General features: G+C 36.4%; 54 protein-coding genes (1 of these 54 running past the window's edge). 25 read left to right on the top strand and 29 right to left on the bottom strand.

What is annotated here, in order from left to right; all coding sequences use genetic code 11:
• Window positions 1–724 carry the start of a prolyl oligopeptidase family serine peptidase gene (locus EGI24_RS11385; protein WP_255048529.1) on the bottom strand. The gene continues 1379 nt to the left of window position 1, outside the view, so the window shows 724 of its 2103 coding nt (coding positions 1–724); the start codon lies at window positions 722–724; the stop codon falls past the left edge of the window.
• A 137-nt stretch (window positions 725–861) separates the two neighbouring features.
• Between EGI24_RS11385 and EGI24_RS11380 the strand changes: the two genes are divergently transcribed.
• Window positions 862–2913, top strand: coding sequence for an acylase (locus EGI24_RS11380; protein WP_255048528.1), 2052 nt, complete (start codon window positions 862–864; stop codon window positions 2911–2913).
• A gap of 95 nt (window positions 2914–3008) precedes the next feature.
• Here EGI24_RS11380 and EGI24_RS11375 read toward each other — a convergent pair whose 3' ends face one another.
• From EGI24_RS11375 to EGI24_RS11340, 8 genes are all read right to left on the bottom strand, one after another.
• Window positions 3009–4028, bottom strand: coding sequence for a retroviral-like aspartic protease family protein (locus tag EGI24_RS11375; RefSeq protein WP_255048527.1), 1020 nt, complete (start codon window positions 4026–4028; stop codon window positions 3009–3011).
• A gap of 114 nt (window positions 4029–4142) precedes the next feature.
• Window positions 4143–4562 (bottom strand): DsrE family protein, encoded by a 420-nt coding sequence (locus tag EGI24_RS11370; RefSeq protein WP_255048526.1) that lies wholly within the window; start codon window positions 4560–4562, stop codon window positions 4143–4145.
• Between the two features lie 28 nt (window positions 4563–4590).
• Window positions 4591–5619: a c-type cytochrome gene (locus EGI24_RS11365; RefSeq protein WP_409035476.1), complete on the bottom strand. Its 1029-nt coding sequence runs from the start codon at window positions 5617–5619 to the stop codon at window positions 4591–4593.
• Between the two features lies 1 nt (window position 5620).
• On the bottom strand, window positions 5621–6094 hold the full coding sequence (locus EGI24_RS11360) for a DUF6691 family protein (RefSeq protein ID WP_255048524.1): 474 nt from the start codon (window positions 6092–6094) through the stop codon (window positions 5621–5623).
• A gap of 3 nt (window positions 6095–6097) precedes the next feature.
• Window positions 6098–6670, bottom strand: coding sequence for a YeeE/YedE family protein (locus tag EGI24_RS11355; RefSeq protein WP_255048523.1), 573 nt, complete (start codon window positions 6668–6670; stop codon window positions 6098–6100).
• Window positions 6671–6847: 177 nt separating this feature from the next.
• The gene (locus EGI24_RS11350; protein WP_255048522.1) at window positions 6848–8266 is read right to left on the bottom strand and encodes a rhodanese-like domain-containing protein; all 1419 of its coding nucleotides are present in this window, start codon (window positions 8264–8266) and stop codon (window positions 6848–6850) included.
• A gap of 39 nt (window positions 8267–8305) precedes the next feature.
• Entirely contained in the window at window positions 8306–9106 is an 801-nt protein-coding gene (locus EGI24_RS11345) for a sulfite exporter TauE/SafE family protein (RefSeq protein ID WP_255048521.1), read from the bottom strand.
• Window positions 9107–9195: 89 nt separating this feature from the next.
• Entirely contained in the window at window positions 9196–9495 is a 300-nt protein-coding gene (locus tag EGI24_RS11340) for a helix-turn-helix transcriptional regulator (RefSeq protein WP_255048520.1), read from the bottom strand.
• A 180-nt stretch (window positions 9496–9675) separates the two neighbouring features.
• Between EGI24_RS11340 and EGI24_RS11335 the strand changes: the two genes are divergently transcribed.
• Together EGI24_RS11335 and EGI24_RS11330 are read left to right on the top strand one after the other, a co-directional pair.
• Entirely contained in the window at window positions 9676–10065 is a 390-nt protein-coding gene (locus tag EGI24_RS11335) for a VOC family protein (protein ID WP_255048519.1), read from the top strand.
• Window positions 10066–10134: 69 nt separating this feature from the next.
• Complete coding sequence (locus tag EGI24_RS11330) at window positions 10135–11109, top strand: NAD(P)-dependent alcohol dehydrogenase (RefSeq protein ID WP_255048518.1); 975 nt, start codon at window positions 10135–10137, stop codon at window positions 11107–11109.
• On the opposite strand, the gene EGI24_RS11325 is transcribed toward EGI24_RS11330, so the two are convergent.
• On the bottom strand, window positions 11106–11558 hold the full coding sequence (locus EGI24_RS11325) for an isoprenylcysteine carboxylmethyltransferase family protein (RefSeq protein WP_255048516.1): 453 nt from the start codon (window positions 11556–11558) through the stop codon (window positions 11106–11108). The genes EGI24_RS11330 and EGI24_RS11325 overlap by 4 nt on opposite strands.
• A 148-nt stretch (window positions 11559–11706) precedes the next feature.
• Between EGI24_RS11325 and EGI24_RS11320 the strand changes: the two genes are divergently transcribed.
• Window positions 11707–13923: an FUSC family membrane protein gene (locus EGI24_RS11320; RefSeq protein WP_255048514.1), complete on the top strand. Its 2217-nt coding sequence runs from the start codon at window positions 11707–11709 to the stop codon at window positions 13921–13923.
• A gap of 151 nt (window positions 13924–14074) precedes the next feature.
• Here EGI24_RS11320 and EGI24_RS11315 read toward each other — a convergent pair whose 3' ends face one another.
• The 5 genes from EGI24_RS11315 to EGI24_RS11295 form a co-directional block, all read right to left on the bottom strand.
• Window positions 14075–14821: a LytTR family DNA-binding domain-containing protein gene (locus tag EGI24_RS11315; protein WP_255048513.1), complete on the bottom strand. Its 747-nt coding sequence runs from the start codon at window positions 14819–14821 to the stop codon at window positions 14075–14077.
• Window positions 14818–15867 carry a sensor histidine kinase gene (locus EGI24_RS11310; RefSeq protein ID WP_255048512.1) on the bottom strand — a complete coding sequence of 350 codons (1050 nt, stop codon included), beginning with the start codon at window positions 15865–15867 and terminating at the stop codon, window positions 14818–14820. Before EGI24_RS11310 ends, EGI24_RS11315 begins: the two co-directional genes overlap by 4 nt.
• 12 nt (window positions 15868–15879) lie before the next feature.
• Window positions 15880–16350: a LiaF domain-containing protein gene (locus EGI24_RS11305; RefSeq protein ID WP_255048511.1), complete on the bottom strand. Its 471-nt coding sequence runs from the start codon at window positions 16348–16350 to the stop codon at window positions 15880–15882.
• Window positions 16351–16408: 58 nt separating this feature from the next.
• Window positions 16409–17119 (bottom strand): cell wall-active antibiotics response protein, encoded by a 711-nt coding sequence (locus EGI24_RS11300; RefSeq protein ID WP_255048510.1) that lies wholly within the window; start codon window positions 17117–17119, stop codon window positions 16409–16411.
• A gap of 164 nt (window positions 17120–17283) precedes the next feature.
• Window positions 17284–18420 (bottom strand): acyltransferase, encoded by a 1137-nt coding sequence (locus tag EGI24_RS11295; RefSeq protein WP_255048509.1) that lies wholly within the window; start codon window positions 18418–18420, stop codon window positions 17284–17286.
• Between the two features lie 256 nt (window positions 18421–18676).
• Between EGI24_RS11295 and EGI24_RS11290 the strand changes: the two genes are divergently transcribed.
• Entirely contained in the window at window positions 18677–21256 is a 2580-nt protein-coding gene (locus EGI24_RS11290; protein ID WP_255048508.1) for a zinc-dependent metalloprotease, read from the top strand.
• Window positions 21257–21320: 64 nt separating this feature from the next.
• On the opposite strand, the gene EGI24_RS11285 is transcribed toward EGI24_RS11290, so the two are convergent.
• Window positions 21321–22001, bottom strand: a complete 681-nt coding sequence (locus EGI24_RS11285) for a metal-dependent hydrolase (protein WP_255048507.1) — start codon at window positions 21999–22001, stop codon at window positions 21321–21323.
• A gap of 31 nt (window positions 22002–22032) precedes the next feature.
• A complete protein-coding gene (locus tag EGI24_RS11280; RefSeq protein WP_255048506.1) occupies window positions 22033–24528 on the bottom strand; it encodes a phosphocholine-specific phospholipase C in 2496 nt (831 codons plus the stop codon).
• A 170-nt stretch (window positions 24529–24698) separates the two neighbouring features.
• Here EGI24_RS11280 and EGI24_RS11275 point away from each other — a divergent pair, with 170 nt between their 5' ends.
• Window positions 24699–26150 (top strand): sulfatase, encoded by a 1452-nt coding sequence (locus EGI24_RS11275; RefSeq protein ID WP_255048505.1) that lies wholly within the window; start codon window positions 24699–24701, stop codon window positions 26148–26150.
• Here the strand turns inward: EGI24_RS11275 and EGI24_RS21885 are convergent, their stop codons facing one another.
• Complete coding sequence (locus EGI24_RS21885) at window positions 26151–26987, bottom strand: AraC family transcriptional regulator (RefSeq protein WP_255048504.1); 837 nt, start codon at window positions 26985–26987, stop codon at window positions 26151–26153.
• A 130-nt stretch (window positions 26988–27117) separates the two neighbouring features.
• On the opposite strand from EGI24_RS21885, the gene EGI24_RS11265 reads away from it, so the two are divergent.
• The 6 genes from EGI24_RS11265 to EGI24_RS11240 all read left to right on the top strand — a co-directional run bounded on the left by EGI24_RS11265 (window position 27118) and on the right by EGI24_RS11240 (window position 33333).
• Window positions 27118–27912 (top strand): phytanoyl-CoA dioxygenase family protein, encoded by a 795-nt coding sequence (locus tag EGI24_RS11265; RefSeq protein WP_255048503.1) that lies wholly within the window; start codon window positions 27118–27120, stop codon window positions 27910–27912.
• Window positions 27913–27925: 13 nt separating this feature from the next.
• Window positions 27926–29038 carry an alcohol dehydrogenase catalytic domain-containing protein gene (locus EGI24_RS11260; RefSeq protein ID WP_255048502.1) on the top strand — a complete coding sequence of 371 codons (1113 nt, stop codon included), beginning with the start codon at window positions 27926–27928 and terminating at the stop codon, window positions 29036–29038.
• A gap of 150 nt (window positions 29039–29188) precedes the next feature.
• Window positions 29189–29977, top strand: a complete 789-nt coding sequence (locus EGI24_RS11255; RefSeq protein WP_255048501.1) for an alpha/beta hydrolase family protein — start codon at window positions 29189–29191, stop codon at window positions 29975–29977.
• 65 nt (window positions 29978–30042) lie between these two features.
• Window positions 30043–31644: a GMC family oxidoreductase gene (locus EGI24_RS11250; RefSeq protein WP_255048500.1), complete on the top strand. Its 1602-nt coding sequence runs from the start codon at window positions 30043–30045 to the stop codon at window positions 31642–31644.
• Between the two features lie 42 nt (window positions 31645–31686).
• A complete protein-coding gene (locus tag EGI24_RS11245; protein ID WP_255048499.1) occupies window positions 31687–32673 on the top strand; it encodes a bestrophin family protein in 987 nt (328 codons plus the stop codon).
• Window positions 32674–32703: 30 nt separating this feature from the next.
• A complete protein-coding gene (locus EGI24_RS11240) occupies window positions 32704–33333 on the top strand; it encodes a carbonic anhydrase (RefSeq protein ID WP_255048498.1) in 630 nt (209 codons plus the stop codon).
• Between the two features lie 90 nt (window positions 33334–33423).
• Here EGI24_RS11240 and EGI24_RS11235 read toward each other — a convergent pair whose 3' ends face one another.
• The 5 genes from EGI24_RS11235 to EGI24_RS11215 form a co-directional block, all read right to left on the bottom strand.
• Complete coding sequence (locus EGI24_RS11235) at window positions 33424–33819, bottom strand: Hsp20/alpha crystallin family protein (RefSeq protein ID WP_255048497.1); 396 nt, start codon at window positions 33817–33819, stop codon at window positions 33424–33426.
• 4 nt (window positions 33820–33823) lie between these two features.
• The gene (locus EGI24_RS11230; protein WP_255048496.1) at window positions 33824–33994 is read right to left on the bottom strand and encodes a hypothetical protein; all 171 of its coding nucleotides are present in this window, start codon (window positions 33992–33994) and stop codon (window positions 33824–33826) included.
• A gap of 19 nt (window positions 33995–34013) precedes the next feature.
• Complete coding sequence (locus EGI24_RS11225) at window positions 34014–34250, bottom strand: hypothetical protein (protein WP_255048495.1); 237 nt, start codon at window positions 34248–34250, stop codon at window positions 34014–34016.
• A gap of 171 nt (window positions 34251–34421) precedes the next feature.
• Window positions 34422–34724, bottom strand: a complete 303-nt coding sequence (locus EGI24_RS11220; RefSeq protein WP_255048494.1) for a hypothetical protein — start codon at window positions 34722–34724, stop codon at window positions 34422–34424.
• 4 nt (window positions 34725–34728) lie between these two features.
• Complete coding sequence (locus EGI24_RS11215; protein ID WP_255048493.1) at window positions 34729–35277, bottom strand: RNA polymerase sigma factor; 549 nt, start codon at window positions 35275–35277, stop codon at window positions 34729–34731.
• Between the two features lie 215 nt (window positions 35278–35492).
• Here EGI24_RS11215 and EGI24_RS11210 point away from each other — a divergent pair, with 215 nt between their 5' ends.
• Together EGI24_RS11210 and EGI24_RS11205 are read left to right on the top strand one after the other, a co-directional pair.
• Complete coding sequence (locus EGI24_RS11210; protein WP_255048492.1) at window positions 35493–36917, top strand: aldehyde dehydrogenase family protein; 1425 nt, start codon at window positions 35493–35495, stop codon at window positions 36915–36917.
• Between the two features lie 100 nt (window positions 36918–37017).
• A complete protein-coding gene (locus EGI24_RS11205) occupies window positions 37018–38358 on the top strand; it encodes an amidohydrolase family protein (protein WP_255048491.1) in 1341 nt (446 codons plus the stop codon).
• Between the two features lie 62 nt (window positions 38359–38420).
• On the opposite strand, the gene EGI24_RS11200 is transcribed toward EGI24_RS11205, so the two are convergent.
• Both EGI24_RS11200 and EGI24_RS11195 read right to left on the bottom strand, forming a co-directional pair.
• Window positions 38421–38951, bottom strand: coding sequence for a hypothetical protein (locus tag EGI24_RS11200; protein WP_255048490.1), 531 nt, complete (start codon window positions 38949–38951; stop codon window positions 38421–38423).
• A 234-nt stretch (window positions 38952–39185) separates the two neighbouring features.
• Window positions 39186–39467, bottom strand: a complete 282-nt coding sequence (locus tag EGI24_RS11195) for a pyrimidine/purine nucleoside phosphorylase (protein ID WP_255048489.1) — start codon at window positions 39465–39467, stop codon at window positions 39186–39188.
• Window positions 39468–39825: 358 nt separating this feature from the next.
• Between EGI24_RS11195 and EGI24_RS11190 the strand changes: the two genes are divergently transcribed.
• Window positions 39826–40911: an LptF/LptG family permease gene (locus EGI24_RS11190; protein ID WP_255048488.1), complete on the top strand. Its 1086-nt coding sequence runs from the start codon at window positions 39826–39828 to the stop codon at window positions 40909–40911.
• Window positions 40912–40946: 35 nt separating this feature from the next.
• On the opposite strand, the gene EGI24_RS11185 is transcribed toward EGI24_RS11190, so the two are convergent.
• Window positions 40947–42143 (bottom strand): glycosyltransferase, encoded by a 1197-nt coding sequence (locus tag EGI24_RS11185; RefSeq protein ID WP_255048487.1) that lies wholly within the window; start codon window positions 42141–42143, stop codon window positions 40947–40949.
• 148 nt (window positions 42144–42291) lie between these two features.
• Here EGI24_RS11185 and tgt point away from each other — a divergent pair, with 148 nt between their 5' ends.
• Complete coding sequence (gene tgt, locus EGI24_RS11180) at window positions 42292–43422, top strand: tRNA guanosine(34) transglycosylase Tgt (RefSeq protein WP_255048486.1); 1131 nt, start codon at window positions 42292–42294, stop codon at window positions 43420–43422.
• 82 nt (window positions 43423–43504) lie between these two features.
• Here the strand turns inward: tgt and EGI24_RS11175 are convergent, their stop codons facing one another.
• A complete protein-coding gene (locus EGI24_RS11175; protein ID WP_255048485.1) occupies window positions 43505–44044 on the bottom strand; it encodes a hypothetical protein in 540 nt (179 codons plus the stop codon).
• 235 nt (window positions 44045–44279) lie between these two features.
• Between EGI24_RS11175 and EGI24_RS11170 the strand changes: the two genes are divergently transcribed.
• Entirely contained in the window at window positions 44280–45002 is a 723-nt protein-coding gene (locus tag EGI24_RS11170; protein WP_255048483.1) for a hypothetical protein, read from the top strand.
• Here the strand turns inward: EGI24_RS11170 and menD are convergent.
• Complete coding sequence (gene menD / locus EGI24_RS11165; RefSeq protein ID WP_255048482.1) at window positions 44992–46686, bottom strand: 2-succinyl-5-enolpyruvyl-6-hydroxy-3-cyclohexene-1-carboxylic-acid synthase; 1695 nt, start codon at window positions 46684–46686, stop codon at window positions 44992–44994. The genes EGI24_RS11170 and menD overlap by 11 nt on opposite strands.
• Window positions 46687–46863: 177 nt before the next feature.
• Here menD and EGI24_RS11160 point away from each other — a divergent pair, with 177 nt between their 5' ends.
• The 7 genes from EGI24_RS11160 (at window position 46864) to EGI24_RS11130 (ending at window position 54408) form a co-directional block, all read left to right on the top strand.
• Window positions 46864–48282 carry a S41 family peptidase gene (locus tag EGI24_RS11160; protein WP_255048481.1) on the top strand — a complete coding sequence of 473 codons (1419 nt, stop codon included), beginning with the start codon at window positions 46864–46866 and terminating at the stop codon, window positions 48280–48282.
• A 135-nt stretch (window positions 48283–48417) separates the two neighbouring features.
• A complete protein-coding gene (locus EGI24_RS11155) occupies window positions 48418–49485 on the top strand; it encodes a branched-chain amino acid aminotransferase (protein WP_255048480.1) in 1068 nt (355 codons plus the stop codon).
• A gap of 202 nt (window positions 49486–49687) precedes the next feature.
• Window positions 49688–50161 (top strand): thioredoxin family protein, encoded by a 474-nt coding sequence (locus tag EGI24_RS11150; protein WP_255048478.1) that lies wholly within the window; start codon window positions 49688–49690, stop codon window positions 50159–50161.
• Window positions 50162–50277: 116 nt separating this feature from the next.
• Window positions 50278–51297 (top strand): uroporphyrinogen decarboxylase, encoded by a 1020-nt coding sequence (gene hemE / locus EGI24_RS11145; RefSeq protein ID WP_255048477.1) that lies wholly within the window; start codon window positions 50278–50280, stop codon window positions 51295–51297.
• Window positions 51298–51396: 99 nt separating this feature from the next.
• Window positions 51397–53010, top strand: a complete 1614-nt coding sequence (locus EGI24_RS11140; RefSeq protein ID WP_255048476.1) for an OmpA family protein — start codon at window positions 51397–51399, stop codon at window positions 53008–53010.
• A gap of 17 nt (window positions 53011–53027) precedes the next feature.
• The gene (locus EGI24_RS11135; protein WP_255048474.1) at window positions 53028–54089 is read left to right on the top strand and encodes an acyltransferase; all 1062 of its coding nucleotides are present in this window, start codon (window positions 53028–53030) and stop codon (window positions 54087–54089) included.
• A gap of 13 nt (window positions 54090–54102) precedes the next feature.
• On the top strand, window positions 54103–54408 hold the full coding sequence (locus tag EGI24_RS11130) for a hypothetical protein (RefSeq protein WP_255048473.1): 306 nt from the start codon (window positions 54103–54105) through the stop codon (window positions 54406–54408).
• Between the two features lie 27 nt (window positions 54409–54435).
• On the opposite strand, the gene EGI24_RS11125 is transcribed toward EGI24_RS11130, so the two are convergent.
• Window positions 54436–54951 (bottom strand): peptidylprolyl isomerase, encoded by a 516-nt coding sequence (locus EGI24_RS11125; protein WP_255048472.1) that lies wholly within the window; start codon window positions 54949–54951, stop codon window positions 54436–54438.
• Window positions 54952–55074: 123 nt separating this feature from the next.
• Here EGI24_RS11125 and EGI24_RS11120 point away from each other — a divergent pair, with 123 nt between their 5' ends.
• Window positions 55075–57273: a DUF5916 domain-containing protein gene (locus EGI24_RS11120; protein WP_255048471.1), complete on the top strand. Its 2199-nt coding sequence runs from the start codon at window positions 55075–55077 to the stop codon at window positions 57271–57273.
• The last annotated feature ends 398 nt before the right edge of the window (window positions 57274–57671 follow it).

Genomic DNA, 57671 nt, shown 5'->3' with positions numbered 1-57671 from the left:
AACCTGGTCTTCGAATAAACACTATTCTGGTTCCGTCCAATGACCACCTTGGTGACGCATCGATTGTAAACGAAGGTGCAATCCATTGAATGCTTGCACTTGAGAAATTATAAACGCCAACTAGGGAGTGATCGCCTCTGTTTGAAACAAAAAGTAGAGATGAACCATCTGGGCTCCATTCCAAGGAACTTACTTTTCCTCTCGTGGTAAAAAGTTTTTTGCTATTATTTGTAGAATCAAGGGCAGCAGTCCAAGCCTGTCCATCCTTTATGAAAGCAATGCTTTTGCTATTTGGTGAAACCACAAATTCATCTCCTTCGGATATTAATTTCAAATCTCCTCCTGAAAATGGAACACTCCATATCTTTACTGTATTTGGGATGGCGTCTGCCAATGGATTTATAGGCAAACTAACGTCCCAATTGCTCCCGTGATCTCCTCCTCTGACGAAAACTACTCGCTGACCATCATCAGTAATTGTTAAACTGGTAATTTCTTGGGCATCATCTTTATCAAAACTCGTTAATTTTATATATTTATAATCTGGACCCTCTGCTACGTAAACATTTCTTTTACCTTGTTCATCCAAAGCCCATGCAATTTTACTGCCTTTATCAGAAGAGCATAATTCGGTAGGAAAAGGATAATTCTTAAAAGCGTTTATTGTGGACTTTTGAGCAAGGAGAATTGAAGGTAACAAAAATAAAAAAAACAAATGTTTCATAAACCTAGCGTTTAAGTTTTAACTAAATTAGCCTTAACAAATATAAACAAATTCTTATCAGTTAGGTTATTTGTGCTACGACTAAAAAAACTATCGCTATTTTGCGAAAGCATTTTCTGTATTCAAACCTTAAATAAATGAAAACTTTTTTATTCTGTTTTTTAATTTCGTTGACTTCTTTTGCACAAATCAACCCGGAAAAAATAAATATTGTAAGAGACCAATGGGGAGTTCCACACATTTTTGCCAAAACCGATGCAGAAGTGGCCTATGGATTAGCATACGCCAATGCAGAAGACGATTTCAAAACCATGCAGCTGACGATGTTAATCGGAAAAGGTATGCTCGGGAAACTAAAAGGAAAAGATGGAGCAGCGGCGGATTATGCTGTCCAATTGCTGAGATGTAGAGAAATTGTGGATGAAAAATATGATTCTGACTTATCTGAAGACTTTAAAAAGTTGATATCAGGCTATGTTCAAGGAATAAATGCCTACGCCAAAAATCACCCAAAGGAAATATTGGTCAAAAAATCATTTCCAATTACCACAAAAGATTATATGACTTCCATAACGTTTTCGCTATGTGTTATATCTGGTGCTGACCGAGAATTGGGTAGTTTATTTAAAGGTAATAACAAAACGCTTGAAAGTTTTAAGGCAGCTGGTTCAAATGCTTTCGCTATTTCTTCATCAAAAACTACAGATGGCAAAACTTATCTGAACATCAACCCTCATCAGCCTTTGGAAGGCCCAGTGGCTTGGTATGAGGCCCATTTGGTTAGTGAGGAGGGACTCAATATTTTGGGTGGAATGTTCCCTGGCTCTCCAGTGATTTCTTTGGGTGTAAACGAAAATTTGGGTTGGGCTCACACAGTCAACTATCCTGACAGAATAGACATTTACCAACTAGAAATGAACCCAGCCAACAAAAACCAATACAAATATGATGGACAATGGCTGGATTTAGAACAAAAAACCATCAAACTAAAAGTAAAAATAAAAGGTATAAAAATTCCCGTAAAAAAGAAGGCCTATTGGAGTAAATATGGTGCAACTGTAACCAACAAAAAAGGCACTTTTTCGATGAGAATGGGTGCGAATCAAGATATTAGAGGCATGGAACAATGGTACAGAATGAACAAAGCCCGAAACTATTCTGAGTTTCGTAAGGCCATGGAAATGGTAGCCATACCGATGTTCAACACCATGTATGCTGACAAAAACGATACGATATTTTATGTGAGCAATGCGAAAATTCCTATGAGAGAAAAAGGTTATGATTGGGAAAACACAGTGCCAGGAAACACATCAAAAACCCTAACTACCAATTTTCATCCACTTAAAGACTTACCACAATATTTGAATCCTACAAGCGGATATTTATTCAACACCAACCACTCACCTTTTAACGCCACAGACAAAAATGAAAATCTAATAAACAAAGATTTTGACCCAACAATGGGCTATGAAACCCTACAAAACAACCGAAGTGAGCGTTTTGAAGAACTTATAAATGAATATGGAAAATTGAGTTATGATGATTTCAAAAGAATAAAATATGACAATCAGCTGCCTAAAAATTTAAAATTCGCTGTTGACTTAGATGAATTATTTAATCTCAATCCAAAGGAATACCCTGATTTAGAAATACTTATCGACAGAATTCAACAATGGGACAGAAAAACGGATGTGAGTAGCAAGGGTGCGGCTGCATTTCTGATTCTTTACTATGAATTAAGAAAAAACATAAAAACCATTGACTACGAAAATAGACCAAAAATTAGCAAGGAGAGCATTTTGGAAGCCTTAAAATCAACGAAAGAATACATGATGACGCACTTTGGAAATAACGAAATCGTATTGGGCGACTACCAAAAATTGGTGAGAGGAAACATAGAAAAACCGATGTGGGGAATGCCTGATGTGTTGACAGCCTCTCACGCAAGACCATACAAAGACGGAAAAGTGAAAGTGGAACAAGGTGAATCTTATATTGCCTTAGCAAGATTTTCAAAAACGGGATTGCCAGAAATAGAAACCATGCTAAATTATGGAAATTCCACTACCGAAAACAGCCCACATTTTGCCGACCAAATGGAATCATATTTGGCCAAACAGCCTAAAAAAATGACTCTTGACAAGGAAGAAATATTAAAAAATGCGGTTAGGAATTATCATCCAAGGTGATGGTAAAGTAACCCAACTAAAGAGAAAGTATAATTGATTTGAGAAAAGTTACATTCCCTTGACTTAATAAAAAGCTGAAATTTTACTCATGAGTTTTATTGCCGACTGTTAAATTTGGAAAGGTAAATTTTGTTTAAATTGTTATCCAATGTTACGGTTCCAAACTTGTTTAATAAACTTCTACCAATCAATATTTTTTTCCCTTTATCTGTAACCGATACACTCACATTTTTTAAATTGTAGTCTCCAATTTTTACATCATCCACCAAATATGTTCTACATCTTTCTATTGAACCATTAGCCAGTTCATAGTCTCTTACACCGCGGAAATTTTGAGTATTTAAAACATTATTTTCCGTCAATGTTTCCTCCATTTCTAGGTTTATTAGTAAATCAGAGGCTCCAGTGTCCAGCATCCAAAATAGGTCATCAAACACCGATAATTTTACATTTAGATAAGACATCCCTCTAATATTATAAAATGATAAGGTATCAAAGGCAGGACCTTCAATTTCATGAAGATTCGGAACATGTTTTGTTTCCTTTTCCAAAAAATCCCCACATTCACTTTCAAAATAATAATAAAGGTGTGAATTAGAATTTGAGAGTTTCTCTAAAGTTTTATCAGAGTAGTTATTATCAGCGATTAAAGAGGCTCTGCATTTACAATAATCCTCCAAGTTCTTTTCTGCTAATCCCACACTATCGGCATAAGACCTTAAATTTGACTTGCATTCATTAATGTAACCACTAATATCATTTTCAACTTTAATTAATGCCGATTTTCCTATTGAAGTTATACATTGACTTAGCTTTAACATGACTGATGGGTCGCTTTGCATCAGTCCATCAAGATCAATCATACGACCTTTTGTATAATTCTTATATTGCTTATTTGTAAACCTTCCATTAATGGTTTCTATTTGACACCTACAAATTGCTGTTGCATCACGTTTTTTTCCATCGATTAGGTATAAATTTATACAATTTTCGAAGTATAGGCTTGAATTCAACATAATTTTCCCTTCGGCCGAGTAAATATGTTCCGATTGTGCTAAAGTTTGGAATGACAAAAAAAGAAAAAGTACAAATAGTAAATTATTGAGGGATTTCATTCAGTAAAATTAAATTTTACATGATTTACATCAAAAATAATACCACTTAAACAGATGATTACCCTTAATAAAGAAACCTACATTTAGGAGAGTACTTTATTTTATATCAAAATCTTACAAACCAGCTTTAATATAGCTCCACCCTTGCTCTTGCTTAATCACTATTTCGCCAATACCCATAGGCACCGTTTTCATAAAGGGTAAAAGCTGTTCTTTCTTGATTTTCTTTTGTTTCATGGTGTTTTCGCAAACTACCATTTTGATACCATCTTTTTCGACAAAATTTTGAAGTTCTTTAGCAAAAGTAGTTTTCTCAGTCATGACCATAAATATGCCATTTCCATGAAAAACAACTTCCGCTTGCGACTTAGGCCAGCCTTCTTTGAAATTTTTCAAGTTATTAATCAAAGACTTTTGCGATAAAGTATCTCCAGAAACGAATTGAAAAACAGTTTTGTGTTTGCTGCCGTCATCAATTTTTTGAGCAAAAACCGAAGACGTTGCAATAAGGAAGAAGAAGAATATTTTTTTCATGATGAATATTTTAAAATGTATTTAGAATCTATTTTTTGTTTTTGGCTTTTTTAAAATCTTCTATGGGTTTGAATGGCCCAAACTTATGTTGCTGCTCAGAAAAACCGTCATCGTATGGTCCAAAGGGATGGTCTGCTGGTTTTGCCGATATTTTTGGCCAATCTTTACTTAAATCTTTATGGGGTCGAGGCCTAGAATTTACATAAGCCGCAATATCCCAACTTTCCTCATCAGTCAACTGAGGCTTGTCGTAGGTGGCACCATAAGGCATGTTGGCTTTGATATAGCCCGCAAATCTTGACAAACGATACAGGCCAGCTCCAACGTTATAAGAATGCACTCCCCAAAGCGGCGGGTAAGTATAAGCAGTACCATCGGCATTCATCACTCCTTCCCCATTTTGTCCGTGACATGTAACGCATTTTTGCTCATAGGCTACCTGTCCATTTATGGGATCTGCGGCTCGTTTGAGATTTTTGAGTTTCCAAATTCCACTACCAACAGGAATGGAATCTTTGGGAACAAACTGACCAACAAACTCAATGTAGCTTTTCATGGCCAACATTTCTCTGCTATTCGAATCTAGACCTTTTCCATTTAAACTTCTCTCAAAACAATCGTTTATACGTTTATGAATATTTTCAATTGTTCCGCTCCTGCCTCTAAACTTTGGGTAAGTCGACAAAACCGCCCCGTAATTATTCCCCCAAGGCCTAGTTCCAGCATCTAAATGGCAATTTTGACAGTTCATCCCATTTGAAATCGACCTAACTTTCCCTTTTGGACCTAGATAAAGAGAAGTATTAGCAATAAGTTCTTTGCCATATTTGATGAGTTCAGGGTCTTTTTCGTGTACCAAAGCGTCCATGCTCATGGCTTGCCACAATGGTTTTTGGTAAACGACCGAATCCCTTTGCATTTCCTCTACTGGATTTTTAGTGTTAAAGAGCCTTGGTAAATCTGTAATTAACAAAAAAACAAGTATAAAAGCCAACATAGCCGAAGCTACTAATATATAGCGGAGTACGTTGAATTTTATCGGTTTAATATTCACAATTTCAATGAGGAAGGTGTTTTTGTATCAAACCGTATGTCCATGTACCAAAAATGGCACTTAGAAAAGTAACAATCACCACCAAATATCCAGAGCCAATTTGAGCAAATAGCGGCCCAGGACAAGCTCCTGTAATGGCCCAACCCAAGCCAAACATAAATCCTCCGTATATTAATCCTTTGGAAAACGGCTTTTTTGCAATCACTATTTCTTCGCCATTCAAGGTTTTAATATTCAGTTTTTTGATAACAAACAAGGATATCATACCCACCACTACGGCGGTTCCAATGACCCCATACATATGAAAACTCTGAATTCTAAACATTTCTTGGATTCTAAACCAAGATATAATTTCGGCTTTTACAAACACAATACCGAAAAGTGTACCCACTATCAGGTATTTGATATTATACAAAAAACTCTCTTTTTGAATGAGTTCGTTGGGTGCATCACACCCTGGGTTTATATCCTCTTTCATCGCTTATTTGTTGATTAAGTTAAAAATAATAGGTAGGCCGAGGTGTGTCATGGCAAATCCTCCCAACATAAAAAATATGGTTGCCACCAAAGAGGGCCATTGCAAACTAGCTAGACCCATTATGGAATGTCCTGAGGTGCAGCCTCCTGCGTAACGCGTTCCAAAACCAACCAAAAAACCACCTATAATAAAGAAAAACAAGCCCTTAAGTGTAAATAAATTGTCAAAATTAAAAATATCCGTAGGCATCAGGTTTTTAAAATCACTTACGCCAAAGACCCTTAAGTCGTCAATTGTACTTTGAGCTACTTGGATATCTGCTTCATTTGCCAATCCAAATGTTCCTAAAAATCCGCCAAACAATACACCAAAAACAAAGAATAGATTCCAGATTTCATTTCTCCAATTATACTTAAAAAATGGAATATTGGCCGGAATGCAAGCCGCACAGATGTGCCTAAGTGAAGAGGAAATTCCAAAGTTTTTGTTACCAATAATTAAGAGAACGGGGACTGTAAGACCGATGAAAACACCTGCAACTGACCAGTGCCACGGCTGTTTTATAAATTCTAACATGTTTTTATTTTTTTGGTTTAATTAATAAAAATAACACTTCATAGCTGTTTAAAATTCAAAACAAACACTTTGATGGGATTCAAATGAAAAAATACAGCATTAAATTTAGAAAAATAATTTGGGGTACAAAACCTGCACCCCAATTATCGACTTACTATTTAACCCTTAAATATATGCTTATTTCATTTTTGATTGGCACACAAAATCACTTTTTGGAATATCCGTAGCAGATATTGCTGCAAAACCGCCAGTGATATCAATCAAATTATCAAATCCACGAGATTTCAAAATGGAAGCAGCTATCATAGACCTATAGCCACCAGCACAATGTAGGTAGTTCGTCTCCGTTTTTGAGAATTCCGCCATGTTTTTACTTAGATTTGCCAAAGGAATATTCATGGCTTCATCTACGTGTTCAGCAGAATATTCGGTTGGTTTTCTAACGTCTTTTACAAGTATTTTACCTTCCGTTTCCTTAAATTTTTCAGCAAAATCCATGGCAGTGATGGATTCAATGTTATCAGTTTCTTTACCCGCTTTTATCCAAGCCTCCATGCCACCATCTAAATATCCAATGATATTGTCATAACCTACCCTCGACAACCTCGTAATCACCTCTTCACGATTTTCTTCGTCAGCAATAATCAAGATGGGTTGTTCAATATCTGTCAAAAGGGTACCCACCCAAGGTGCAAAGTCACCTTTAATGCCAATAAAAATAGCGTTTGGAATAAATGCTTCTTTAAAGATATGTTGTGGCCTTGTATCGATCATGATAGCACCTGTTTCATTTGCAGCGGCCTCGAATGCAGCTGGCGAAAGAGCCTGAACTTGCGATTTCACGACGTCTACGTTTTGGGCTCCCGTTTTATTCATCATTACGTTTTTTGGAAAATAATACGGTGGAGGTACCAATTCTAAGCCATCCGTAACTTCTTTTATAAACTCCTCACGCGTCATGTTGGCTCTAAGGGCATAATTATACATCTTTTGGTTGCCTAATGTGTCATAGGTTTCTTTGCTCATGTTTTTACCGCAAGCCGAACCCGCACCATGTGCAGGATAAACCAAAAGTGTATCTGGTAAAGTCATGATTTTGTTCCTCAATGAATCAAAAAGGAAACCGGCCAAATCATGAATGGTCAAATCGGATTTTTGGGCCAAGTCTGGACGACCAACGTCTCCAATAAACAAGGTATCCCCTGAAAATATACAATATTCTTTACCATTCTCATCTAAAAGCAAATAAGTAGAAGATTCCATGGTATGACCAGGTGTATGAAGAACTTTTATTTTGAGCTTTCCAACTTCCAAAATTTGCCCATCAGTAGCAATTAAAGCTTCAAAATCTGGCTTGGCTGTAGGTCCAAAAACGATGCTTGCTCCGGTTTTTTTAGAAAGTTCTAAGTGACCACTTACAAAGTCAGCATGAAAATGTGTCTCAAGAATATACTTGATTTTAGCACCATTTTCAGCTGCTTTTTCTATGTATTGATTTACCTCGCGGAGCGGATCAATAATCGCACATTCTCCGTCAGATTCAATGTAATAAGCTCCCTGAGCCAAACATCCCGTATAAATTTGCTCTATCAACATAATTTTATATTATTAAAATCAATTCCAATCCAAAAATAATTATTTAAAAATCAGTTCTTTTATGAGGATATAAATACCCATTATCAATACAAAGTATCCAAAAATGGGCTTAAGTTTTTCGTCTTTTACTTTTTTAGACAGATGACTTCCCAAGAAAATCCCAACTGCCGCTATGGAGGTAAAAATCATTAAAAACTTCCAATCAATAACAGAGCTCCCATTGACATCGCCCATGAAGCCAATGAGGGATTTTAGACCGATAATGACCAAAGAAGTACCTACAGCTTTTTTCATGGGTAGCTTGGCTAATAGTACCAACGCGGGTATAATCAAAAAACCTCCTCCTGCTCCTACAAAACCCGTAATCATACCTACTCCCAATCCTTCCAGCAAAATCAACAAATATCTATAATCTACCTCTTTTAAGACTCCATCTACTTGATTTCTACCAGGTTTAATCATGGAATAGGAGGCAATTACCATCAAAACTGCAAAAACCAATAACATGAGAACGGGCTTGGTAACCAAATAATCACCCAGACTGAAAATATCATGGGGAATAATGGGCACTAAAAACTGTCTGGTAATGTAAACACTAATGATGGAAGGTATGCCAAAAACCAAAGCAGTTCGCCAATGAATATTTCCTTGGTTTATGTGGCTTGTAGAACCTAATAAACTAGTAAAACCAACGATAAAAAGAGAGTAAGCAGTAGCCAAAACAGGGTCAATATGAAATAAATATACCAAAATAGGCACTGTAAGAATAGACCCTCCACCGCCAATTAAGCCGAGAGAAATCCCCATTAAAAGTGCCCCAAAAAACCCTATTATCTCCATTGAACCAATCAAAATTTCGAATATTTAATCTACTAAAACTATAGACTTATGAATATATGTTGTTTTTATCATATAGCAAGTAAAAAAAACTAGAAATGGCAAGTGCAATTCTGAACGCAATCTAGCAGAATGTTAATTTCTTTAAGTTTCAAAGAATAATGAATAAACTGCCCTTCTCTGCTAGATTGTAATATCCCTTTAAGCTTCATGTTGATTAAATGGTGAGACACCAATGATTGTTCACCATTTATTTTCTCACAAATTTCGTTTACCGAAAGGGTTTCATTCTGAGTCAGCAACTCTACAATAGCCAAACGCATAGGATGAGCCACTGTTTTAAGAATAAAAGCAGCTTTTTCGAATTTTTCTAAATCTATTATTTCTACCATATTCACTTAACAGTTGTTCATAATAATTAATTCAAATATATGACAATATTTTCATATAAAAAAATATCTTAATTTAGGTACTTTCTAATAAATTAATCTAAATTTTATCAAAAAAAAATAGCTTTATCAAGTTTAACTTATAAATTCAAATTCCAAAATAAATTCAAAAAAATCAACCTAATGCAAGCAAAAGGAAAAATACTTTGGACAGATTTAACGGTAGAAAATGCCGAAGAAATTAAAGATTTTTATGGCTCAGTAATTGGCTGGACTTTTAGTGAACAACCTGTGGCTGATTATGTAGACTACAACGTTCACAATGCCCTAGAGCCAGGTGATGAATGTATTGCAGGTATTTGCCACAAAAAAGGATCGAATGCCAACATCCCCGCTCAATGGCTCAATTATGTGATTGTTAAAAACCTAAGAGAAAGTTTAGAAAATTGTCAAAAACTTGGTGGAAAAACTTTGGATGGACCAAGAAAAATGGGCACCGACATGTTTGCAGTTATACAAGACCCTGCAGGAGCATGTTTAGCGTTGCTAGAAACCACTGAAACACCTAACTGATCATCTATCAAAAATCCTATCATATAAAATAAATAAATATATAGCTTTGAGATATATAAATTTGAAAATATGCGAGCCCTTTCGTATCAAAAATATGGAAATCCAGAAAAAGTCCTTGAGGTAGTAGAGCTAAACACACCTGAACCCAAACCGAACGAAGTTTTGGTTAAAGTGTATGCAACTACAATCAACGATTATGACTGGAGCTTGGTGAACGGTCAACCATATTTGTATAGATTGATGTTTGGTTTTTGGAAACCAAAAAAATCTACCCCAGGCATTGAGTTAGCTGGTATTATTGTTAAAATAGGCTCCCAAGTAAAACTATTTAAGGAAGGAGAAGCGGTTTTTGGAGATATTTCAGATTATGGTTTAGGTAGTTTTGCTGAATTCTGTTGTATAAACGAAAAAGCTCTTCTTAAAAAACCTGACAATATGAGCATGGAAGAAGCAGCCTCAATTCCCCACGCTGCTGGTTTGGCTTTGCAAGCTTTTTCACAAATAGGTGGTCTAAATTATAGACAAAAAATCCTCATCAACGGTGCAGGAGGTGGAGTAGGTTATTTCGCTTTTCAGTTGGCAAAAAGGTTTAATTGTCAAACCTCTGGCGTAGATTCGGCTGAGAAAATTGAGGTTTTAAACCATCTCGGCTATGATAGATTAATAGACTACAAGAAAGAAAACTTTACCCGAAACGGCGAAAAATATGATATCATATTGGATTGTAGAACGAACAAACCTGCCTATTCATATCTTAAATCTTTAAGTTCTGGTGGGAAATACATTACCATTGGTGGAAAAATACAAGGACTTTTGGGGGTTTATTTTTTGGGAAAAATAATCTCACTTTTTTCCAGTAAAAAAATGGAAGTGTTGGCACTAAAACCTAACCATGGCCTGACTGAGGTTATGGGTTTAATTGAAGAAAAGAAGATTAAAATCCAAATAGATGGCCCATATAGATTTGAGGAAATCCCACGACTAATTCAATATTTTGGCGAAGGCAAACATTTGGGTAAAATAGTTGTGAAAATGGATCCTTAGAGGTTTGGAATAAATCTACCAGTTCTGGCTTTGTAAGCGGAGTAATCGGGATATTTTTGAGAGAGTTTATACGCTTCATACTGGGTTTTGAAATAAAACAAAATCAAGAGCAATAAAGAAATAATCAGCCTGGGAATGGATGCAGAGTAAATGCTGTAACCAAAAACAGTTAGCAAAATGCCAGTGTAAATAGGATGTCGTACATACTTGTAAAGACCTGAAGTAATCAATTCAGAATTGTTTTTGGGTGTTGGAAATGCCGTCAAGCTTTTGTCGAGGTTGAACAAGGCAACTAAAACAATCAAAAAACCGATAATCGATAATAATAAACTAGGAAATCGCAAATAATCGGCAACAAAGAAATGAAATTTAGAAGGGATCAAGAAAATCAAAAACAACAAGAATTGTATGCCAACCAGCCAATAATCTTTGTTCGATCGGTTTATCATGCTTTAAATATTAATGCACAAAATAGAAACATTTTTTCATGTATTTATATAATATTTCTCACCAAATTGAAAGTTTACCAAGCCTTTTCCCAAAAAAGTAATAAAATGTTTCTTTATGTTTTATTTTTGAGAAAAACAATACAGAGAATTGTCAAAAAAGCTTAACAAACATATCAATTCGTTCGATTTTTTTAGAGCTAGCATCGTAAGTATATTGTTGGTATTACCTATTTATTGGGGTTTTTCTACTGATAATTATCCAGCAGGTATGGCAATCGTGGTGGGGGTTATGTTTGCCTATTTTTCCAATATTGAAGGGACCAACAGAAACCGAATTATTGGTATGTTTTATAGCCTTTCTATGGGCTTATTTGTACTTACGGGATTCTTTTTCTCCGTCAATTTTCCCGATTACATTCGTATTCCGACCTTAGCTTTACTGATTTTTGCTTCCTCTATGCTTTCTGTTTTCGGTTTTCGTGGCTCTATGATTGGCTTTGCTGGTCTCTTTGCTGTTGTAATGGGCTTCATGCTACACAAATACTCGCTACCAGCATTAGAAATATTGAAATTAGTAAGTTTAGGTGGAATAGTTTGTATCCTTGTTTCAGCTTTGAGTCAGTTCATTTTTCAAAAAAGACATATTCAGTTGTTATTGGCGGAATGCATGGAGTTGACAGCTAACTACCTAAAAATGAGCGATGACATCAAATGGAATGCCACTACCAATACACCAGACTTACAGTACAGGCTGTTAAAAACCCAAAGTGCCATCAACGAAAATCATGAGCTGCTCAGAAGTATGCTGATGAGCGAAAAATCCACGCTCATATCTTCCTCTGAAAATCGAAAACTCTATCTGCTATTCATCGAAATGATAGATTTGTACGAAATGGCGATTGCTTGGAATCCCGATTTTGAAGCATTTGAAGAAGAACTTGGCAAGTTTACCAACTTACTCCTACCCTATCAAAAAACTTCGGAATTGGTTTCAGAACACCTTATGAAACTCAGTGAAGCTCTTAGGTCTAACGCTAGTTTCAGTTTAGATTCAAGTCTAGATGAAGCTTTGAGCGAGGCCGAAAAAAGCATTAAAGTTTATGTAGATGCCGTAAAACTCCCAAGGGCACGTGAGGGAGCCTTAATGATGCGAAATCTTCTTGATCATGAACAGCGAGAACTCGAAAAGCTAAAACTAATAGACAATATTTACAACAACCTGCTGCAAGAGTCTCAATTGGTACCTCGTAGAAACAGCCAGTTTATTACTACCCAAAACTATTCTTGGAATACCATAAAGATAAATCTCAATACCGAGTCAGTTATTTTTAGGCATTCTATCAGATTAACAACTGCGTTTTTATTGAGTTTTTTAATCGGTCATGCTCTTAATCCCGACTATGCCAACTGGATAATTGTGACCACTATGGTGATTCTTAGACCCAACTATGGACTCACAAAAAGTCGAGCGAAAAGCCGAATGGCAGGTACCATTTTGGGGATGATTTTCACACTTGCTTTGGTATATTTATTCAACAACACCATAGTTTATGGCACTACGGCTGCTATTTCCTTATTGGTTGGCTTTTCATATATAAACAAAAACTACAAAATAGCATCAGCAGGAATAACCATCAGCATATTGCTTTTATATGTTTTAAACGAAAACGATTCCATAGAAATCATCCTAAATAGAGGACTTTATACTTTTATTGGGGTGTTAATTTCACTGTTTGCCATGTATTTTATTTGGCCAGTTTGGGAAAAAGAAAATATCAAAGATGCCATAAAAAAAGCCTTGATAGCCAACCTCAACTACCTAAAGGCAGTTAATAATCTCTACCGAACCAAGCAAGAAGCTGACACGGCTTACCGATTGATTCGTAAGGATGCTTTTATCAAAAACGGCAACTTAAATGGGGCTTTTCAGAGGCTGCAAGAAGAACCGAAATCGAAGAAAAACCAGGTAAGCAATATCTATGCAGCTGTTTTGTTAAATCACAGTTTTCTTTCGGGAATAGCGGCTTATTCAGCTTATATTCAAAGCCATAAAACCACCAACACGTCAGAAAGTTTTGAGACTATCATGGATTATATATGTGTAAATCTGCAAAATGCGATAGCTATCCTGAAAGGAAAAAGTGCGGCAAAAAACCCAGACAAGTGTTTCGAGGCATTTGAGGTTCTGGACAAAAAATATGCTGAACTTAACTTAAAACGCAACCTAGAAATAGAATCAGGCATACTGACCATGTCCACCGAAATGCGGAGCAAACTGCAAGAAGCCAAAGTAATCATAGAACAGCTCAAATGGCTTAAAAATCTGTCTGAAAACGTTTTAGGTGCGGTGGAGGTTTTGGGGTGATTTTTTTTAAACACATAGTTACATAGAGGGCATAGTAATATTTTTTACCACAACTTCACACTGAGTTTTATTATAATTCGAGTATAGAAGTTCCACAGAGAGGTTTTCTGTCAAATTTATCGTTTTGCTGCCTTTACGATTCCATACAAAATTACCAGCCCAATGTGTCTTTCAATTCTTTATAACCGCTTTTGCTTACACTTACTCTTGCTCCATTTTTTAATAGTAGTTGGTAAGAATTCTTTTCATACAGTTCGAGCTTTTGGATAAATGACACATTGACCAAAAACGATCGGTGAACCCTTAAAAATGAACTTGGGAGCAGTTCTTCAAATTCTTTCATGGTTTTTTGCTTTAAAAACTTGGCTTTTTCAGTGTAGATCCAGACATAGTCACCGTAGGTTTCGAGGTGCGTAATATCTTGAAAAGCAATCATTTCTATTTTTGCTCCATCCTTTATCACGATTCTGTCCAAGGCTTTGTCGGGATGCGGCGGTGTGGCCAAAAGATTTTTGATCTCTTCCTTTGTATCTATTTTGGCCTCAATTTTTTCTTTAACTTTTTGTAAAGCCTTCTGAAATCTATCTCTTGAAAAAGGCTTTAACAGATAATCTACAGCATTTTTTTCAAAAGCTTCGATGGCGTATTGATCATAAGCCGTAGAAAAAACCACTATAGGAGGGTTAGGCAGAAGTTCGAGCAATTCCAAACCCGTCAGCTTAGGCATTTGAATGTCCAAAAATATTAGATCTGGCTGCAATTCAGTGATTTTTTTCATGGCTTCAAAGCCATCTCCGGCTTCACCAACTACTTCAAAATCAGGGTCAACTTTAATGAAATTTTGAACCAATGTACGTGCCAAGGCTTCGTCGTCTATTAATAATGTTTTGATTTTCATGTGTTTATAGGAATATTTATCCAAACCACAAATTTGTTATCTATTACTTGATTTTCGAAAATAGCCAAATTTTTATACATTAATCTTAGCCTTTCCTTTATGTTTTTTAGGCCTGTTTTGGTGCCTACTTTTTTACTACCTTCTTTGTCAAAAGTATTCTCCATGATAAGCTCTAACCTATTTTCTTCAATTCTAGCTTTAAAAAGAATTCTTTCTGGATTGAGTGAATTGTATATACCATGTTTGATGGCGTTTTCAAAAAGCGTTTGCAAAAGCATACTGGGCACATCTACTTCCAAGGCTTCCACAGCCACCTGCATTTCTACATTTATTTTTTCACCAAAACGAATTTTTTCTATATCCAGATAGGCCTCACACATTTCCAATTCTTTCTTTAAAGGCACTTTTTGCATTTGCCCATAACCAACAGTATATCTCAAAAAATCCGAAAGTTTTATCACCATATCATGGGCCTTTTCAGGGTCAATGATGGTGAGCGAGCTGATGCTATTCAAGCTGTTGAAAATAAAATGCGGATTCATTTGGTTTCGCAACAAAGTAAGCTCAGCTTCTTGAATAGACTCACTCAAGCGACTTTCTATTTCTTTTTTTTCTATGTATGAGTTATAATATTTTAGCAAATAAATAGAAATAACAAATACGATATAGGCAAAAAAGCAAAATGGAATTTTGAATGCCACAGAGCCCGAAATGTAATCGATGATTTGTTGTCCAGGAAAAATTAGTCTAAGAACAAGATGAGTAAGAGAAACCCATGAAAAAGCGAAAAGCAAAAACATGAGTAGGTGATTGAAAATGAGGTAGGAAAGCTTTTGACTTTCCCACGACATAAAATTGATGGGATACCACATACCTATCATCAAACACGCCATGATAAAATTCTGCATGATGATGTCCACTGCAAGGAAATCCCTCTCAACTGGCACAAAATATGACATCACAAAAAAGAAAAGTATGCCCAAAGTTATCCAAATAGTAAAATATCTTACCAACCTTTTTCTACCACTCAGTATTGGATTTTTCATTTTGAAACGGTATTAGTATCTCTTGATTTCCAAACCTCCCATCAAAACAGTCCCTCTGATTTTAAGGGTTTTAGAACTGTCTTCGACTACATCTTCGTCTTCGGCGTTTCTATCTTTAGAGTCTCCCATAATATTGTCAGTTTCTAAAACCACATTCCAGTCTTTTGGCACTTTTATTTTTGCCCCTCCCATCATGAGAAACACATCAATAGAAGCTCCTTTTTCTAATGAGGCATTGGTCAAATCTATTTCGGTTCCACCCATCACACAATTAATTATTCCACCTTTCAGTTGGGCAAAATTGTATTCTTCTTTTGTGCCACCCATGAGGTTGTTAACTTCAAAAAAATTATTTCTGCTTTTGCCTCCTTCTGTAGTCTCCTCTTTGGTCACTCTGTCTTGAAGTTTTCCAAGAACACCCAATCCTCCAATTATTACTAACACTATGACAAAGTATTTTATGAAAGTTTTTTTACTATCCATGATTGAAAATATATTTAAGGTTTATTTTAAAATATTGACGTTTAATCTATTAAAAAACTTAATATCTTTTTATTTCCACTCCACCCATCACGACATTACCTGATAGGTAAAATTTCTTTTCCTTATTTACAACAGACTCCGGAAACTTCGTGATTTGGTCTTCCACGCCACCCATTATTGGCAATACGTCAATCATTACATTCCATTCTTTTGGTACTCTGAGTTCCAATCCTCCCATTAAAATAAAGATATTCAAGCCTGATTTAGCAGCCAGATCTGCCTCAGTAAGGTCTATTTGTGCCCCACCCATTACACAATTTACTTGTCCACCTTCAAAGTTTTTTGAAAACACCTTTTTGTTAGTTCCAGCCATAATATTTGATTCATTTAAATATTCAAAATCAGTTCCGTCTGCCTTCAATTGTCGCTTGGGCATGTCAAACTTAGGATTGAAATATTTGTAAAGTATTAGACCTCCCAAACCAACTAACAGAAGCGGCCAAAGCTTGTAATAAGTTTGACGTTCGGCAGAAGTCAAAAAATCAGGAATAAAAAACACCACAGCGATGGTAGTAGCAATTATACCTTCCATGTTTTTGCCTTTCAAGAAAGCATTGATGCCAATGATAAGCGGAACGAGCCTCCAGCTAAAGATTTTTACTGGGAAATTAAAATTCAGCATTCCGAAATTTCTGAATAGAAAAAGTCCTCCAATCGATACCAACAAAATTGACCAGAAGAATACAGCATTTTTGTTATTGTTGTTCATAATTTGTTTGTTTTAATGCTTCAAAATTACAGGGTTCATTACCCAAAGAAAACAGGAATTCGGTGAGTGTTCAAACTTTTACCGATAAATGAGTTGTTTTTATCGTTGAATGGAAAACTGCAACCCTTCAAAAAAAGGAATGATTAATTATATATCGAAACGTTCTAACGCTTTTCCAGTCTTGCCTTTATCTTCAAAAAATAATCTTCAAAGTATTTTTTCGATAAATAAGAAACCAAAAACACCAATAAAAACAAGATGGAATAAAAGACAACAGTAGAGAACAGCGGAGCCATTAGACTCAAAAATGGTTTTAGAACCAATACAATAGCATAAATAACAAACATGTGGTACATGTAAATTCCGTAAGAGATTTCTCCTAAATAGGATAAAAACTTGCTTTTGATTTTAAACAAATTTTGGGGAATAAGTGAAACTCCGATGATTATATATAGGAAAAGGAAATCAAGAAAAAGTTTAGAAAAAACTGGCCTACTGAAAAAGGTTTTCCAGAGTTGATTTTGAAAGTTGATATTATAAATCAAAAAGACTGCTAATAAGGTATAAATTAGGATTTGAATGAGTGGTTTATATATAAAAAGATTTGTAAAGTCTTTTTTTCTGTTAAAAACAAGATAAGCCCCTAAACCGCCAACAGCCATGGCGTCAAAGCTCAGAATGCTGGAGATATATCTAAAAAGCTCATCCTTGTAGATATAAATCGAAACTAAATCAATGACCATTTTCGTCAGGATGACTCCCAATAGCAATTGTAAAATGTACTTTTTGAAAATTTTGAACAGTGGTGCCCAAATCAAGTAAAATACCTCCTCCACACCGATTGACCAAAGTGGTTCTAGTATATGATGTCCAAAATAGAAAGTGACTAAGCCAGGAAAAAAGAAAACAAAATAATACCAAACCTGAGAGAAAGTATAGGGCATTTCATAGCCAATATGAAGAAACTTAAATGCAATTGGTAAAACTAAAGCTCCAACAAAAAACATCAAAAAATACAAAGGCCAGATTCGCAAAGTACGTTTAAGATAGAAGGTCTTTATGCTAGTTTCACCAGTTTGGTTATCTTCTTTTAATAAAAGATAAGTAATCAAGAAGCCACTCAGAACAAAGAAAAAGGTCACTGCATTTCCTCCGTTTTTGAAAAAACTCAGCCAATCTAGATTAAAAAGTCCATTTTTCTTTCTGACGGCCTCTGCATGGTGGATTACCACCAAAAAGGCCGCAAAAAACCGAAGTGCATTGAGGCCTTCAAAATGTTTGATATTCTTATAATCGGGCATTAAAATGAATCTTTTCAATAATCTATCAAAAGTACAACGAGGCTAGTGAAAATAAAATCTATCGTCACTTTATGTAGTAATTCATCCAAAACAAAAGTCGTTGTTTTAAACATTCTCAACCATTCAATCAAGCTTTTCGTCCAACAATACCATTTTTCAATTCAGTAATTACAATATTTTTTTACCTTTGGTATAATTCCTTGCAACAACTTACAAATTTTACAAACTATTAATTATTAAAACAAACTCTAAAATTATGACAAAAAAGGTCTTTACATTGCTTGTGGCTCTAATAGTGAGCATAGGTTTTGGAGCCAATGCTCAAAAGAAAAAGAAAGCTGAAGAAGCAAAACCCGTAGTGGCCGAGGTTCCTAAAAAACCTGAAGCTCCTAAAAAACCTGAAACTCCCAAAAAAGGCCCAAAACCTTACAAAGAAGTTGTAGACAGCACAGCGGTTACTCAGAAAGGCATGATGACGGTGCATAAAATGGATGACAAGTACCTTTTTGAAATTCCAGATTCGCTACTTGAAAGAGAAATTATGTCTATCACTCGATTCTCTAAAACGCCTGCTGGTGGTGGAATATTTGGTGGTGAAGAAGTGAATCGCCAAGTGGTAAAATGGGAAAAAGGCATAAACAACAATTTGCTTTTGAGATCAATTACCAAAGTTATTATGTCGCCAGATAGCTCAAAACCTATGGCTCAAGCTGTAAAAAACTCTAGTGCAGACCCTATTATCGGTAATTTTGAAATTAAAGCCATCAAGAAGGATTCTACTGGAAAAGTTGCAATGGGTTACGTAATAGATGTGACCAGTACTTTCGATTCTGACATTCAAACATTCTCATTGGGATCTATTGACAAACAAATTTTGAATATCGTTGCTTTCCAAAAGGACAGATCGTATATACAAAAAATTAAGTCTTATCCAATAAATACTGAAATCAGAACAGTAAAGACTTTCTCTACTACACCTCCTCGTATTTCACTCACGCCTATGCCACAAATAGGAGTAAATCTTCCAGCGGCCTTAGATGCTGGTGTGGTAACTATGGAATTCAACACTTCCATGATTTTGCTTCCTAAAGTACCGATGCGAAAAAGGATTTTTGACGCTCGAGTGGGTTATTTTGCTAACAGTTTCGGAGTTTTTGAGGAAGAATCACAAAAGGCAGACGAAGATGTGTTTGCTGTAAGATGGAAATTGGAGCCAAAGTCTAAAGAAGATGCCGAAAAACAAAAAAGAGGTGAGCTAATTGAGCCTAAAAAACCAATTGTGTACTTTATAGACCCAGCTACACCAGAAAAATGGAGAAAATACATAAAAGCGGGTATTGACGACTGGCAACCAGCCTATGAAGCAGCTGGATGGAAAAACGCCATTAGAGGTGAATATTGGCCAGAAAACGATACTACAATGAGCTTAGAAGACGCTCGTTTCTCGGTGGTTAGATACTTTGCAGCAGATATTCAGAATGCTTACGGACCAAATGTACATGATCCACGCTCTGGCGAGATATTGGAAAGTCATATTGGTTGGTACCACAACATCATGAGTCTTTTGAGAAACTGGTATCTGATACAAACTGCTGCCGCTGATCCAGCTGCCAGAATGAAAAAATTTGATGATCACTTGATGGGCGAATTGATTCGTTTTGTATCTTCTCACGAAGTAGGTCATACTTTGGGGCTTCGTCATAATATGGGAGCTTCATCAGCTACGCCAGTAGAAAAACTCAGAGATCCGGCTTTCCAAGAGAAAAGCGGTCATACATCTTCTATAATGGACTATGCGAGATTTAACTACGTAGCTCAGCCAGAAGACGGCGTAAAGCATTTCTTCCCTCGTATTGGTGACTACGACAAATGGGCAATCAAATGGGGTTATAGCTATTTTGCAGATGCCAAAGACGAAGATGCCGAAAAGAAAATATTGAATGATATGACCAAAGAGGCTTACAAAAACCGTCGCCTCTGGTTTGGAACAGAAATTAGTCCTTATGACCCTCGCTATCAGACAGAGGATATCGGTGACAATGCCATGCGAGCGTCTGAATATGGTATCAAAAACCTGAAGCGTATTTTACCAAACTTGATGGAGTACAGCAAAGAAAACGGTGAAAGTTACCAAGAATTGGAGGAAATGTACATGAACTTGGTGGGACAGTTTAGAAGGTACATGGGCCATGTAACCAAAAACGTTGGTGGAATCTATGACACACCAAAAACCTACGACATGGAAGGCAACCAGTTTGAAATAGTACCGAGAGCTATCCAAAAAGACGCTGTGGCATTCTTGAACACGCAATTGTTTACCACGCCACTTTGGATGATGGACCAAAATATTTTGTCGAAAATTAAGCCTGAAAACGGTGTGGAAGCCATAAAAGCCATGCAAGATGCAACACTTTCGAGCCTTTTGATGGGTGACCGTGCCGTTAGATTAATGGAAAGTGGTGCCGCAGGTCCTGGAAATTATACTTTAGACGAAATGATGACCGACATTAGAAGTGGCATTTTCTCTGAACTAAAAACCAAAACAAGCATCGATATTTACAGAAGAAACATCCAAAAGGTGTTCGTGGATAAGATAACTGCACTATTGAAACCAGGAAATACCATGGTGAGAGCAATACCAGTTGGAGTAACTTACGGTTTCAATACCAGAATGGTAAACCTAGCTCAAACAGACCTTCCATCCATAGCTAGAGGACAATTGATCGACTTGAAAAACGAAATGAAAGCAGCTTCTACCAGAATGACGGACAAGTTGAGTAAATATCATTTACAAGATTTGATTGCCAGAATAGACATGTCTTTGGATCCGAAGTGATAGAAATTAGATATTTTATTATGAAAGCCACCTCTTTTGGGGTGGCTTTTTTGTTTTGGTAAAATCAAACCATCATAATTTGCCCTACTTCTAACAAAACTAGCTCCTTATTTGCTTCAGCAAATGCAGTTTTGGCCAGATGATGATCTATTTTGATAGGTGGAAAAGAATCAAAATGACATCCAAAAATCTTAGAACATGCTATGAAATCAGCTGCAATTATTGCATCATCATAACCCATCGTGAAATAATCACCAACAGGGAGAATAGCGAAATCTAAGGGTGGACAAATTTTAGGAATTAACTGCATGTCTAATGTCAGTGCTGTATCTCCTGCATGATAAAAACAGTTTTTATCATTCCAAATTACAAAACCGAATGGATTGCCGCCATAAGTGCCATCAGGCAACACACTTGAATGAATAGCCGTTACGAGTTTAACAGTTCCAAAATCAAAAGTAAACTTACCTCCAATGTTCATTCCGTGGGCGGCTAATCCTTTATTTTGATACCATTCCGCTATTTCATAATTAGAGATTATCGGAGCGTTACATTGTTTGGCAATAGTCTCAGCATCAGCGACATGGTCACCATGGCCGTGCGTGAGTAGAACATAATCTACCTGAATATCGGTTAAAGCGATATTTCCGGCAATTGGATTTCCTGAAATAAAGGGATCGAAAATGAGGCGTTTGTCGCCAAATTCTACAATAAAACACGAGTGGCCCAAATATTGAATTTTCATAATTTTATATTTATCTCAAAAATATTAAATTTTACACCAATCCACCCATTTGTGGATCAGTAAAGCTCTCTTTTCCAGTTTCTACATGGCCTGCATAATACCAACCTGCCTCTTTGCTACCTTTGGTTCTGACCAAAAAATCATACCATGAATGGCTTTGGGTCAAATCCAGCGAAACCTTTTTGTATTCGTTTTTTGAAAGCGTAATGGTCTTTATTCCAGTTTTATAGGCCAAATCAACCACTTCAACCTGAATGGCTTTCCCACTGATATTTTTAATTTGTAGGTCTACATTACCATTAAACTTCCTATCCTTGTTTTCTTGATACCAAAGTTTCGATTCAAAGCCATTGGTTTCCACATTAATTTTAAAAGCCCTGTAAAAACCGTTTGGTCCATAAACCTCAAACTTAAATTTTTCGCTATCGAGCATCCAAGTATCGGTTATGGTATCACCCGCTTTCAATGCATAATTCCTAGTTTTCACCTCACCATTTTCTCTGTAATACACCACAAATGGACAGCCAACAGCTTCCTCTCCAAACATCTGTTTGCCCACTTTGAAAATTATATCAAACTTATCATCTCTTTCTTTCCCCTCCACATAAAGTTCGTACGGCAAAGCACATGCTCGCTTTATTCCTTTTTCTTGTTTGGGCATCCAGGCCGATTTCTCAGGAAATTTATTGGCTTCAATCACCTCCTCTGGCATCAGGGCTTTATAATTATTTGGCAATTTTTTAAACTTGGCCGCATGAATGGCTTCTAAAAAAGGCTCTTTTTTGACATACTCCAAAGTCTCTATTTTCTCACCATTATAGGGTTTAAAAACAGAAGTTAAATCCCCACAAACTGCTCTTCTCCAATCGCTTATATTTTCTTCTTTTACATTTTTGTTGAATTTTTTAGAGACAAATTTTTCCAAAAACTGCAACATAGAGGTATGATCAAAAATTTCAGAACAAACTTGTCCACCCCTACTCCATGGCGAAGCAATAACTAAAGGCACTCTGAATCCCAAACCTATGGGACTTTCACGGGCGTCCTTTTCTGGATTTTTATATTTGCGTAGTTTTTCATGTTCAATATTTACGTGTTCTACCGAAGTGTCTATTCCTGAGGATACTTTTCCAGTATTTGGTTTTAAATGATGTGGTGGCACAAACGGCGGAACGTGATCAAAATACCCATCGTTTTCGTCATAAGCGAGAATGAAAATCGTCTTCTTCCATATCTCAGGATTTTTGGTTAGAATCTCCATTACCTCAGACACATACCAAGCTCCATACCAAGGTGCTCCTGGATGATCTGAGAAGTTTTCAGGTGCCACCAACCACGAAACCGCAGGGAGTTTATCTTCACTTACATCTTTTCTGAACTGATACAAAACATCCCCTTTGGGTACTTCCAAACTCCTTTTTATGCCATTATCGTCATATTCTATCGCTACAAGTTCTCTGTAATCTGCGTCTGCCCTATTATTCGTAAAAGCTTTTTTATGCAGATTCTTCTGAAAAGAACTCAGTTTTTCAAAATTCTCAGGCGTGTATTCCTTTATATCTACTTTCAAAATCTCCAAAAAGGATTGTAGATTGGACAATTCACGTTTTGCTTTTTCTAGTTCCTGACCTGAAAGTGATGAAATTTTGGCCTTTAACTCTTCAATTCTCACCGGAATTACGTCCTTCTCTTTATGCAAATAGGCATGATACTCAGGAGCAAACTTCACTTTGTATTGGTCAAACCATTCAATGGAATTATCGGTAAAATTCGACAACCAAGCATCGCTTTCTCCTTCCAAACCCGACCTCAAACTGATTTCATTTTGGTATATTCTCCAGGAAATACCCGCTTCCTCCAGGCGTTCAGGAAAAGACTTCCAATACGCCCAACGTCCATAATCAATATCCTCATTTTTTACATTGGCCTTTGATTCAAAACTGGCCTTTTCTCTTATTGTACCCGACCACATGTATAATCTATTGGGTGTAGTGCCAGTCAGCGAAGAACAAAAATTCTGATCACAAACCGTAAATGCATCCGCCAGAGCATAATAAAATGGAATATCTTCACGGTCATAATACCCCAATGTCAAAGGCATTTCTTTGTATTCTTCATGGCCTGAGGGTTTTGCTTGTAGCCACTGGTCGTATTTTCCGTCATTTCTGGCATCTACCTGATTCTCCCAAGAATGTGGCAGAGAACTCATCCAAGTAGCGTTGGTTTCTTTTAAATCTAACCGAAAAGGTGCAAAAGTTTCTCCTTTAGGATTGGTTTGTAAAAAGACTTTGTTATTGTTTGGCAACCTAATTGCCCGTGGGTCATTAAAACCTCTTACGCCTTTTAGCATGCCATAACTATGATCAAAAGATCGATTTTCTTGCATCAAAATCACCACATGTTCAGCATCCCAAAATGTACTTCCTTCAGCTGGATTGATGGCCATGGCCCTTAGGATAGAACTTGGCAAAGCCATTCCGGCGGCCAACATCGAAGCTTTCTTTATAAAATCTCTACGAGAGTCCATTTTTATACGATTGATTGTAATCTGACAAAATACATGAAAATTCTAAAAACAAAATTTCTATTTACTTAAATTTGTTTTAAATATACATAAAACTAAAACCGATATTCACTTAAGCATAGAGAAGAATATCATGAAATTGTTAATATTACATTTTAGATTTAAAACTAATAATGAAAAAAATATTCGCCCTATTGTCAATAATTCTCTTTTCAATATTGAATTTTTCCTCCATTACGATAAACAAAAAACCAAATATCCTTTTCATTTTAGCTGACGACTGGAGTTATCCTTTTGCCGGATTTTATGGAAACAAAGACCTCAAAACACCAAACTTAGATGCCCTTGCCAAAAACGGAGTTGTATTCGACAATGCTTTTTGTGCAAATCCTTCCTGCACACCATCGAGAGGCTCTATTTTGACAGGGAAATATTCACATAACCTAAAAGAAGGCGTAAATCTGGTGGGAAAACTAGATCCTAACGAAATAACTTATACAAAGGAACTTAGAAAAAATGGATATGCAGTAGCCCATGATAAAAAAGGATGGGCTCCGGCTAGACTCGATTTATTAGGTTATAAAGAAAACCCAGCTGGACCAAAACAAGAATTCAACAGATTTATAGATAGTATCGGCACAGACAAACCTTTTTGTTTTTGGTGGGGGACAAATGACCCACATAGACCTTATGAAATAGGATTCGGAACAGCTTCTGGAATCGACTCTTCAAAAATAAATTTACCGAAATTCCTTCCCGATACCCCCGAAATTAGAGGTGACGTTGCGGACTATTTTGCTGAAATTCAAAGAATGGATAAGGAAATTGGGGAATTAATAGCCAAGCTAAAAGCCAAAGGTATTTTCGAAAATACAATAATTGTAGTCACTGGTGACAATGGAATGCCTTTTCCGCATGCCAAAGCCAACCTTTATGATTATGGCACAAGAGTTCCATTATTAATTAGTTATCCCAGAGAATTCAAGAAAAATATCCACAACGATGCCTTCGTTAATCTCATTGATCTATTTCCAAGTTTTATGGATTTCGCATCTATTCCTTTCAATCATAAAATAGATGGAATTAGCCTCTTGCCGATATTGAAAGGCAAAAAAACAAATCATAGAAATGAGGTTTATTTGGAAAGAGAAAGACACTGTATGGCAAGGGCCCAGAAGGGAAATTCTTATCCTGGATATCCCATGAGAGCCCTCCGGACCAAAGATTTCCTTTATATTCAGAATCTCAGACCGGATAGAAATCCTGCAGGTGATGAGACAATTGCGGGAACGCCTTCTGAATATGGTGATGTGGATGGAGGCCGTACCAAAGCCTACATGATGGATCATAAAGCAGACAAAAATGTGACCAAATATTTTAAAATGGGTTTTGAGAAAAGACCAGCTGAAGAATTATATGATGTTAAAAAAGACCCATACAATTTGATAAATTTAGCCACTAATCCAGGTTATAAAACCACCAAATATTCCTTAAAAACCAAGCTGGAAACTTGGATGAAAAAAACCAATGATCCCAGAGTAAATGGAAAAGGTGATGAAATAGATGCTTATGAGACATATGATAAAGCATGGATTACAAAATGGGATATTGTTTTTTGGCAGTAGTTAATACCCCAACGGACTCACTCCTTTCATTTTTTTAAACAGTTTATTGAAATACGGCACATCATTAAAGCCGCTTTCAAAAGCTATTTGGCTGACCGATAATTCATTTTTTTTCAGAAGTTGACAAGCATATTGTATTCTGTATTCGTTAATAATCTCTAGAAAAGTTTTGCCGGTAATGGTTTTAAAATATCTGCAAAAAGAAGTGGGTGAAAGGTGGGCAACTTCTGCTATTTTCTTAAGCGTAATTTCTTCTCGATAATGTTCAATTAAATATGCAAAAACTCGCTGAAATCTAATAGTTTCATTATTAGAATGTTTTAAACTTGAAAAAGAACGATCAATAGGCACTAATTCGTTTGAACTTGCTAAAATTCCCAAAATTTTCATTAGAGATAATAGCTTTGGGTATTCATCCTTTTCTTCCAAAAGCTCCATTTCAGTTAATATTTCTATTTTCCCCTTACCTGAAATCTTTAAACCAGCATTAGAATAGGTAAAAAGATCTTTTATTTTTTGCATTTCAGGCAATTCCAAAAAGCCCTCACCTAAAAAATCTCGTTTGAATTGAACAACAGTTGCTTCAACCGTTTGGTTTTCTGGGACTGGCTTCGAGATCCAGCAATGGGGCAGATTTGAACCTAGAAAAACCAAATCGTCCGCCTCAAAATCTTCAACTTGAGTGCCTACATACCGTTGGCCTTCCCCTTTTTTTATATGTGTAAGTTCAAATTCGGGGTGAAAATGAAAAGGAGCGTCAAAAGCAGAAAGCTCAAATTTTCGAAATAGAAACGAGCTTGTAATATCTTGGTTTAATTTCTCAAGAACAGCTTTCACTTGTCTTTTTTTACCAAAAATATCAATATTAAATGACAATAATGATAATATTAGACAATACTTTGAAAATTTTGTCAAATATATTTTTCTAAATTCTCTACAACTTGCATCATCAAAATTTAAACCTTTTATGAAACTCGACCAAACCTACGAACTCTCCCAAGAACAAATTGACTTCTATCAAAAAAACAGATATCTCAAACTAAAAAATGTATTTGATGCCGAAACACTTGCGTATTATGGTGAAAAAATCTCAGAAAAAGTAAACGAACTCAACAATCAGGAAAAACCCCTTGATGCCCGAGATACATATGGAAAAGCTTTTTTACAGATTTTCAATCTTTGGCGTGAAGATAAGACCATCAAAGAATTTGTGATGAGTCGACGTTTGGGTCAAATAGCCGCTGAACTGATGCAAGCAGAAGGAGCAAGAATTTATCATGACCAGGCACTTTTCAAAGAGGGCGGTGGTGGCATCACCCCATGGCATGCCGACCAATATTATTGGCCTTTAGAATCAGACAAAACAATAACTGCATGGATTCCTTTACAAGAAATACCTTTAGAAATGGGGCCGCTAGAGTTTAGTGCGGGCAGTCATGCAATAGTGGAAGGCCGAGAATTGGCTATCAGCGATGATAGTGAAAACATGATTGCTCAAAAGTTAAGAGTTACTGATTTCAAACATGTTATTGAGCCATTTGACTTAGGCGAAGTAAGTTTTCACTCAGGATGGGTTTTTCACCGTGCGGGAGCCAACCAAACAGATCAAATGCGTAAGGTAATGACGGTAATTTATATGGACAAAAACATGATTTTGAAAGAACCTGAAAATGAAAATCAAAAGAAAGATTGGGAAGTTTGGTGTCCTGGGGCCAAAGTTGGAGAAATTATAAATACTGAACTAAATCCTGTGGTTTTTTAATTAACTTACCATTATGATACATTCAAAAGCAGCAATAGCGTCGGGCGAAGGTAAATTTTCGATTCAAACTATCGAAATTGCAGATCCTAAAAACGATGAAATATTAGTACAAATAAAGGCAGCAGGAATTTGTCATACCGATTGGGATTCGCAATCGTGGGGCAAAACTTTGGTAATGGGCCATGAAGGAGCAGGCGAAGTTGTAGCCATTGGCGAAGCTGTAAAGAACTTTTCTATTGGCGACAAAGTCATGCTCAATTGGGCTATTCCTTGTTATGAATGTTTTCAGTGTCAAGAAGGAAACCAGCATATTTGCGAACGAAATTCGGCAGTAACTGCAGGCAATAAAGTAAGCGGAGGCCATGCTTCTTTTGAATCAACTATTTTAAACGGAAGCCCCATCGAAAAGGCTTTCAGTTTAGGAACCATGTCGGAATATACTTTGGTAAGAGAGGCAGCTTGCGTTAAAGTCCATGTTGATATTCCTTTTCCTTCGGCTGCTATAGTTGGTTGCGGGGTAATGACTGGCTACGGTTCTGTAGTGAATGCCGCCAAAGTTAAACCCGGAACCAACGTTGTGGTTTTAGGTACCGGCGGAGTGGGTCTCAATGTGATTCAAGGGGCAAGAATAGCAGGTGCAGGTAAAATAATTGCCGTTGATATAAATCCATTAAGACTTGAAATGGCCTTAGAATATGGTGCTACACATACGCTTTTGGCAGAAAAAGAAGATATAGGTTTGTTAAAAGCAGCCAAAGCAGTAAAAGAATTATGTGATGGAAGAGGAGCAGATTATGCTTTCGAATGTACTGCAATTCCAGAGCTTGGTGCGGCTCCATTGGCAATGGTTCGAAATGCTGGAATGGCTGTGCAAGTTAGTGGAATTGAGCAAGAAATCAAGATTGACATGAACCTTTTTGAATGGGATAAAATATATATAAATCCACTTTATGGCAAAACTCGTCCGCAAATTGATTTTCCGATTCTCCAAGATCTTTATGCCAAAGGTGACCTACTATTGGATGAAATGATTACACGAACTTATGCTTTGGAAGATTTAGAACTTGCCTTCAAAGATATGCATGAGGGAAAGAACGCCAAGGGAGTTATTCGATTTGACGATTGATTCATTTGACGATTTTAGATTAGTTCGATTTACAATTTATTCAATATTGGATTTACGATTATAGACAATATTTTTCTCAAAGTTTAGAAATCAAACCGTGAAACACTGTGAAGTAAACTGCTATACTTCGTGACCTTTATAAAAACTAAAATGACAAAATTTTTCACGACCGAGTTATCCAGTTATGAAGTCCTTGACTTTATTACTGTAAAAAGTAATGCACTAAAAAAACGTGCCGACATTACGATTTTCAATCCAGCAAAAAATGACATTTCAGACAAATCGTTGCCATTGGTTATTTTACTTCACGGGGTTTATGGCAGCCATTGGGCTTGGTCAATGAAAGGCAAAGTACATGAAACTGCTCAAAGGTTGATAAAAGAAGGAAAAATAAAGCCTATGTTATTCGTGATGCCCTCTGACGGACTTTTGGGTGATGGAAGTGGATATGTACCTCACAAAACCGAGAATTATGAAAAATGGATTGTGGAAGATGTTATTGATGTAATGAAAGAGCAATACACACAAATAACCGATAAATCACCAATTTTCATCACAGGTCTTTCCATGGGCGGCTATGGTGCATTGCGATTAGGAGCAAAATACCCACATCTTTTCAAAGCTTTTTCAGGATTATCTTCCATCACACATTTTGAACAATTGAAGCAATTTGTTGCTGATTTTGAAACGATTAAAAATCAAGCCATCGAACAAGATGGGGTAATGGATTGGATGATAAAAAATAAAGCAAACCTCCCTTCTTTCCGCTTCGATTGTGGATCTAATGATGTATTAATAGAACAAAATAGAAAGCTCCACTCAGAGCTTCTCACACACAATATTCACCATATCTATAAAGAAAACCCCGGTGAACATTCATGGGAATATTGGGCAGAACATATTGCCGAAACATTGATATTTTTTGATTCTCAGCTCTAAGGATTTTTGAATATTTTTTTAGAAGCCCAAAAAGTCCTATATTTATTTCATAAACCCTTAAATAAATGACTTTTGATTACATTATTGTTGGTGCAGGAAGTGCAGGTTGCGTTTTGGCCAATCGTCTGTCTGAAAATCCAGAAAACTCCGTTTTGCTAATAGAAGCTGGCGGAAAAGACTCCAAAATGGAGATTCATATACCAGCTGGGTATGCCAAGCTTCATAGAACTGAAGTAGATTGGGGCTATTATACCGAACCTCAGGAACATATTCTTAACCGAAAAATCTATCTACCAAGAGGCAAAGTGATGGGTGGCAGTAGCTCCACCAATGCCATGGCTTATGTGAGAGGGAATAAAGAAGACTACAACGATTGGGCAAAACTTGGCAATGAAGGATGGGCTTATGAAGATGTTTTGCCATTTTTCAAAAAATCAGAAAACAACCAAGATATCCAGAATGATTTTCATGGAAACGAAGGTTTGCTGAATGTGGAATTTTCAAAGAATTTCAAAACACCTTTTTCTCAAGCTTTCATTGAATCTTGTATTGAAAGAGGCTTTTCTGATAATAAAGATTATAACGGTGAGCAACAAGCAGGAACAGGCCGGTTTCAATTCAATATCAAAAACAGCAAAAGACACAGTGCTGTGGATGCGTTTCTGAATCCCATCAAACACAGAAAAAATCTCACTATTCTAACCAACACACGCATAGAGCGGGTTATGATAGAAAAAGACAAAGCCGTCGGAGTAGAAGTAACCAACAAATCAACAGGCATTTATAAAGCTTTGAAAGAGGTTATCCTTTCCACTGGATCATTTATTTCTCCACAAATATTGATGCTTTCAGGCATTGGTGACAAAGATGAGCTGAAAGCACAAGGGATAGAATGCAAAAAACATCTTCCGGGTGTTGGCAAAAACTTGCAAGACCATTTGTTCTATGCCATTAGTGCACTTACAACCACCCAAGAAGGCCAAAACCATCACTTAAAACCATTGAATCAACTCAAAGATTTGGTGCAATATTTACTTTTCAAAACAGGTATTTTCACTATAGGGCCATTAGAAGCCATTGCATTTGGAAGCACATCTTTGAGTCCAGAAAGGGTAGATTATCAATTTCATTTTGCTTCACTGCACTTGGGTGACGATTATTCTTGTGATGTGTATGACATCAAAACCTTCCCAACTGTTGACGGAGTAAGTATCCTTCCGACACTTTTACGACCAAAAAGTAGAGGATTTGTAAGTTTAAGAAGCAAAAATGCCAAAGATTCACCTCTAATTCAGCCTAATTTTTTGGAACACGAAGATGACAGAAAAGTACTTATCGAAGGTGGAAAAAAAGCCTTAGAGGTACTCGGCTCAAAAGCATTTTCAAGCCATATTGATAAGATAATTACACCACCTTTGGGCACTTCAGATGATGCGATTTGGGATCATATTCAGAAACAAGTAGAAACCGTTTATCACCCGGTTGGTACCTGCAAAATGGGAAATGACGAAATGGCGGTGGTAGACAGTTCTCTCAAAGTACATGGCATAGAAAACCTCCGAGTAGTGGATGCTTCCATTATGCCAACCTTGGTTTCGGGTAACACAAACGCCCCAGTTTACATGATTGCCGAAAAAGCCGCAGATCTTATTATCAAAGCCAAATGAAAATCCCCAAATTTTTTCTAACTCATTAATTTATAGATATTTATGTATACTGGAAAAGACTTTACATTTAAACTCCTTTGGCATTTCGCCAGAAAAAACCTTTTTAGAACCCTCGTTGTAAGCATTCTAGCGGTGATTTTATACAAATATTGTGGTTGGACTTTCATAGGAATACCTTTTGTTCCTATTGCATCCATTGGCACAGCAGTGGCTTTCTACGTCGGGTTCAAAAACAATCAAGCTTACGATAGACTTTGGGAAGCTAGAAAACTTTGGGGTGGCTTTACCAACACCAGTAGAAATTTTACAGTTCAACTGATTGCCTTGGTTGACGACAAGACGATAGTGAAAGAAATGCTCAGAAAACACATCGCCTATATCAATATTCTTAGATTACAACTTAGAAAAACTATCCCATGGGCAACAAGCAAAGAGAACATACATCAAACCTTTAGAGGTGAAAGGGCAGAAATAGAAGAATTTGATGCCGGTTTGAAAAAAATATTAGAGGAAAACAACAAACTTCAATATTATGAAGAGTTAAAAGGTAAAAACAATGTTGCTTCGGGATTATTAAAGTCTCAAATATTGGAGTTAACAAAACTCAAAAAGAACAAACAACTCGACGAGTATGAACACAGTGACTTGGTAAAGCACGTAAACGAGTTTTTTAATTTACAAGGTGGCTGCGAAAGGATCAAAAACACGCCTCTTTTCAGACAATACAGCATATTCAGCAGAGTATTTGTAATATTATTCATTTTCCTTCTGCCTTTTGGCCTATTAAAAGATTTGAGTCAATTGGCAACTTGGGGAACCTGGTTGACTGTACCTTTTTCATTACTTATTTCTTGGGTATTTTTCACCATGGAACAAATTGGCGAATACTCCGAAAACCCCTTTGATAATTCCGTAAATGATATTCCACTTAGTACAATTTGCAGAAATATTGAAATAGATATCATGGAATTATTAGGGGAAACAAAACTTCCAGAAAAAATTGTACCTATTGATGATGTATTATTATAAAAAAGAATTCTTCAATTTTATTCAAAGCAAATGGACAAATTCGAGCAAATTTTCAGGAACAATGAAATTTGGGTGGCAGATAAGCTAGAAAAAGACTCCGAGTACTTCAATAACCTAGTAAAAGGACAAAGTCCTGATTTTCTTTATATAGGATGCTCAGATAGCCGAGTAACTGCAGAAGATTTGATGGGTGTGCAGCCAGGAGAAGTTTTTATTCATAGGAACATCGCCAATATGGTCGTAAGTATAGACCTCAACGTAATGAGTGTAATCAATTACGCTGTGAAACATTTGAAAGTTAAACACATCATCGTGTGTGGTCATTATGCCTGCGGTGGAGTAAAAGCAGCCATGCAGCCCGCCGACATGGGGATTCTGAATCCGTGGCTGAGGAATATTAGAGATGTTTACAGGACTCATAAAGATGTACTCAATGCCATAACAGATGAGCCGGCACGATACGATAAATTGGTTGAATTAAATGTTCAGGAACAATGTATCAACGTCATAAAACTTGCCGCTGTGCAGGAAGCACACAAAGAAAGAGGCCTTACAGTTCATGGATGGGTTTTTGATATTCATACTGGTAAATTGATAGACTTAAAAATTAACTTTCCTAAAATTCTTTCTGAAATTATGGAAATATACAGGTTGGACTAAGTTAAAAATTGATTCAATTTTTTTTACTAATCCTGTATTCAAAAAAAGGCAGCCTCAAAGAAGCTGCCTTTTCGTATAATTTATGAGCTATTACTTTACCTCTATTTGCACATCTTTTTGAAGTGCTTCTTTTGATTTTGGTAAATTGACCGACAAAATACCATTTTCGTGTTTTGCGGTAATGTTTTCAGCATCCACTTTTCTATTCAGAGCCACCAATCTTTCAAAAGTTTTTAAAGGAAACTCCTGTTGGATAAATTTTGGTGGATTTTCAATTTCTTGCAGACCAGTAATGTGCAAAACATCTTCTTTAACTGCTATCGAAATATTTTCTTTGCCAAATCCGTTGGCATAAACCTGTACCAAATATTCAGTTTCATTCTCTGAAATATTTAATGGCACATTGTATTTTGGACGACGGAAACCTCCGCCAAAATTTTGCATTTTATGAAATGCATGATGATAATGAGCTTTATCTCTACACATGTTTTTAATTGTTTTTTTGGTTAATACTTTTTTGATTATCGTGGCCTTGTACGCAATGATTTGCATGATGCCCTAAATGTTTATTGTGATGTCTCCAGCCAAAATGGGCTGTCAATGCACCGAAAGTGAGTATAGCTGCTAAAATACTCACAAAAAATCTTGGTCTTCTTTTCATAATTTGTACGTTTTAAAAATTAATCAATATGGATGATTTGGCTATTTTGGTTTCTGTTCTTGAAAACAACACTTTCAAATCCAGACATAGCATATACATCGTTGCGAACGGTGCGATATTGGGCTTGGGCATATCGCATTCTTCTTCTAAAACCTATGCCCATAAGAAGGAAGAACAGTAAAAAGAACAGTAAAATAAACGGAGCAAAAAATAAGGTAGCTCCCATAAATACTCCAAACAAAATTGACTTTAACATTTTTAAATTTATTGTTTATAAAAGGGAAGACGAGCGAGTGGAGATTTTACTTTAAAGTTTTTGATTTATTTTTGAAATAAACCATAATCACCTACAAATGAACATATTATATACAAAAAAAAGTCTTTCACTGAAGAAAGACTTTTGAATAAAATCAATATCTAATATCTATCACTTGCCACACCTTTCCTTCCATTGTTCCTTAAAAGCTTGCTTTTCTTCATCACTCATGTTCATGAATTTTTCTTTAAATTTTGATTTGACAAATGGTGGCTTTCTGTACTCTGACTTTCTAAAATTAAATCCCCCAAACAAAATTCTACTCAAAACAAAAAGTCCCAATGCTTGCACATAACTTATTTTTGACCAATGAAAAATATCTGGAATGAGCCAGTTCCAAAGCTGCATAATTACCCAACCAAAAGCCATAAATCCTGCTATGATTACTGGAATAAAGAAAAGCCCTTTTTTCATTGTTTTAATAATTTAATTCTTCGTATAAATAATTCAATCTATTTCTCAGATGTTTAACAGCATAACCTTTTCGGCTGATTATCGTTTTAAGATTTTCGCCTTTGAGGTCTGCTATTTGCTGTAAAGTTAAATCTTCCATTTCGTTTAATACAAAAACTTCCCGCTGATTTTCAGGAAGTTCTTGTAAAGCTCTTTCGAGTTCATTCCAAAAAGTCTCTTTAAATAGAGCCAAATCGGGGTTGTTGCTATCGTCTAAAAGCAGTATTTCTTTAAACATCAAATCCCCGTCAGAATCTTCAAAAGCATAATCTTCAAGTGAATCTGTAGTTTTCTTTCTATACTTGTCTGTTACCTTATTTCTGGCTACTTGATAAAGCCAAGCACTCACATTTTCAATGTCTTCCAAATTCCCAAAACTCGATAGTTGATACCAAACATCTTGAAGAATATCTTCGGCATCTTCGTTAGAACGAACCTTGCCACGAATAAACCCAAACAGCTTTTTTCCAAAAGCTTGAATGGTGGTTTTAATCGTACGGTCTTTTTGGCTCATTAATTTTTGAAATAGTTTTTTTTATGAAGACGAACTACTTTGGATTTTACTTTAAATTATTCGGAAAATAATAAAGTAACTACTTAAACAACTGACAAACAACCTTTTCAATGAAAACAATTCTAATTTTTCTATAATGAAATTGCTTTTCTTGAAGCAAATAAATTATTTTTTATTAAATTCGACTCACAATCAACCAAATAAAAACCAAAACCATGAATATTGTATCTGAGGCAGTAAATATTGACCAAATAAATAGAATATTTCAGGCTCAAAAGGCCAATCAATTTGCAATTGCAAACGCTCCTATAAAAGAGCGAAAGTCAAAACTTAAGGCACTTTTAAATGCCTTAGAAAATACTTTCAGGCAAGATTTAAGAGATGCCATGATGGCAGATTTTAAAAAACCGAAAGCCGATGTTGACCTGTCTGAGATATTTCCAGTTACGAGCGAAATAAAGCACGCTATCAGTCATGTTGGAAAATGGACAGCTAAGCAAGCGGCTGATACACCTTTAGCTTTTTTCGGTTCCACTTCTTATATCAAATACGAACCCAAAGGTGTTTGTCTGATCGTAGCACCTTGGAATTTCCCTGTTAACTTGCTTTTAAGCCCTTTGGTATCTGCTATTGCAGGTGGAAATACCGCAATTTTGAAACCCTCAGAATTTACCCCACACACCTCAGCAGTTCTGGCCAAATTGATAAAAAGCATTTTTAGCGAAAACGAAATAGCCCTGATAGAAGGTGGCATAGAAACCTCAACAGCACTTTTGGAGTTGCCATTTAACCATATTTTCTTCACTGGTGCACCGTCTATTGGCAAAATTGTAATGAGAGCCGCAGCTAAAAATTTGGCTTCTGTCACTTTAGAATTGGGCGGAAAGTCACCAACCATTGTAGACGAAACGGCCTCCATCAGTACCGCAGCCAAACGTATTGTTTGGGGAAAATTCCATAACAGTGGTCAGATATGTATTGCACCCGACTACGTATTGGTGCACGAATCTAAAAAAGAAGTATTGATTGAAGCCATGAAAAAAACCTTAAATACGTTTTATGGCTCTGACGCCCAATCGTCTGAATCTTACGGACATATAGTGAACCAAAAACACGCTGAAAGAGTAAACGGATACATACAAGATTCAGTTTCGAAGGGTGCACAAGTTGTTTTTGGAGGGAAATCAGACACCTCAAAGAGTTTTATTGAGCCAACCTTAGTTTCCGAAGTTCCAGCAGACTCTGCATTGATGCAAAATGAAATTTTTGGACCAGTATTGCCTATAATTTCTTATAAAAACCTTGATGAGGCCATTGCCAAAATCAATGAGGGAGAAAAACCATTAGCACTTTACATATACAGTAAAAGTGATAAAAATATTGAAAAAATCATGGACAATACCCGTGCTGGCAACTCGTGTATAAACAACAACGACCTGCACTATTTCAACCCCAACTTGCCTTTTGGTGGCTCTAATAACTCCGGAATAGGCAAAGCACACGGTATTTTTGGTTTTCAAGAATTCACCAATGCCCGCGGGGTTTATCGCCAGCATTTACCCAGCACCTTAGAACTATTGATGCCACCTTACAACAATTTGAAAGAAAGATTGATTGAATTGGTGGTGAAGTTTTTTTGATAATTCGAGGTTTAATAGCCTAAATTAATGCGTTAGTCTATTTGGTATCATTTTATGAATAGAAATGAACTAAATTGATTTAAAATTTTATCTAAAACTTATGAACAAATATTTCAAAGCCCTACTGGTTATTTTTTCCCTACTATTATCTCAAGTGAGTTACTCCCAAAAAATCAAAGCCCTAGTTGGCGGCACATTATTAGATGGTTTCGGTGGACCGCCTATCCAAAACTCAGTAGTGCTCATTGAGGGTAAAAGAGTAAAAGCAGTGGGCCGTATCGGCGAATTGGCCATTCCAAAAGATGCCGAAATCATCTCCACCGAAGGCATGAGCGTAATGCCAGGCTTGTGGGATATGCATGTGCATTTGATGATCAACGGACACAGCAATTACACCCATTGGGACAGTACCTACATCAAAAAATTTGAGTCTATCATTATGCCGTCGTCTGCTCATCAACTGCTTATGGCAGGCGTAACAAGTGCCAGAGATTTGGGTGCTCCGCTAGAAGCAAGTATCAACGTTCGAAACAAAATAAACCAAGGTAAAATACCCGGGCCAACCATTTACGTTTCAGGACCATTTTTGCAACACCGTCCGTATCCCAAAACCGAGGAATTCCGTTGGGGAATATATGGCGAAGAAGACGCCAAAGCCAAAGTTAAAAAACTTGCAGATGCTGGCGTGGATGTAATAAAGCTCATTGATCACGATGAAATGACAAAAGCCGAAGCACAAACCATTGTAAATGAAGCCCATAAATATGGCTTACCCGTTATCGCCCATAGCCATAGACCCAACGAAATACGCGTTGGACTCGAAATCGGTGTCGATTGTTTTGAGCATACCGGACTTTCATCTGCCCCAGAATATCCCGAGGACATTATAGCAGCTATAAAAGAACGAACTGCGAAAATGAGCATGGGCCCACTTTTTTGGACACCAACTGTTGAGGGACTTTACAATTATGAGTATGTGCGAGATAATCCCGAAAAATTGGACGATCCATCGTGGCATTTGGGTTTACCCAAAGACATCATTGAAGACATCAAAGGATCTTTGAAATACCCAGGACAAATGCCCTATTTTCAACTAACGCCTATCAGAAAGCCGACTTTGACTAAAAAAATGAACCAGTTGAAAGATACTGGCGTAGTAATGGTAATAGGAACAGACAGCGGCATTCCGATGAAATTTCATAGCCAAAGCACTTGGAATGAGCTAGATGTGTGGGTAAATAAAATGGGTATAGACCCAATGTATGCCATAAAAGCTGCAACTTATTGGCCAGCAGTGGCGATGAAAGTCGACAAAGACTATGGCAGTATAAGTGCAGGAAAATACGCCGATATCATTACTGTCAGAGGAGATGTATTGAGATACATTTCGCTTTTACAAGACGTAAAAATGGTTATCAAACATGGTGAAAGAGTGAAGTAGTCTTGCAAAAAAAGAACTTGAAAACATCCAAGGTTTTGTTTAGAAACCTTGGATGTCTTTTTTTAAATAGCATTCTCTGCAATTTTATTCTTGTAATTCCAAAAAGCCGAAACATTCACAATCTTCCATTTACCGTTGATTTTTTCCATCAGCCGAACTTCTTTTGACTGAAGAAAATACGAATTGGTACGGTCGCTGTTGTACTGATCCCATGTGAGGTGTGCCGCTTCGTTTCCGTAGAACTTCACTTTAATATTTTTCCTAAAGACCTTAGGATGACTTGAACCAGCTTCCTCCTTCTCTTGAGGGTTTTCTTTGATGTATTTGCCAAGGTTTTTTTCAATGGTATTCCATCCTACGCTGGCATCAAATGTGCCGTCGGCATTGCTCCAAGCTTGGTAGGAATAATCGGTATGCGTAAACTGATCTTGCCAACAATCATAGTCTCTTTTGAAAAAACAATCGGTTTCGGCCTCAATCACCTTCATGATATTAGCTTTTTCAGCGTTTTCGTCAAAATTGGTTTGGGCGACCTTGGTACAAGAAAAACAGGCGAGCGGAATAAATGCTAGAAATTTGATAGGCAGTTTCATGATATTGAAGTTTAAAATGTTAAAAATTCAAAATATCGAAAATCAAAAAATTCTGAAGCAAAGAAAAATATGAAGAAAATGTAAGATAAAGATTTGAGGAATCCAAGAAAAATAACAAATACTTTCTTAAAATAATTAAATTTTTTCTACGAATTTGAATATTATCTATTAAAACAAAAAAAACTACTTATAAAAAATCAGTAGTCTCCAAAACCTATTTTTTTCTATTGTATTTTATTCATATTCACACAAATAGCTAATCTGAAAAGGAACGTTTACCCAAAACTTTGAATTTGCCGGAACATCAAACGATTCTCCATCCTCATATACGTTGATGTCTTCTTCACCTTGAATTTTCACTTCCATTTTACCCTGAATTACGGTCATGGTCTCGGCTGAGCCCGTGCTAAATTCATACTCTCCTTCATTCATTACGCCCACAGTAGATTTGCCACTTTCTGTAGTGTAACCCAATGATTTTACATTTCCACCAAAATATTCGTTTACCGAAATCATAATTGTATTTGTTATATTTTTTTTCAAAATTAAGGTTAAAAAATGGTACTTGAAAACTAGAAATAATATACAAGCATTTAAAATTCACGGGGAAATCTCAAAGGATTTTGACTTTGTCATCGAGCTTATACATCAGTTAAAACCAATTTACTAATTACCAATCCACCAGTAAGCTCCTGATAGCTATCGGGACCCGAAAAACCGTCTTAAAATTCCTTAAAATCACAATCCTAAGTAATTTTCTGTTAATTTTGGGTTCGAAAATTTGAAATTGCACTAATTTCAGAAATCAAATTATACCTCGAGATTCGCTAAAGATTGTTTGTTTCTTTGCAACAAAGAGGTTAAAATCAACAATATGAAAATTTTAGACAAGTATTTGATAAAGAAATTTTTAAGCACTTATGTGTTTGCTGTATTTATCATTGTCTTGGTCATTGTCGTAATTGATTTTGTAGAAAAAAACGACAATTTCATAGAACATAATGCTCCCACAAAAGCCATTTTTCTTCAATATTACGCCAATCTTGCACCTTATTGGGCCAATTACATCAGCCCTTTGATGATATTTATTTCAACGGTATTTTTTACAGCTAAACTCGCATCGCATACAGAAATAGTAGCCATACTAAGCACCGGCACCAGCTTTAGACGATTGATGTATCCCTATATTTTAGGATCGAGCATAGTCGCTATTTTTTCATTCTTTATGGTGGGTTGGGTATTGCCCAAAGCCAACAAAACCCGTATAGCCTTTGAAAATCAATACATTGAAGATAAATATTACTTTGCCGACCGTGACATCCACATGGCGGTGGACAAAAACATTTATGCTTATCTATCGTCTTACGACAACACCAACAAAACAGCGTACGATTTTACTTTAGAAAAAGTAGAAAACAACCAATTGATAGAAAAGCTTACATCCAGACGAGCGGTTTATATTGATTCAATAAAAAAATGGCAGTTGTATGATTATAAAATTCGTAAAATAGGCATTCTAAAAGATCAACTTAAAATAGCGAGCGGATCAGTGCCGCTAGACACGGCAGTAAACATGTTTCCATCAGATTTTGAAAACACGAATAATATCCACGAAACCATGACTATTCCGCAACTCAGAAAGCAAATAGCCTTAGTAAATAGCCGAGGAGCAGAAGGCGTAGAGATTTTCCAAATAGAATATTATCAGCGTTTTGCTACGCCATTTGCTGTCATTATTCTCTCTTTGATGGGCTTGATCGTTTCTGCCAGAAAAACCCGCGGTGGTGTTGGACTCCAAATCGCTATAGGATTCGTTTTGGCTTTTGTATATATCCTCTTTTATATCATGTCCAAAGGCATAGCTGAGTCTGGAAACATGCCACCACTGCTGGCAGTTTGGCTCCCAAATCTGGTTTTCTCTTTCATTGCTACAGTGATGTATTTTACAGTGCCAAGGTAAAATCAAAATTGGATTAAGAAACGAATTATGAAACCTTACCTCCACTTAATCTTTTTAGGATTGGAGAATAAGGTAATGATGCCAAATACAAAAAGATAAACTGCATACAGAAAATCGAAGTACGGGATTTTCCATGATTTGATGGTATTGCTCAATTTTTTATTAGCCTTCGCCAAAACTATCCATTTAATAACAAGCCAAACACAAAACACAAAAAGTATCAATCTCATCCAATCATTGAACGGATACCAATGAGCCAGCCCGTATTGTTTCAAGAAATCGTTCGGAATTCGAGACCATTCAGGAGCTTCAAACCAATCTGGCCTAATAAAAAATATGGGTACAAAGAAAAACCAAGAAATCAATTCGCTCATCCACAAAAGTCCGAGGTTTAATTTGTCTTTAAACTTGTAACGTTTACCAACTGACAAATGTCGGCGTTTCTGAACAAACCATTCCTCCCAAGTTTCTTTCGGAATAGAGTTAGTTGCAGCTTCTTCACTTATGCAAATGGCTACATTATCTTTTGTGGCGGCATCATTTATAAACAAATCGTCGTCACCACTTAACAAACCAAAGTGCCTTGTGAACCCATTATTTTTCCAAAAAAGCGACTTTTTATACATCAAGTTTCTTCCAACTCCCATATAAGGAACCTTAGCTAGTGCAAAAGAAAAATATTGAACTGCCGTCTGAAAAGTCTCATATCTTATAAGTGCATTCAAAGCTCCGGGCATAAACTTATATTTGGAAAAACCCAAAACAATGTCCTTCCCAGCATCCATTTGAGTAACCATAATTTTCAGCCACTGATCACTTTCTGGTCTACAGTCTGCATCAGTAAAAAGCAAAATATCATTTTTAGCCTTTTTAATAGCCATGGTGACAGCATATTTTTTGGCCGTGAAATGTTGAGGAAGATCCAGAATTCTCAAAAACTGTAGCCTTTTAATATTTCCCTCGTTGGTGAGCAAATAGTCATAAGTACCGTCACTTGACCTATCATCAGCCACCAGTATTTCAAAATTTGGATAATCTTGGGTGTCTAAAATAGGTAATAATTCTTGTAGATTTTGAAGTTCGTTGGAAGCTGCAACTATGATAGTTACCGGTGGCAGATCAGTAATGGTCTCAAAATCGTTGTGAACTACGAGTTTGGTGAATATAAAAAGTACATATACAAGCTGCACAGACAATGCAACAAAGAATATTATAGGTAAAATAAACTCCAATGCTAACGTGATTTAATGGAAACTTCTGCAAAAATACTATTCCTTTTTTAGAATCTTTCAAATATGATCAATTTAAAAGGTAGCAATTACAAAACCGCAATTTGAAAAAAGGCTTGTTAATCAGCAGATAATGCTTGAAATTTGCAAAATGAAATTTGAACTTCAAAAAACAGACAATAAAACCAAGGCCCGAGCTGGCAAAATAACTACGGATCATGGCGAAATTTTGACACCCATCTTTATGCCTGTTGGTACTGCAGGAACGGTTAAGGGTGTACATACCAAAGAATTACTAGAAGAAGTTGAGGCTCAAATAATATTAGGTAATACATATCATTTATACCTTAGACCTGGACTTGATATTTTAGAAAAAGCAGGCGGTCTGCACAAATTTAACGGATGGCACAAACCTATACTAACAGACTCCGGTGGTTATCAAGTATTTAGTCTGAAAGAGATCAGGAAAATCACCGAAGAAGGCGTTTATTTCAACTCACACATTGACGGCTCCAAGCATTTGTTTACACCTGAATACGTGATGGACATTCAAAGGGTAATCGGTGCAGACATCATTATGGCTTTTGACGAATGTCCGCCCTATCCTTGCGACCACGAATACGCAAGAAAATCAATGCATTTGACGCACAGATGGCTAGAAAGATGTGTGAAAAGAATAAACGAAACCGAACCTAAATATGGCCACAGCCAAGCCCTCTTTCCAATAGTTCAAGGAAGCGTTTTTAAAGATTTAAGAATACAGTCGGCCGAGTTTATTGCTTCCCAAGACCAACCAGGAAATGCTATTGGTGGCTTATCTGTAGGTGAGCCCGCCGAAGATATGTACGAAATGCTTGAAATTGTGAACGGCATTCTGCCAGAATCAAAACCAAGATACTTAATGGGCGTCGGAACTCCTGAGAATATTTTGGAAGGAATTGCCCTCGGAACTGACATGTTTGACTGCGTAATGCCCACCAGAAATGCCCGCAATGGGATGTTGTTTACGACCCAAGGAATCATTAATATCAGAAACAAAAAGTGGGAAGACGACTTCAGCCCCATAGACCAAGAATTGGGCGGATATGTAAGCACTTTTTATTCAAAAGCCTACTTAAAACACCTCAACAAATGCCAAGAAATGTTGGCAGCTCAAATTGCAAGTGTACATAATCTTAGATTTTATTTGTGGTTGGTAAGCGAGGCTAGAAAACACATTTTAGTTGGGGACTTTGCAGAATGGAAGCCATTAGCTATCAAAAAGTTAATGCAAAGATTATAAGAAAAAAAATCACAAAAAGGGTTAAAGCGTTTCATAAAAAAGGAGCATTCGCTCCTTTTCTCTTATACAGATTATTTCAAAATCACTTTTTTCTCAACCAAAATCCCAACCAAAGACCTATGGCACCCCAACTTACTACTGCGTCGAGCAAATCAATGAGGGTTTTGGTTTGAAACCATATAGAATTAACATAAGTAACTGACAAGTAACCTATTAAGCCCACCGATAAAGCTGATAAAACAATAGTTTGAAAACTTGCATTTCCCATTTTTTGAATAAGAAAAACCAAGAGAAAAACAGCCAGCAAATCTACAATCAGACCCCTTACCATATTCATAGTCATGGCGGTATCTAATGCTTTGTGATAATAAATTTGAGCCCAAGGTTTGCCATTGCTATCTTCATATTGTTTTTGCATTTCTTCTTGCGATGTTCCTGGTGCCGAGCCTGGCAAATAATAAAAACCTTCCTCTAGGTTATCACCCAGGTATTTCAAAATTTCAGTTTGCTTTGGGGTATATTGCTGCATCCCAGAATGGAGATTTACAGCACCCCAAGAAATAAATTGCCAAATAAATAAGATAAGTGCTCCGACTAATACGGCGATAATAGTTTTTTTCATAGTACAGGTTTTAGAGGTTAATAATAGTATCCAAATTTAATAATTTAATTCAAATTCTATAATTATTATTTTTATAAAGGTTTATGAGATGGAAATTCAAATGAAAAAAATCAACAGCAAATGGAAAAAACCAATAAACGGATCTTGATTGGCGTTAATATTAAGTTAAACAAAGATTTTTAAAAGGTAAATGAAAATATTGACCTTACATTTGAATCAAAAGAATACAACAACAATGAAGAAACTAAGTATTTTAATCATGATGGCGGCTTTTCCATTATTTGTAGAAGCCCAAACTGCAGCTGAAGTGGTAGACAAATTTTTAAACGCAGCTGGTGGTGAAAATAAAATTTCCACTATCAATACTTTTCAGTACAAAAGAGCTTATAAAGCCAACGCTGCCACAGATTATGATGAAGAAGTGACCATAGTTAGTAGTGAAAACAAGTTTTCTAGAAAGAAATCGATCCTTGACCGTGATTTTTATTATGTTTTGAACGGAAACGCTGGATGGCTTAAAATACCTATGGGAAGTCGTGACAAGGCTCCAACCTACACAACCAAAGACCTAAACGAAAAAGAAAAGGCTGACCTATTGCTTGAAGTTAAAGATGGATTGATGCCATTTTATAACTATGAATCAAAAGGCTATAAGCTCGTCGGAGCGATTGAAGATGTAACGATTGATGGAAAAGTAACTTCGAAATTGACCATTGAAAAAACAGGAATTAAAAGAGAATACTATTTTGACAAAGCAAATGGATTGTTGTTGAGAGAAATTTGGATTGTGAACGGAATTACGCATACACTGGATCATAAAAAATATGAAGACACCAAATTAGGTATAAAACTACCTGTAGAGTCAAGTTATTTAAACTCAAAAGACAAAAAGATAACTGCAGTTACTACCGAATGGATTCTCGAAAATCCAACGCAAGGAGTATCGTTTATAAAATAAAACCTGTTTTTAAAGCTTTAAATATTTCAGCATCGGCTTCGCCGTCTGTAATAACTTCCAAAAGGGCGGCTCTCGGGTCGCCCTTAATTATGATTTCAAGTGCCGAAGCCATTTCTATCATATTGGTGGCCTTTAAGTATCTAATACCCGATTCATTGGCTATGCTTTCTCCATTTCTGGTTTGGTTTGTCACAAAATGACTTTCCAATTCTTCTTGTTTAGACGGCCCATCAATTATCCTAAAAATATTACCTCCTCCATTATTTATCATTACAATTCTTAGATTATGTGGAATATCTCCAAAAAATAGGGCATTGCTGTCGTAAAAAAACGAGACATCTCCTACCAAACAAATCACCATCTTATCTGTTTTCATGGCTTGACCAATTGCAGTACTCACTATACCGTCAATTCCACTCGTACCTCTGTTGGAGCTAACTTCAAATTCTTCTTTTGAAATTCCACCCATAATATTGGCATATCGAACTGGCATACTGTTACCCAAATGCAGAATATTCTCAGAAGAAATAGATTCCAAAAGCATGGAAGTGGCTTTTAATTCTCCAAAATCAACATTATTTAGAAATTTATTTAAATATCTCAGCGAAGCTTCCTCTAAGTCTATCCATTCTAACAAATAATCATTCTCCTCATCATCATCCCCATTTTTCAACTTTCTGGCCTCCAAACTTTCTAAAAGTTCTTTAAAAAAATACTTTGGATCAGCCTCAATCTTATGAGTTATAGATTGGGTAGGATCTATCAAATCGGGGTGCTCCTGAATATGCCAATGATAAGTTGGCTTTTGGCTTCTGATAAACTGCTTAAAAGATTTTGAAATAAAAGATTTACCAGAAGTTATGAGTAAGTCAGGTACCAAATCTTCAATTTTGTTCAAAAAAAGATCATGACTCGTTATTTTTCCATCCACACAAACATTTGAAATAATATCAGCCAATATCACTACATTTTCTTCTTCCATTAATCCCGACAATTCATCATTTAAATCGACAGCATTTTGGCCTATGGCAATCAATTTCCGCTCAGATTTGTCCCAAATTTCTAATAAATCACTCCAATCATTTGTATCAATGTGGGCATGTTTTTTCAAAAAGTTAACATTGCTAACATTAGGAAAAATACGTTCATTAGTTTCAGGATAAAATGGCTCACGAATCGGAATATTTATATGAACAGGGCCTTTTGGTACAGACTGGGTGCAATTAATGGCTTCGTTCGAAATCCTTTCTATCTGCCACTGAGCGTCTTTGTGGTTATAGTCCACTGGCATATTAATTGACTTTTTAACATGTTTTCCATAGATTTCTGTTTGAAAAATCGTCTGTCCGTCATATTGATGAATCCATTCTGGAGGACGGTCGGCGGTAAGAATGAGCAAGGGAATTTCTTGAAAATAAGCCTCTGCAACGGCTGGAGCGAAATTTAATGCCGCAGAACCTGAAGTACACACCAAAGCAACAGTTTCGGCAGACTGCATAGCCATGCCCAAGGCTATGAACGCTGCAGAACGTTCGTCTGCAATGACGCTTGTTTTTATTTTGGCATTTCTCGCAAAAGCCAAAGTAAGGGCTGCACTTCTAGAACCCGGACAAATTATGGCTTCTTTTATGCCATGCAAAGCACACAACTCAACAATTTTGTATAAAGGTTCTATCAAAGGCATTTTCAATACTATTTTTTACAAAGTTAAACTTCTCTGGCATTTAGAACATAATATCTAAAAACAAATACCGACATTGATGGTTTAATTGTTGATATAAAAGTCAAAATTTAATATAAATATTAGTTGAAACAACTTTTGATATTAGTTTTACGTATTATTGAAAAAGACAATTAAAGAATGAAAATCAAATATTGGAGTTTAATTATACTGGTCACCGTATCCTTTTCTTGTAAAAAGTTGACAGAAATCTTCCCTAAAGATGAAGACAACACTTCAAATACCACAAATCCGAATGCCGATGTAAATAGCTGGATTTTTGATGAAATGAAGAATTATTACCTTTGGGAAAACCAAATGGTGGCCAAAACTGCTTCTGACAACAAGCTAGCTCCAGCGGATTATTTTGAGTCTATTTTGGTAAAGCCAGGAGATTTAGATCGTTTTTCTTGGATTGAAGAAGATGTAGAAGCTCTTACGGCATCTCTACAAGGCATAAACAAAGTAGTGGGTATTAGATTCACACCATTTTATGCAAATACTGAAAAAACCAAAGTAGCTCTATCTGTGGCCTATTCGCTGAAAGGTTCACCAGCTGAGAAGGCAGGAATAAAAAGAGGTGACTTTATAGTTAAAGTAAATGGCCAAGATTTGACCTCAGAAAACTACAGTGCAGCATTTTCGCCAGACAATCTTAAGTTTACACTTGGGGATTACAACGGCTCAGAAATTGTGGCCAACAGTAAAACCGTAGACGTGGTAAAAGCTGAAGTTCAGACAAATCCAATTCAGCATTATTCTATAATCGAAAAGGGAAACAAAAAAATTGGGTATCTAGTTTATCTTCAATTCTTAACTAAATATGATGCCGACATTAGAAATGTATTCAAAGAATTTAAAAGTAAAGGGGTTAATGAGCTAGTTCTGGATTTGAGATATAATGGAGGCGGATATATCTCATCTTCTGATATCATCAGTTCGTTGATTGTAAAAAACTTAAAGCCTGGTACATTGATGAGTAAACAGGAGTGGAATACCCAGATGACTTCGGCTTACAAAAGCAAATATGGAAACGATGTATTTGACACAGATTGGCTAAATGAATCCAATAACCTTGGATCACTTAATAGGGTTTTTGTACTCACTTCAAAAGGAACCGCTTCTGCCAGCGAATTGGTTATCAATAACTTAAAGCCATATATGGATGTGATCCTTATTGGAGACAATACTTATGGCAAAAACGTAGGTTCTATAACGCTTTCTGACGACAAAAAACGCTGGAAATGGGGAATGCAACCTATAGTGTTAAGAACTGTAAACTCCCTTGGACAATCTGACTATGGTTCAAAAGATGGATTCACTCCTACTTTTAAAGTTACAGACAATGCTATTCCGTTTATGCCATTTGGTGACGTAAACGAGACCTTATTATCGGTAGCTATACAGCAAATAACGGGAGTTGCGGCAAGCAGCTCTAATGCTAATGCCCGAATAAAGGGAATTAAAAAGGTAGATGTCCTAAATTCTGCCTATCCCTTGGAAAATCCGAAACTTGAAATACGAGATATGTATATAGAAAAATTGCCTGGTCAAAAATAAAAAAAAGAAACTTTAAATGCCTGAATATCACCTTCAGGCATTTTTTTTATCCCAATTTTTGAGAAAAATTAATTGCTTTGACAACTAATTTAAAAAAAATAAATAACTTGCAAACTCTAATTAAAACAAGGTACAATGGAAACAGCGACAATGAACATCAAAATTAAGCTTACAGAACAAAGCAGAGTAAATCAATTAGACCCAAACAATATTTCGTTTGGTACATTATTTACAGACCATATGTTGGTGGCGGATTGCGTCAATGGCGAGTGGCAAACTCCTGAAATTCTGCCTTATGGTGATATCGCTTACAATCCAGCCTTGGCTTCGCTGCATTATGGTCAATCTATTTTTGAAGGTATGAAAGCTTTTAAAAATGAAGATGATGAGGTTTTGATGTTTAGGCCATTAGAAAATTTCAAACGTTTTAATATTTCAGCCGAAAGAATGTGTATGGCTCAAGTTCCAGAAGAAATCTTCATCGGAGGTTTGGAGGAACTTTTGAGAATAGATTCAGCTTGGGTTCCTAAAGGGGAAGACAATTCATTGTATCTAAGGCCATTTATGTTTGCCAGTGATGTGTATTTGGGTGTAAGGCCTTCTCAAAACTACAGATTCATGATTATCATGAGCCCTGCTGGTAAATACTACTCAACTCCTCCTAAAGTAAAAGTAGAAACTGAATACATAAGAGCAGCTCCTGGTGGAGTTGGCTACGCCAAATGTGCAGGAAATTATGCTTCTTCACTTTATCCTGCAAAATTGGCTGCCGAACAAGGTTATACACAATTACTTTGGACAGATGCGATTGAGCATAAATATTTTGAAGAATCTGGAACAATGAACGTGATGTTTGTTAAGGATGGAAAATTGATAACTCCAGCAGTAAGTACTACAATTTTAAAAGGTATCACCAGAGATACTTTATTACAATTGGCCAAATCAATGAATATTGAGGTAGAAGAAAGAAGAGTGCCTGTTGCAGAGATTATAGAAGGTATAGCCAATGGATCTGTGACAGAAGTATTCGGAGCGGGAACAGCTGTTGTGGTTTCACCATTTGCGGCCATCGGGTTTGAAGGAAGAGATTATGAACTTCCCGCAATCACCGAAAATTCATTATCTACAAGATTAAAAAATGCCTTAAACGATATCAGAACAGGCAAAGTAGCTGATACCTTCGGATGGGTTTGGAAAGTGTAGTTTTCATTAAAAAAAAAATTGCTACCGCTTAAAAACAAAAAAGTCTAACATTGAAAAATGTTAGACTTTTTTTTACGCATAAAATGCACAAGATTAAAATATTATAAATAAATTTACCCTTGTAAACTTTCCTAATAAAAATCATTTTAAACTTTGGCAAGGTTATTGACAAGGTATTAAATGAGCATAAAATAATAGCATCATGAAAAAACTTTTCGCTTTTTTAATAATTACAATTGCCTTCACTAGCTTGGCATCTTTCAAAGTTTCTAAACCAGAAAACTTTGGGTTCTACAAAGGAAGTTTCGATAACTTAATACGTGAATCGAAGAAACAGAAAAAACCAATAATTTTAGATTTTTGGGCAGCTTGGTGTGCTCCTTGTCAAAAACTTGACAAAGAGACTTTTACTGACAAAGAATTGGGTGCTTATTTGAGCCAAAATTTTTTAGTCTATAAAGTGGATATTGATACGTTTGATGGGATGGAAATTGTAGATAGATTTTCTATTGATGTTTTCCCCACCATGTTGGTTTATGACTCAAAAAATGGTCAGCTCGGAAAATTCAAAGGATTTTATCCAGCTGGTTATTTGCAAAAAGAACTTGAAAAAGTACAAGCAAAACACCATATCTATCCAGTAAGGTCGCAAGATGGCTTAGCTATTAACAGATAATAATTTTTAGACAACGTTTTTGAGAATGCCCCAACGCTGGGGCATTTTTTTTTATTCAAGCTTATCTTTTCAAGTTATTTTCATCCAAAAAATAATATTGTGCGTAATTTTGCAATATGAAATTACAGAACGATTTGATTTTAAGAGCCGCCAAAGGCGAGCAAGTAGAGAGAATTCCCGTTTGGATGATGCGTCAAGCTGGTAGAATACTCCCAGAATATAGAAAAGTACGTGAAAAAGCAGGAAGTTTCATAACACTTGCCACTACCCCTGAAATGGCCGCAGAAGTCACCATTCAACCTGTTGACATTTTAGGAGTTGATGCCGCTATTATTTTCTCAGACATATTGGTGGTTCCCGAAGCCATGGGTTTGCCTTATGAAATGATTGAGGCCAAAGGTCCGTTTTTCCCAGAAACCATAAAAACCAAAGCAGATTTAGATAAACTTTCTAAAGGAAACCCAGTTGACCATTTGGTTTATGTTTTGGATGCTATCGATATTGTAAAAAAAGAACTAAACGGAAGAGTGCCTTTGATAGGTTTTGCTGGTGCTCCGTTTACAATATTTTGCTACATGGTAGAAGGTCATGGGTCAAAGACTTTTTCGAAAGCAAAAAAAATGATGTATTCTGAGCCGGAGTTGGCTCACGCTCTATTGCAGAGAATCACCGAAGCTACTATTGGATACCTAAAAGCTCAAATTGTTCATGGAGCAGATTTGGTACAAATATTTGATTCTTGGGCTGGCATTTTATCACCTGAGCAATACCGAGCATTTTCTTTACCATATATTTCGCAAATATGCAATGCTATTAACGAAGCTCCGATAACAGTTTTTGCCAAAGGAGCGTTTTTTGCTAGAGAAGAAATAGGCAAAACAGCCTGTAATGTAGTGGGATTAGACTGGAATATGGACATCTCTGAATCCAGGAAATTAATTCCTAAAAAAACTCTTCAAGGGAATCTCGACCCTTGTGTATTGTATGCACCGATGGCAGAAGTTGAGAAGCATACCAAAACCATGCTTTCAGCATTTGGAAAACAGAAATATATAGCGAACTTGGGTCACGGTGTTTACCCAGATACAGACCCAGAAAAGGTAAAATGTTTCATAGAAACGGTTAAAGCTTTCTGATGTAATTTTTCTTAGAAACTTCCGTTTGATACTTTAAACAAAATTCGTTTTTTTGTTTCAAAACAATTGTCAAATTTGGCTAACTTTTCCAATTCACAAATGAGATTTCTGCTATTTTGTACTGTAATATTAACTTATATTCAAACATTTGCCCAAAAAGTAGAGACGTTAGGCGGTGCGGTAAATACAGAATACAGCGAGATACATCCACTAATTGCTCCAGATGGCCAAACTTTGTATTTTGTGCGGGTAAGCCATCCATCTAACAACTTTGGCAAAGAAGGCAGCAACGATGTTTGGTTTTCGGATTTGATGAGCGACAAACGCTGGGCGGTAGCACGCAAAATGCCCAATACCATAAACAAAGACCGATATAATGATTTGTTCAGTATCACGCCCGATGGCAATACAGCATTGATTCGGGGCGTATATACAAATGGTAGAAAGACGGACGAGGTGGGAATTTCTATAAGTAAAAAGAAAGGAACAGCTTGGCAACAACCCAATAAATTGGACATACCAAAACTTGATGCTATGTGTAAAGGCCAGTTTCTAACTGCCTTTTTGAGCAACAGCGGCAAGGTGTTAATTTTGGCATTTAGTGAAAAGAAAAACTCCAAAGAAGACGATCTCTACATCAGCCTTTTAGACAAGGCCGGAAAATGGTCAAAACCAGAAAGCTTAGGCAATGATATCAATTCTACAAGTTCAGAAACTACTCCTTTCTTAGCTGCAGACAACAATACGCTATATTTTGCTTCTGATAGAAAAAATGGAGAAGGTGGATTTGACATTTGGGTAAGCAAAAGAAAAGGTAAATCGTGGACTGGCTGGAACAAGCCCATAAACCTGGGCAAAGAAATTAACTCTGACAAAGACGAGATGTATTTTTCAATAGAAGCCTCAGGAGAGTTTGGCTACATGTCGAGTAAAAACAAAGCCGTAGGTAAATCCGATTTGTTTAAAATTAGATTAAAAGAAGAAGTTAAGAAAGCCTCTGACGATGCCGCATTGACAGCTTCAAAAAATTCAGACACCAAAAAAGACACAGACAAAAAAGAAGATATTCCTGTTTTGGCACCAACGCCCACCATATTGTTGAGTGGGGTAGTGAAAGATCAAAAGACAGGCAAACCTGCAGAAGCCCGAATTATTTACGAGGATCTGGACAGCGGTGAGGAACTTGGCGTTGCGGACTCAAATCCTGTAACTGGCGAGTATAAAATTTCACTTCCTTATGGAAATAGATATGCAATAAGAGCAGAAGCCAAGGATTTTATACCAGTCTCAAAAAATATAGATTTGACCATTCAAGGGGCATTTAAAGAAATAAAAGACCTTGACTTGGCCATTGCTCCGATACAAACTGGTGTGACAGTGCAGTTATACAATATCTTTTTTAAATTTGGACAAGCGACCCTTGAGCCAGAATCCTACTTCGAATTAGACCGTATGATATCTGTAATGGGACAAAACCCGACAATGGTTATTGAAATCCAAGGTCATACAGACAACGTTGGATCAGCTGAAGCCAACCTTAGACTATCGCAACAAAGAGCCGATGCCGTAAGAGATTACTTTGTTATCAAAAAAATAGCCCTAGATAGGGTAAAAAGTGTTGGCTTTGGCGAAGCCAAGCCAATCGCTTCTAACACAACTACTGAAGGGCAAGCCAAAAACAGAAGGGTGGAATTTGAAATAAAAAGAAAGTAAGTTTCTAAAGACCCTATATGAATAAAGAATTAAGTAGAAAGTTTACTGTATTATCTTTTATATCCATGATTTTGGTGGTGATATTACATGCAAACAACATGGTAATCAACCTAAGTTCAGGAAATATTATTGTGCCAAAAGGTTATAATTCTTTCATTCAAGATTTCTTTACCCAAGGTATAGCTCGAATTGCAGTTCCTCTATTTTTTATAATTTCTGGCTATTTATATTTCTTAAATATTAAAGGAACGTTCTCCGAATTTAAAAATAAAATCAGCAAAAGAATAAAGACAATTCTTATTCCGTATTTGTTTTGGTCATGTTGGGGTCTTGTATTTTATTCTATATTACAATCCCTTCCAATGGCTCAAAACTTTTTTACCAATGGCTTGATAAAAGATATGCCTTTAGAAGAAATTCTGAAAATTTTTTTATTTAATCCTCTTCCATTTCAATTGTGGTTTTTAAGAGATTTGATGATCTTGGTAGTCTTTTCCCCTTTACTTTTTTTTGCCATAAAATACCTAAGAGGTTTAGCTATTTTGCTCGCATTTATACCATGGATTTCTGGATATTTTTACGGATTCATCAACACAGATTCATTGTTGTTTTTTATGTCAGGTGGGTATCTAGCAATTTTCGATAAACTAGTTATGTTCGATGGAAAAAAGTATGCTTATTTGCTATTTTCGTTATGGATTTTACTTGTAATAATTAACTCCATTTTTCTGTTTCAAGGAATTAGTATTTTTGATTTTTGGATGTCCGTTCTAAACAAAAGCACGCTTTTGGTAGGCATTATCGCCATTTGGACGATTTACGATAAATTACATAGCAAGATAAATATCGCAACAATAAACCCTATTATTAATTTCTCTTTCTTTCTTTATGCCTTCCACGAACCTGTGCTTACCATCACAAAAAAAAGCTTATTTTTTATACTAGGTAATAGCCAACATGTTTCTTTTTCAGTATATATTTTGGCACCTATCCTGACCATCGTTTTGAGTTTATCAGTAGGATTTCTGTCAAAAAAGTATATTCCAAAAATCTACTATTTAGCTACGGGAGGAAGATAAAAGACAAATATCTATGGCAAAATTGGAGAAAAGCGAACGAATTTGTATTCGTGGACATAAATATTTCAAATCCAGTGATTGTCTGGTTTGTCCAATCTGTGAAAACGTCAGAAAACCTCAGGAATCTTTTCTCTCAAAAGTATCAGCTCCTGTCCGCAGAGCACTTGAAAATAAAGGAATAACGGATTTAGAAGAATTATCTCATTGGAGAAAAAAAGACTTGTTGAATTTACATGGAATTGGGCCTGCCACTATTCCAGTTTTGGAGAGAGAATTAATCGCTTCGGGATTAAAATTTAAACAGCCAGCTCTAAATTGAACTGACTATTTATTGATTTGATAAGGATCAATGCTGAACTCCGCCTTCTCCATGCACATGTCCATGGTCAAGTTCTTCTTGGCTTGCATCTCTTATTCCGATAACTTTACCTTCAAATTTCAGGGTTTTCCCCGCCAAAGGATGATTAAAATCTACCTGAACTGTGTCACCTTCAACAGCATAAATTCTGCCTGTAATTTGGCTTCCGTCTTCATTGGTAAAAGGCACAAAATTGCCAATTTCTAAAAGGTCCGCAGGGATTTCGCCATTCTCAATCTTGAACATATCCAGCGGAAAATCAGCTACATCATCTTCAGAAAAATCACCAAAACCTTCTTGCGGCCCAAGTTCAAAATCAAATTCATCGCCAACTTTTAGTCCTGCCATTTTGGTTTCAAAGTCTACAGGTAATCCACTGTGGCCTGCCAAATACACCATCGGTTGATCTTCACCTACCACTTCTACTATTTCGTAATCGTCTTCTTGACTTTGTATATACAATTCATATGTAATCGTAACTACTTTTTTTTCAGATATTTGCATTTTATTTTTGATTTTTTAAAAGTAGATAAAAATACGGATTTTAAAGATGAAGGTCTCCACCGATAAAGAATATTAAGCTACCTTTGTGCTTTGAAATTTTACAGCAAAACTACGAATAAATTTATGTCAAAAAATCATTTAGGCCTTTTAATGCTCTTCATGTTTGCCTCAGGAAGTTTTGCTCAGAAAAAAAATAACGATTTTAATTACTACATAAAAAAAGTAGATTCCAAACTAAAAATTGATGGAAAATCTGACGATGCGGCTTGGACAACTGCACAAACAGCTACTGATTTCTTTCAAGTGTTGCCCATGGACACCAGCATGGCCAAAGTTAAAACCGATGTAAAATTTTGCTATGACGACAAGAATCTTTACGTACTTTTCATAAATTACAATTACATAAAAGGCTCCAACATGGTGGAGTCGATGAAACGCGACTGGAACTTTGGCAAAAATGACAACGATTTACTTTTTATCGATACCTTCAACGACCTTACCACAGGTTTTTCTTTTGGTTCAAATGCCCGCGGCGGCCAATGGGATGGCTTGATGTCAGGTGGTTCTTCTATAAATTTGAGTTGGGACAACAAATGGCAATCAGAAGTAGCATTTGACGAAAACCAATGGACATGGGAAGCAGCCATTCCATTTAAAACCTTGAGATACAAAGAAAATACGACCGTTTGGGGTATAAACTTTAGCCGATTGGATTTAAAAACAACTGAAAAGTCGTCTTGGACGCCCATTCCAAGGCAGTTTCCAACGGCATCTTTGGCGTTTACGGGCAATTTGGTTTGGGATACTCCTCCCCCATCACCAGGTGCCAACATCAGTGTGATTCCATTTATTACAACCGGAATCAGCAAAAATCATGAGGCAAAAACTGACGCAAAAGGTGAATTTGGAGCTGGTTTTGACGCAAAATTCGGACTTACTTCATCCTTAAATCTTGATCTAACAGTTTTGCCAGATTTTTCTCAAGTAGAAGTTGACGTTCAACAAACCAATCTTGACCGTTTCGAGTTATTTTTTCCAGAAAGAAGGCAATTTTTCATAGAAAATGGTGATATTTTTAACAATTTTGGTTCGGCAAGTTTGCGTCCATTTTTCTCCAGAAGAGTTGGATTAGACGCTCCAATATATTACGGTTCTAAGGTTTCTGGAAAACTCAATGACAATTGGAGAATCGGTGGCATGAATATGCTGACTGGCAAAAACTCAGATGGCGTGGCTGGCTCTAATTATACGGTATTATCGACTCAAAGGAAGATCTTCAAGAGGTCGTATATTGGTGCTATTTATGTAGACAGAGAAACCACTTTACGGAAAAATCATGATTCAACTAATAAATTGGCGGATTTCAACAGAACTTTCGGCTTAGAATATTATTTGGCCTCTGCAGACAACAAATGGCTAGGAAAAGCCTTCTTGTTCAAGACATTTTCGCCAGAAATCAAGGGACAGAATAATGTAGCTTCACTCACTGTTTCAAGAACTACCAAGAAATTCATATTATCTGGCACCATGGAGTCGGTAGATATGGATGTGAAGGCCAATGAAGTGGGATTTGTAAGAAGAAATAATTACATTCATATCAGACCAGAAGCTGCCTATTTATTTTTCCCAAAAGGTGGCAAAATCCTCTCCCATGGGCCAAATGTGATGCTTTCTTATTATTTTTCACAAGATAAATTTGACAAAAACGAAAACACCAATGTGATTTTCTATAAGTTTAACCTCAGAACACAAGCAACTTTTACAGTTTGGACAGCCGCAGATTTTGTTAAACTAACAGGCAAATTTGACCCAACTGGATATAAAAAATTATATTTAGATTCAGACCAAGTACATACTTGGAAATCTTGGGGAACCATGTTTACCTCTAAACCTCAATCGGTATTTACTTATGGTTTTGAAACCAGATATGGAGGCTATTATGCGGAGGGAAAGAGACTAAGACTGGACGCTGAAGTGGCATATAGATTCCAACCTTATGTTTCTATTGCTTTGAAAAGCAACTTCAACCAGTTGAGTTTTGAACAAGATAAAAGGCTACCAGAAGCTCTGAAAAACACCACCCATAACCTTTGGTTGCTTGGGCCTAGACTGGATGTTACACTTAGCAACAAGATGTTTTTTACCAACTTTATGCAGTATAATAATCAAACAAATAACTTCAATATCAACACCCGATTCCAATGGCGTTATAGCCCAGCTTCTGACCTTTATTTGGTTTATACTGACAATTATTTTGCAGATACTTTTGCTCCAAAAAACAGGGCCATTGTGTTGAAATTTACTTATTGGTGGAATGTGTAATTGGTTAATTCTCGCCCTGAGCGAAGTCGAAGGGGGTTAATTGGTTAATTCTCGCCCTGAGCGAAGTCGAAGGAGGTTAATTGGTTAATTCTCGCCCTGAGCGAAGTCGAAGGAGGTTAATTGGTTAATTCTCGCCCTGAGCGAAGTCGAAGGAGGTTAATTGGTTAATTCTCGCCCTGAGCGAAGTCGAAGGGGGTTAATTGGTTAATTCTCGCCCTGAGCGAAGTCGAAGGAGGTTAATTGGTTAATTCTCGCCCTGAGCGAAGTCGAAGGAGGTTAATTGGTTAATTCTCGCCCTGAGCGAAGTCGAAGGGGGTTAATTGGTTAATTCTCGCCCTGAGCGAAGTCGAAGGGGGTTAATTGGTTAATTCTCGCCCTGAGCGAAGTCGAAGGAGGTT

The organism is Lacihabitans sp. CS3-21, from assembly GCF_024343675.1.
Lineage (GTDB): Bacteria > Bacteroidota > Bacteroidia > Cytophagales > Spirosomataceae > Leadbetterella.
Note: the sequence above shows the minus strand (reverse complement) of the source record. Positions and strands in the feature narration are given on the sequence as shown.

Coding starts and splice junctions, on each gene's coding strand:
- EGI24_RS11360 (WP_255048524.1), bottom strand. CDS start 6,094: ATGAAAGAGGATATAAACCCAGGGTGTGATGCACCCAACGAACTCATT.
- EGI24_RS11250 (WP_255048500.1), top strand. CDS start 30,043: ATGACTTTTGATTACATTATTGTTGGTGCAGGAAGTGCAGGTTGCGTT.
- hemE (WP_255048477.1), top strand. CDS start 50,278: ATGAAATTACAGAACGATTTGATTTTAAGAGCCGCCAAAGGCGAGCAA.
- EGI24_RS11200 (WP_255048490.1), bottom strand. CDS start 38,951: ATGAAACTGCCTATCAAATTTCTAGCATTTATTCCGCTCGCCTGTTTT.
- tgt (WP_255048486.1), top strand. CDS start 42,292: ATGAAATTTGAACTTCAAAAAACAGACAATAAAACCAAGGCCCGAGCT.
- EGI24_RS11255 (WP_255048501.1), top strand. CDS start 29,189: ATGACAAAATTTTTCACGACCGAGTTATCCAGTTATGAAGTCCTTGAC.
- EGI24_RS11225 (WP_255048495.1), bottom strand. CDS start 34,250: ATGTTAAAGTCAATTTTGTTTGGAGTATTTATGGGAGCTACCTTATTT.
- EGI24_RS11195 (WP_255048489.1), bottom strand. CDS start 39,467: ATGATTTCGGTAAACGAATATTTTGGTGGAAATGTAAAATCATTGGGT.
- EGI24_RS11375 (WP_255048527.1), bottom strand. CDS start 4,028: ATGAAATCCCTCAATAATTTACTATTTGTACTTTTTCTTTTTTTGTCA.
- EGI24_RS11380 (WP_255048528.1), top strand. CDS start 862: ATGAAAACTTTTTTATTCTGTTTTTTAATTTCGTTGACTTCTTTTGCA.
- EGI24_RS11120 (WP_255048471.1), top strand. CDS start 55,075: ATGTCAAAAAATCATTTAGGCCTTTTAATGCTCTTCATGTTTGCCTCA.
- EGI24_RS11300 (WP_255048510.1), bottom strand. CDS start 17,119: ATGAACAACAATAACAAAAATGCTGTATTCTTCTGGTCAATTTTGTTG.
- EGI24_RS11260 (WP_255048502.1), top strand. CDS start 27,926: ATGATACATTCAAAAGCAGCAATAGCGTCGGGCGAAGGTAAATTTTCG.
- EGI24_RS11295 (WP_255048509.1), bottom strand. CDS start 18,420: ATGCCCGATTATAAGAATATCAAACATTTTGAAGGCCTCAATGCACTT.
- EGI24_RS11265 (WP_255048503.1), top strand. CDS start 27,118: ATGAAACTCGACCAAACCTACGAACTCTCCCAAGAACAAATTGACTTC.
- EGI24_RS11370 (WP_255048526.1), bottom strand. CDS start 4,562: ATGAAAAAAATATTCTTCTTCTTCCTTATTGCAACGTCTTCGGTTTTT.
- EGI24_RS11330 (WP_255048518.1), top strand. CDS start 10,135: ATGCGAGCCCTTTCGTATCAAAAATATGGAAATCCAGAAAAAGTCCTT.
- EGI24_RS11135 (WP_255048474.1), top strand. CDS start 53,028: ATGAATAAAGAATTAAGTAGAAAGTTTACTGTATTATCTTTTATATCC.
- EGI24_RS11315 (WP_255048513.1), bottom strand. CDS start 14,821: ATGAAAATCAAAACATTATTAATAGACGACGAAGCCTTGGCACGTACA.
- EGI24_RS11160 (WP_255048481.1), top strand. CDS start 46,864: ATGAAAATCAAATATTGGAGTTTAATTATACTGGTCACCGTATCCTTT.
- EGI24_RS11350 (WP_255048522.1), bottom strand. CDS start 8,266: ATGTTGATAGAGCAAATTTATACGGGATGTTTGGCTCAGGGAGCTTAT.
- EGI24_RS11190 (WP_255048488.1), top strand. CDS start 39,826: ATGAAAATTTTAGACAAGTATTTGATAAAGAAATTTTTAAGCACTTAT.
- EGI24_RS11205 (WP_255048491.1), top strand. CDS start 37,018: ATGAACAAATATTTCAAAGCCCTACTGGTTATTTTTTCCCTACTATTA.
- EGI24_RS11170 (WP_255048483.1), top strand. CDS start 44,280: ATGAAGAAACTAAGTATTTTAATCATGATGGCGGCTTTTCCATTATTT.
- EGI24_RS11140 (WP_255048476.1), top strand. CDS start 51,397: ATGAGATTTCTGCTATTTTGTACTGTAATATTAACTTATATTCAAACA.
- EGI24_RS11240 (WP_255048498.1), top strand. CDS start 32,704: ATGGACAAATTCGAGCAAATTTTCAGGAACAATGAAATTTGGGTGGCA.
- EGI24_RS11155 (WP_255048480.1), top strand. CDS start 48,418: ATGGAAACAGCGACAATGAACATCAAAATTAAGCTTACAGAACAAAGC.
- EGI24_RS11290 (WP_255048508.1), top strand. CDS start 18,677: ATGACAAAAAAGGTCTTTACATTGCTTGTGGCTCTAATAGTGAGCATA.
- menD (WP_255048482.1), bottom strand. CDS start 46,686: ATGCCTTTGATAGAACCTTTATACAAAATTGTTGAGTTGTGTGCTTTG.
- EGI24_RS11340 (WP_255048520.1), bottom strand. CDS start 9,495: ATGGTAGAAATAATAGATTTAGAAAAATTCGAAAAAGCTGCTTTTATT.
- EGI24_RS11175 (WP_255048485.1), bottom strand. CDS start 44,044: ATGAAAAAAACTATTATCGCCGTATTAGTCGGAGCACTTATCTTATTT.
- EGI24_RS11275 (WP_255048505.1), top strand. CDS start 24,699: ATGAAAAAAATATTCGCCCTATTGTCAATAATTCTCTTTTCAATATTG.
- EGI24_RS11355 (WP_255048523.1), bottom strand. CDS start 6,670: ATGTTAGAATTTATAAAACAGCCGTGGCACTGGTCAGTTGCAGGTGTT.
- EGI24_RS11335 (WP_255048519.1), top strand. CDS start 9,676: ATGCAAGCAAAAGGAAAAATACTTTGGACAGATTTAACGGTAGAAAAT.
- EGI24_RS11280 (WP_255048506.1), bottom strand. CDS start 24,528: ATGGACTCTCGTAGAGATTTTATAAAGAAAGCTTCGATGTTGGCCGCC.
- EGI24_RS11285 (WP_255048507.1), bottom strand. CDS start 22,001: ATGAAAATTCAATATTTGGGCCACTCGTGTTTTATTGTAGAATTTGGC.
- EGI24_RS11245 (WP_255048499.1), top strand. CDS start 31,687: ATGTATACTGGAAAAGACTTTACATTTAAACTCCTTTGGCATTTCGCC.
- EGI24_RS11150 (WP_255048478.1), top strand. CDS start 49,688: ATGAAAAAACTTTTCGCTTTTTTAATAATTACAATTGCCTTCACTAGC.
- EGI24_RS11125 (WP_255048472.1), bottom strand. CDS start 54,951: ATGCAAATATCTGAAAAAAAAGTAGTTACGATTACATATGAATTGTAT.
- EGI24_RS11130 (WP_255048473.1), top strand. CDS start 54,103: ATGGCAAAATTGGAGAAAAGCGAACGAATTTGTATTCGTGGACATAAA.
- EGI24_RS11310 (WP_255048512.1), bottom strand. CDS start 15,867: ATGAAAAATCCAATACTGAGTGGTAGAAAAAGGTTGGTAAGATATTTT.
- EGI24_RS11210 (WP_255048492.1), top strand. CDS start 35,493: ATGAATATTGTATCTGAGGCAGTAAATATTGACCAAATAAATAGAATA.
- EGI24_RS11345 (WP_255048521.1), bottom strand. CDS start 9,106: ATGGAGATAATAGGGTTTTTTGGGGCACTTTTAATGGGGATTTCTCTC.
- EGI24_RS11220 (WP_255048494.1), bottom strand. CDS start 34,724: ATGAAAAAAGGGCTTTTCTTTATTCCAGTAATCATAGCAGGATTTATG.
- EGI24_RS11305 (WP_255048511.1), bottom strand. CDS start 16,350: ATGGATAGTAAAAAAACTTTCATAAAATACTTTGTCATAGTGTTAGTA.
- EGI24_RS11215 (WP_255048493.1), bottom strand. CDS start 35,277: ATGAGCCAAAAAGACCGTACGATTAAAACCACCATTCAAGCTTTTGGA.
- EGI24_RS11235 (WP_255048497.1), bottom strand. CDS start 33,819: ATGTGTAGAGATAAAGCTCATTATCATCATGCATTTCATAAAATGCAA.
- EGI24_RS11325 (WP_255048516.1), bottom strand. CDS start 11,558: ATGATAAACCGATCGAACAAAGATTATTGGCTGGTTGGCATACAATTC.
- EGI24_RS11230 (WP_255048496.1), bottom strand. CDS start 33,994: ATGAAAAGAAGACCAAGATTTTTTGTGAGTATTTTAGCAGCTATACTC.